At 34.0% G+C, this 57,395-nt stretch carries 59 protein-coding genes (2 of these 59 cut by a window edge); 31 read left to right on the top strand and 28 right to left on the bottom strand.

Annotated elements, in window-relative coordinates; genetic code table 11:
- From RB619_RS11375 to RB619_RS11365, 3 genes are all read right to left on the bottom strand, one after another.
- A protein-coding gene (locus RB619_RS11375; RefSeq protein ID WP_308097466.1) for an aldo/keto reductase crosses the window boundary here: on the bottom strand, window positions 1-437 show its beginning. Its footprint begins 601 nt before the window's first position; 437 of the gene's 1,038 nt are visible here — the first part of the coding sequence; it begins with the start codon at window positions 435-437; the stop codon falls past the left edge of the window.
- Between the two features lie 261 nt (window positions 438-698).
- Entirely contained in the window at window positions 699-1,643 is a 945-nt protein-coding gene (locus RB619_RS11370) for an OmpA family protein (RefSeq protein WP_308097464.1), read from the bottom strand.
- 121 nt (window positions 1,644-1,764) lie between these two features.
- Window positions 1,765-2,526 (bottom strand): exodeoxyribonuclease III, encoded by a 762-nt coding sequence (locus RB619_RS11365; RefSeq protein WP_308097462.1) that lies wholly within the window; start codon window positions 2,524-2,526, stop codon window positions 1,765-1,767.
- A gap of 120 nt (window positions 2,527-2,646) precedes the next feature.
- On the opposite strand from RB619_RS11365, the gene RB619_RS11360 reads away from it, so the two are divergent.
- The gene (locus tag RB619_RS11360; protein ID WP_308097460.1) at window positions 2,647-4,449 is read left to right on the top strand and encodes a lysophospholipid acyltransferase family protein; all 1,803 of its coding nucleotides are present in this window, start codon (window positions 2,647-2,649) and stop codon (window positions 4,447-4,449) included.
- An 80-nt stretch (window positions 4,450-4,529) separates the two neighbouring features.
- Here the strand turns inward: RB619_RS11360 and RB619_RS11355 are convergent, their stop codons facing one another.
- From RB619_RS11355 to RB619_RS11345, 3 genes are all read right to left on the bottom strand, one after another.
- The gene (locus tag RB619_RS11355; protein WP_308097458.1) at window positions 4,530-4,910 is read right to left on the bottom strand and encodes a DUF805 domain-containing protein; all 381 of its coding nucleotides are present in this window, start codon (window positions 4,908-4,910) and stop codon (window positions 4,530-4,532) included.
- A gap of 189 nt (window positions 4,911-5,099) precedes the next feature.
- On the bottom strand, window positions 5,100-5,375 hold the full coding sequence (locus tag RB619_RS11350) for a TM2 domain-containing protein (protein WP_308097456.1): 276 nt from the start codon (window positions 5,373-5,375) through the stop codon (window positions 5,100-5,102).
- 189 nt (window positions 5,376-5,564) lie between these two features.
- Complete coding sequence (locus tag RB619_RS11345; RefSeq protein WP_308097453.1) at window positions 5,565-6,524, bottom strand: 2-hydroxyacid dehydrogenase; 960 nt, start codon at window positions 6,522-6,524, stop codon at window positions 5,565-5,567.
- Between the two features lie 158 nt (window positions 6,525-6,682).
- On the opposite strand from RB619_RS11345, the gene nhaA reads away from it, so the two are divergent.
- Window positions 6,683-7,834: a Na+/H+ antiporter NhaA gene (gene nhaA, locus RB619_RS11340; RefSeq protein WP_308097451.1), complete on the top strand. Its 1,152-nt coding sequence runs from the start codon at window positions 6,683-6,685 to the stop codon at window positions 7,832-7,834.
- Window positions 7,831-8,130, top strand: a complete 300-nt coding sequence (locus RB619_RS11335; RefSeq protein ID WP_308097449.1) for an antibiotic biosynthesis monooxygenase — start codon at window positions 7,831-7,833, stop codon at window positions 8,128-8,130. The genes nhaA and RB619_RS11335 overlap by 4 nt, the downstream gene beginning before the upstream one ends.
- A gap of 139 nt (window positions 8,131-8,269) precedes the next feature.
- Here the strand turns inward: RB619_RS11335 and proC are convergent, their stop codons facing one another.
- The 8 genes from proC to RB619_RS11295 form a co-directional block, all read right to left on the bottom strand.
- Window positions 8,270-9,055 (bottom strand): pyrroline-5-carboxylate reductase, encoded by a 786-nt coding sequence (proC, locus tag RB619_RS11330; protein WP_308097447.1) that lies wholly within the window; start codon window positions 9,053-9,055, stop codon window positions 8,270-8,272.
- Window positions 9,056-9,167: 112 nt separating this feature from the next.
- Window positions 9,168-10,517 carry a magnesium transporter gene (gene mgtE / locus RB619_RS11325; protein ID WP_308097445.1) on the bottom strand — a complete coding sequence of 450 codons (1,350 nt, stop codon included), beginning with the start codon at window positions 10,515-10,517 and terminating at the stop codon, window positions 9,168-9,170.
- The gene (gene rsmA / locus RB619_RS11320) at window positions 10,501-11,286 is read right to left on the bottom strand and encodes a 16S rRNA (adenine(1518)-N(6)/adenine(1519)-N(6))-dimethyltransferase RsmA (protein WP_308097443.1); all 786 of its coding nucleotides are present in this window, start codon (window positions 11,284-11,286) and stop codon (window positions 10,501-10,503) included. The genes mgtE and rsmA overlap by 17 nt, the downstream gene beginning before the upstream one ends.
- Before the next feature lie 243 nt (window positions 11,287-11,529).
- A complete protein-coding gene (locus RB619_RS11315; RefSeq protein ID WP_035652807.1) occupies window positions 11,530-11,841 on the bottom strand; it encodes a DUF4286 family protein in 312 nt (103 codons plus the stop codon).
- 149 nt (window positions 11,842-11,990) lie between these two features.
- Complete coding sequence (locus RB619_RS11310) at window positions 11,991-13,772, bottom strand: tetratricopeptide repeat protein (protein WP_308097440.1); 1,782 nt, start codon at window positions 13,770-13,772, stop codon at window positions 11,991-11,993.
- 131 nt (window positions 13,773-13,903) lie between these two features.
- The gene (lgt, locus tag RB619_RS11305; protein WP_308097438.1) at window positions 13,904-14,728 is read right to left on the bottom strand and encodes a prolipoprotein diacylglyceryl transferase; all 825 of its coding nucleotides are present in this window, start codon (window positions 14,726-14,728) and stop codon (window positions 13,904-13,906) included.
- A gap of 87 nt (window positions 14,729-14,815) precedes the next feature.
- Window positions 14,816-16,087, bottom strand: a complete 1,272-nt coding sequence (gene serS, locus RB619_RS11300; protein ID WP_308097437.1) for a serine--tRNA ligase — start codon at window positions 16,085-16,087, stop codon at window positions 14,816-14,818.
- Between the two features lie 284 nt (window positions 16,088-16,371).
- Entirely contained in the window at window positions 16,372-16,791 is a 420-nt protein-coding gene (locus RB619_RS11295) for a lipocalin family protein (protein WP_308097435.1), read from the bottom strand.
- Between the two features lie 201 nt (window positions 16,792-16,992).
- Here RB619_RS11295 and RB619_RS11290 point away from each other — a divergent pair, with 201 nt between their 5' ends.
- Complete coding sequence (locus RB619_RS11290) at window positions 16,993-17,475, top strand: hypothetical protein (RefSeq protein ID WP_308097433.1); 483 nt, start codon at window positions 16,993-16,995, stop codon at window positions 17,473-17,475.
- A 36-nt stretch (window positions 17,476-17,511) separates the two neighbouring features.
- Here RB619_RS11290 and RB619_RS11285 read toward each other — a convergent pair whose 3' ends face one another.
- The 3 genes from RB619_RS11285 to RB619_RS11275 form a co-directional block, all read right to left on the bottom strand.
- Window positions 17,512-19,062, bottom strand: coding sequence for a patatin-like phospholipase family protein (locus RB619_RS11285; protein WP_308097431.1), 1,551 nt, complete (start codon window positions 19,060-19,062; stop codon window positions 17,512-17,514).
- A gap of 163 nt (window positions 19,063-19,225) precedes the next feature.
- On the bottom strand, window positions 19,226-19,792 hold the full coding sequence (locus RB619_RS11280; RefSeq protein ID WP_308097429.1) for a hypothetical protein: 567 nt from the start codon (window positions 19,790-19,792) through the stop codon (window positions 19,226-19,228).
- Window positions 19,793-19,957: 165 nt separating this feature from the next.
- Window positions 19,958-20,404 carry a DUF4375 domain-containing protein gene (locus RB619_RS11275; protein ID WP_246074184.1) on the bottom strand — a complete coding sequence of 149 codons (447 nt, stop codon included), beginning with the start codon at window positions 20,402-20,404 and terminating at the stop codon, window positions 19,958-19,960.
- 571 nt (window positions 20,405-20,975) lie between these two features.
- On the opposite strand from RB619_RS11275, the gene RB619_RS11270 reads away from it, so the two are divergent.
- The 4 genes from RB619_RS11270 (at window position 20,976) to RB619_RS11255 (ending at window position 23,841) form a co-directional block, all read left to right on the top strand.
- Window positions 20,976-21,413 (top strand): protease complex subunit PrcB family protein, encoded by a 438-nt coding sequence (locus RB619_RS11270; RefSeq protein ID WP_308097427.1) that lies wholly within the window; start codon window positions 20,976-20,978, stop codon window positions 21,411-21,413.
- A gap of 54 nt (window positions 21,414-21,467) precedes the next feature.
- Window positions 21,468-22,025, top strand: a complete 558-nt coding sequence (locus tag RB619_RS11265) for a YdeI/OmpD-associated family protein (protein ID WP_308097425.1) — start codon at window positions 21,468-21,470, stop codon at window positions 22,023-22,025.
- A 61-nt stretch (window positions 22,026-22,086) separates the two neighbouring features.
- Window positions 22,087-22,989: a PhzF family phenazine biosynthesis protein gene (locus RB619_RS11260; RefSeq protein ID WP_308097423.1), complete on the top strand. Its 903-nt coding sequence runs from the start codon at window positions 22,087-22,089 to the stop codon at window positions 22,987-22,989.
- Between the two features lie 120 nt (window positions 22,990-23,109).
- Window positions 23,110-23,841, top strand: coding sequence for a hypothetical protein (locus RB619_RS11255; RefSeq protein WP_308097421.1), 732 nt, complete (start codon window positions 23,110-23,112; stop codon window positions 23,839-23,841).
- 52 nt (window positions 23,842-23,893) lie between these two features.
- On the opposite strand, the gene RB619_RS11250 is transcribed toward RB619_RS11255, so the two are convergent.
- Together RB619_RS11250 and RB619_RS11245 are read right to left on the bottom strand one after the other, a co-directional pair.
- The gene (locus RB619_RS11250) at window positions 23,894-25,030 is read right to left on the bottom strand and encodes a DUF664 domain-containing protein (RefSeq protein ID WP_308097419.1); all 1,137 of its coding nucleotides are present in this window, start codon (window positions 25,028-25,030) and stop codon (window positions 23,894-23,896) included.
- A 144-nt stretch (window positions 25,031-25,174) separates the two neighbouring features.
- Window positions 25,175-25,402, bottom strand: coding sequence for a CDGSH iron-sulfur domain-containing protein (locus tag RB619_RS11245; protein WP_264553006.1), 228 nt, complete (start codon window positions 25,400-25,402; stop codon window positions 25,175-25,177).
- Between the two features lie 336 nt (window positions 25,403-25,738).
- On the opposite strand from RB619_RS11245, the gene metG reads away from it, so the two are divergent.
- The 9 genes from metG to RB619_RS11200 all read left to right on the top strand — a co-directional run bounded on the left by metG (window position 25,739) and on the right by RB619_RS11200 (window position 36,325).
- The gene (gene metG / locus RB619_RS11240; RefSeq protein WP_308097415.1) at window positions 25,739-27,874 is read left to right on the top strand and encodes a methionine--tRNA ligase; all 2,136 of its coding nucleotides are present in this window, start codon (window positions 25,739-25,741) and stop codon (window positions 27,872-27,874) included.
- A gap of 95 nt (window positions 27,875-27,969) precedes the next feature.
- The gene (locus tag RB619_RS11235; RefSeq protein WP_308097412.1) at window positions 27,970-28,854 is read left to right on the top strand and encodes a DMT family transporter; all 885 of its coding nucleotides are present in this window, start codon (window positions 27,970-27,972) and stop codon (window positions 28,852-28,854) included.
- A gap of 189 nt (window positions 28,855-29,043) precedes the next feature.
- Window positions 29,044-29,751, top strand: coding sequence for an HAD family hydrolase (locus RB619_RS11230; RefSeq protein WP_308097410.1), 708 nt, complete (start codon window positions 29,044-29,046; stop codon window positions 29,749-29,751).
- Window positions 29,751-30,380, top strand: coding sequence for a chloramphenicol acetyltransferase (locus tag RB619_RS11225; RefSeq protein ID WP_308097408.1), 630 nt, complete (start codon window positions 29,751-29,753; stop codon window positions 30,378-30,380). Before RB619_RS11230 ends, RB619_RS11225 begins: the two co-directional genes overlap by 1 nt.
- A gap of 37 nt (window positions 30,381-30,417) precedes the next feature.
- Window positions 30,418-31,788, top strand: a complete 1,371-nt coding sequence (locus RB619_RS11220; RefSeq protein WP_308097406.1) for a hypothetical protein — start codon at window positions 30,418-30,420, stop codon at window positions 31,786-31,788.
- A 127-nt stretch (window positions 31,789-31,915) separates the two neighbouring features.
- Window positions 31,916-33,052 carry an OmpA family protein gene (locus RB619_RS11215; RefSeq protein ID WP_308097404.1) on the top strand — a complete coding sequence of 379 codons (1,137 nt, stop codon included), beginning with the start codon at window positions 31,916-31,918 and terminating at the stop codon, window positions 33,050-33,052.
- Between the two features lie 159 nt (window positions 33,053-33,211).
- On the top strand, window positions 33,212-34,663 hold the full coding sequence (locus RB619_RS11210; protein WP_308097402.1) for a hypothetical protein: 1,452 nt from the start codon (window positions 33,212-33,214) through the stop codon (window positions 34,661-34,663).
- 93 nt (window positions 34,664-34,756) lie between these two features.
- The gene (locus RB619_RS11205; RefSeq protein ID WP_308097400.1) at window positions 34,757-35,275 is read left to right on the top strand and encodes a ferritin; all 519 of its coding nucleotides are present in this window, start codon (window positions 34,757-34,759) and stop codon (window positions 35,273-35,275) included.
- Between the two features lie 357 nt (window positions 35,276-35,632).
- A complete protein-coding gene (locus RB619_RS11200) occupies window positions 35,633-36,325 on the top strand; it encodes a DUF2461 domain-containing protein (RefSeq protein ID WP_308097398.1) in 693 nt (230 codons plus the stop codon).
- Between the two features lie 65 nt (window positions 36,326-36,390).
- Here the strand turns inward: RB619_RS11200 and RB619_RS11195 are convergent, their stop codons facing one another.
- Window positions 36,391-36,723, bottom strand: a complete 333-nt coding sequence (locus tag RB619_RS11195; RefSeq protein WP_308097396.1) for a single-stranded DNA-binding protein — start codon at window positions 36,721-36,723, stop codon at window positions 36,391-36,393.
- A 171-nt stretch (window positions 36,724-36,894) separates the two neighbouring features.
- Here RB619_RS11195 and RB619_RS11190 point away from each other — a divergent pair, with 171 nt between their 5' ends.
- The 4 genes from RB619_RS11190 to RB619_RS11175 are packed head-to-tail and all read left to right on the top strand — an operon-like array spanning window position 36,895 to window position 41,591.
- Window positions 36,895-38,424 (top strand): bifunctional GNAT family N-acetyltransferase/carbon-nitrogen hydrolase family protein, encoded by a 1,530-nt coding sequence (locus tag RB619_RS11190; RefSeq protein WP_308097394.1) that lies wholly within the window; start codon window positions 36,895-36,897, stop codon window positions 38,422-38,424.
- Entirely contained in the window at window positions 38,421-38,768 is a 348-nt protein-coding gene (locus RB619_RS11185; RefSeq protein ID WP_155104194.1) for a hypothetical protein, read from the top strand. The genes RB619_RS11190 and RB619_RS11185 overlap by 4 nt, the downstream gene beginning before the upstream one ends.
- 11 nt (window positions 38,769-38,779) lie before the next feature.
- A complete protein-coding gene (locus RB619_RS11180) occupies window positions 38,780-41,170 on the top strand; it encodes a M28 family peptidase (RefSeq protein ID WP_308097391.1) in 2,391 nt (796 codons plus the stop codon).
- A gap of 1 nt (window position 41,171) precedes the next feature.
- Complete coding sequence (locus RB619_RS11175; RefSeq protein ID WP_308097389.1) at window positions 41,172-41,591, top strand: SRPBCC family protein; 420 nt, start codon at window positions 41,172-41,174, stop codon at window positions 41,589-41,591.
- A gap of 134 nt (window positions 41,592-41,725) precedes the next feature.
- On the opposite strand, the gene RB619_RS11170 is transcribed toward RB619_RS11175, so the two are convergent.
- Window positions 41,726-42,121, bottom strand: coding sequence for a rhodanese-like domain-containing protein (locus RB619_RS11170; protein ID WP_308097388.1), 396 nt, complete (start codon window positions 42,119-42,121; stop codon window positions 41,726-41,728).
- Between the two features lie 148 nt (window positions 42,122-42,269).
- On the opposite strand from RB619_RS11170, the gene RB619_RS11165 reads away from it, so the two are divergent.
- The 8 genes from RB619_RS11165 to RB619_RS11130 all read left to right on the top strand — a co-directional run bounded on the left by RB619_RS11165 (window position 42,270) and on the right by RB619_RS11130 (window position 50,455).
- The gene (locus RB619_RS11165) at window positions 42,270-43,172 is read left to right on the top strand and encodes a LysR family transcriptional regulator (RefSeq protein WP_308097386.1); all 903 of its coding nucleotides are present in this window, start codon (window positions 42,270-42,272) and stop codon (window positions 43,170-43,172) included.
- On the top strand, window positions 43,157-43,606 hold the full coding sequence (locus tag RB619_RS11160) for a GNAT family N-acetyltransferase (protein WP_308097384.1): 450 nt from the start codon (window positions 43,157-43,159) through the stop codon (window positions 43,604-43,606). The genes RB619_RS11165 and RB619_RS11160 overlap by 16 nt, the downstream gene beginning before the upstream one ends.
- A 106-nt stretch (window positions 43,607-43,712) precedes the next feature.
- On the top strand, window positions 43,713-44,528 hold the full coding sequence (locus RB619_RS11155; protein WP_308097382.1) for an NAD-dependent epimerase/dehydratase family protein: 816 nt from the start codon (window positions 43,713-43,715) through the stop codon (window positions 44,526-44,528).
- 183 nt (window positions 44,529-44,711) lie between these two features.
- On the top strand, window positions 44,712-45,188 hold the full coding sequence (locus RB619_RS11150) for a methylated-DNA--[protein]-cysteine S-methyltransferase (protein WP_308097380.1): 477 nt from the start codon (window positions 44,712-44,714) through the stop codon (window positions 45,186-45,188).
- Between the two features lie 136 nt (window positions 45,189-45,324).
- Complete coding sequence (locus tag RB619_RS11145; RefSeq protein WP_308097378.1) at window positions 45,325-46,038, top strand: 3'-5' exonuclease; 714 nt, start codon at window positions 45,325-45,327, stop codon at window positions 46,036-46,038.
- Between the two features lie 104 nt (window positions 46,039-46,142).
- Window positions 46,143-47,216 (top strand): winged helix DNA-binding domain-containing protein, encoded by a 1,074-nt coding sequence (locus tag RB619_RS11140; protein WP_308097376.1) that lies wholly within the window; start codon window positions 46,143-46,145, stop codon window positions 47,214-47,216.
- Window positions 47,217-47,325: 109 nt separating this feature from the next.
- Entirely contained in the window at window positions 47,326-48,765 is a 1,440-nt protein-coding gene (locus RB619_RS11135; RefSeq protein ID WP_308097374.1) for a nucleoside recognition domain-containing protein, read from the top strand.
- Window positions 48,766-48,850: 85 nt separating this feature from the next.
- Window positions 48,851-50,455 carry a fumarate hydratase gene (locus tag RB619_RS11130; RefSeq protein WP_308097372.1) on the top strand — a complete coding sequence of 535 codons (1,605 nt, stop codon included), beginning with the start codon at window positions 48,851-48,853 and terminating at the stop codon, window positions 50,453-50,455.
- 123 nt (window positions 50,456-50,578) lie between these two features.
- Here the strand turns inward: RB619_RS11130 and RB619_RS11125 are convergent, their stop codons facing one another.
- The 3 genes from RB619_RS11125 to RB619_RS11115 all read right to left on the bottom strand — a co-directional run bounded on the left by RB619_RS11125 (window position 50,579) and on the right by RB619_RS11115 (window position 52,869).
- Window positions 50,579-51,079: a PAS domain-containing protein gene (locus RB619_RS11125; RefSeq protein WP_308097370.1), complete on the bottom strand. Its 501-nt coding sequence runs from the start codon at window positions 51,077-51,079 to the stop codon at window positions 50,579-50,581.
- 96 nt (window positions 51,080-51,175) lie between these two features.
- Entirely contained in the window at window positions 51,176-52,258 is a 1,083-nt protein-coding gene (gene dinB, locus RB619_RS11120) for a DNA polymerase IV (protein ID WP_308097368.1), read from the bottom strand.
- 104 nt (window positions 52,259-52,362) lie between these two features.
- Window positions 52,363-52,869: a hypothetical protein gene (locus tag RB619_RS11115; protein WP_308097365.1), complete on the bottom strand. Its 507-nt coding sequence runs from the start codon at window positions 52,867-52,869 to the stop codon at window positions 52,363-52,365.
- Between the two features lie 145 nt (window positions 52,870-53,014).
- On the opposite strand from RB619_RS11115, the gene RB619_RS11110 reads away from it, so the two are divergent.
- Both RB619_RS11110 and RB619_RS11105 read left to right on the top strand, forming a co-directional pair.
- The gene (locus RB619_RS11110) at window positions 53,015-53,749 is read left to right on the top strand and encodes a metallophosphoesterase family protein (RefSeq protein WP_308097363.1); all 735 of its coding nucleotides are present in this window, start codon (window positions 53,015-53,017) and stop codon (window positions 53,747-53,749) included.
- A gap of 47 nt (window positions 53,750-53,796) precedes the next feature.
- A complete protein-coding gene (locus RB619_RS11105) occupies window positions 53,797-54,324 on the top strand; it encodes a DUF6646 family protein (protein WP_308097361.1) in 528 nt (175 codons plus the stop codon).
- A gap of 102 nt (window positions 54,325-54,426) precedes the next feature.
- Here RB619_RS11105 and RB619_RS11100 read toward each other — a convergent pair whose 3' ends face one another.
- The 4 genes from RB619_RS11100 to RB619_RS11085 all read right to left on the bottom strand — a co-directional run.
- Complete coding sequence (locus tag RB619_RS11100; protein WP_308097359.1) at window positions 54,427-54,870, bottom strand: hypothetical protein; 444 nt, start codon at window positions 54,868-54,870, stop codon at window positions 54,427-54,429.
- Window positions 54,871-55,024: 154 nt separating this feature from the next.
- The gene (locus RB619_RS11095; protein WP_308097357.1) at window positions 55,025-55,678 is read right to left on the bottom strand and encodes a CoA transferase subunit B; all 654 of its coding nucleotides are present in this window, start codon (window positions 55,676-55,678) and stop codon (window positions 55,025-55,027) included.
- Between the two features lie 81 nt (window positions 55,679-55,759).
- Window positions 55,760-56,656, bottom strand: a complete 897-nt coding sequence (gene bla / locus RB619_RS11090; protein WP_308097355.1) for a class A beta-lactamase, subclass A2 — start codon at window positions 56,654-56,656, stop codon at window positions 55,760-55,762.
- Between the two features lie 95 nt (window positions 56,657-56,751).
- Window positions 56,752-57,395 carry the 3' portion of a CoA transferase subunit A gene (locus RB619_RS11085; RefSeq protein ID WP_308097353.1) on the bottom strand. The gene runs 55 nt beyond the window's last position, so the window shows 644 of its 699 coding nt (coding positions 56-699); the start codon falls outside the window, past its right edge; it ends in the stop codon at window positions 56,752-56,754.

Genomic DNA, 57,395 nt, shown 5'->3' with positions numbered 1-57,395 from the left:
TGAAAAGCGCGCTGCCCGAAATTATTGGTTTTTCTTTCCGGCCAATGCATTTGGTACAAATCAATATAATCTGTCTGAAGTCTTTTTAAACTGTTTTCAACCGCGAATTTTATACTCGTAGGCGAAAAATCCAATTTCTCGCGCATATAACCAAAACTCGGATTTGGACCAGCAATTTTTGATGCCAAAATTACTTTATCACGATTTCCTGATTTCTTAAACCATGTTCCAATAATTTTCTCTGTACTTCCGTAAGTCGCTTCGCTTGCCGGAACTGAATACATTTCGGCTGTATCGAAGAAATTAACGCCTCTTTCGAGTGCATAATCCATTTGAGCGTGCCCCTCGGCTTCTGTATTTTGCTGACCAAAAGTCATTGTTCCGAGATTGATTTTACTAACTTTTATATCGGTGTTTGGTAATGTAGTGTAGATCATTTTTTTAAGATGCTAAGGTTCTAAGTTGCTAAGATGCTAAGTTTTTTTCTTTCGAATAGTTATTTTCAAAGATACAACGGTATTTCTCAAATGAAAATGCGACAAAAGTTAAAAAATCTACAAGATTATTTTTTTGAGGTTCTAAGGGACTAAGATTCTAAGGCACTAAGGTTTTTCTATTTTTAAACAAAAAGGGTTCAAAGTAAAACTTTGAACCCTTTTATAAACCTTAGCATCTTAGTCCCTTAGAACCTCAGCACCTTAATTAATACTATTAAGCATCTCAGCAATTTCATCTAATCTTGGTGTCAAGATAATTTCGATTCTTCGGTTTTTCGCTTTTCCTTCTGGAGTTGCGTTGCTTGCCAAAGGAGAAAATTCGCTTCTTCCCGCTGCTGTTAATTTTTGTTTGTTGATTTTAGTATTTTCACTTAAAATAGCTACAATTGCTGTTGCTCTTTTAGTCGACAAATCCCAGTTGTTTGCAATTGGTCCAGAGCCCGCATATGGATCATCATCTGTATGTCCTTCAATTAAAACAGAAAGATCTGGATTGTCGCCTAAAACTTTTCCAAGTTCTACAACCGCTTTTCTTCCTTCTGTTCCAACCGCCCAACTTCCTGAATTGAAAAGCAATTTGTTCTCCATAGAAACATATACTTTTCCGTTTTTCTGTTCAACTGTCAAACCTTTTCCTTCAAAACCATTTAAAGCTTTAGATAAAGTTTCTTTCAGTTTTCGCATCGATTCTTCTTTCGCCGCAATCATGTCTTCAAGTTCTTTCAAACGGCTTGCAGTTTTGTCTAAGCGAGCTTGCTCATCAGCAAGTTTTTTAGATTTTGCTTCTAATTGCGCCAATAAATCACGGTTTTTCGCCATGTTGCTTTCTAATGCATCGTTGCTGTTTTTCTCTAATGCATTATACGAATCCTGCAAAACTTTGTATTTTTTTTGCTCCGCTGCAAGATCAGCTTTTTGCTTTGCAAGATCATCTTTTGTACTTACCAAATCTTTAGTTAGTTTGTCTTTATCTAATTCTAACTGATTTTTTGCGGTTTTCAATCCTGCATTTTCATCAGCTATAGAACGGTTTTCTTTTTTTAAATCTGAATATTTCGTTTCAAGATCGTTGTAAATCTTTTTGGATACACATGAAGTTGCAGACAAAGCTAAAACTACTAATCCGATGGAGGCTTTTTTAATCATTTTACTTTTTGGTTTTTATTTGGGGCTTTATTAATAAATATCAAAATTCAATGGCGATTTCAAAATTCAATTTTTTAAACTTCAAAACTTTCCATTCCTTCAACAAGAACAATACCAAACTTTACTCGATTTCGACTAAAACTGGGCAATGATCTGAGTGAACAGCGTCTGGAAGAATAACAGCACGTTTCAAGCGATGTCCCATTGAATCGCTTACTAGATTATAATCAATACGCCAGCCTTTATTATTTCCTCTGGCTCCAGCACGGTAACTCCACCATGAATAATGATGCGGATCTTTATTGAAATGACGGAAACTATCGATAAAACCTGATTTCATAAAAGTGTCAAGCCAAGCACGTTCTGCAGGCAAAAATCCAGAAACCGTTTTATTGCGAACAGGATCATGAATATCAATTGCTTCATGGCAAATATTATAATCACCGCAGATGATCAAATTCGGAATTGTTAGTTTTAACTCGTTGATATACGTTTGAAAATCGTCCATGAACATAAATTTATGATCCAATCTTTCAATATTAGTTCCTGACGGAAGGTATAAACTCATTACAGAACAGTCCTCAAAATCGGCACGCAAATTACGCCCTTCAAAATCCATATGATGAATTCCTGTTCCGTACACAACCGCTTTTGGTTCAATTTTAGATAATATTGCAACACCGCTATACCCTTTTTTAGTCGCTGGATAATAATATTGATACGGGTAACCCGCCGCTGTTATAGCCTCAACAGGAATTTGATCCTGAGTCGCTTTAATTTCCTGAAGACAGATAACATCCGGATTTGCAGCTTCTAGCCATTCAATAAAACCTTTTGTAATTGCAGCACGAATTCCGTTTACATTATAAGAAATAATTTTCATCTTGGTAATTTTTTTAGGATTCCAAATGTAATAAAAAAGTGGAAAGTTTATAATTGAATAAAGGAAAAGTAGAGTTTTTTGTTATCTTTGTTCGCTGCTCTAATAATTTAAAAATAGTACATGGGTTTAGTTACCGCGAAAGAAGTTGCAAAGGCAATAAATGTTGATAAGTACGGAGTATTCGGTACTTTTTCAGGCTGGATTCTTATGAAGGTTCTTAAGATCTCGACCCTTAATAAAATTTACGATCGAAATAAACATTTGGAAGACCTTGCGTTTTTGAACGGAATTTTGGATGAGATGGAAATCAAATTCGAAATCCCAGAAGAAGATTTAAAACGTCTGCCAAAGGATGGTGCTTACATTACTATTTCAAATCACCCACTTGGAGGAATTGACGGGATTTTGCTTTTGAAATTAATGCTTGAGAGAGAACCAAATTTCAAAATCATTGCCAATTTCCTTTTACATAGAATTGTTCCGATGAAAAAATACATTATGCCGGTTAATCCTTTTGAAAATCACAAGGATGCTAAATCGAGCGTAATTGGCATCAAAGAAACGTTGCGTCATTTAAGCGACGGGAAACCTCTAGGAATTTTTCCGGCCGGTGAAGTTTCGACCTACAAAGACGGAAAATTAGTAGTTGACAAACCATGGGAAGAAGGTGCTTTGAAATTAATCAGAAAAGCAAAAGTTCCTGTTGTACCTATTTATTTTCATGCCAAAAACAGTAAATTATTCTACTGGCTTTCAAAAATTGACGATACTTTACGTACAGCAAAACTTCCATCTGAATTGCTTACACAAAAAGACCGCGTAATCAAAGTTCGTATTGGAAAACCAATTTCTGTAAACGAACAAAACGAAATTGAATCGTTTGAAGAATACTCAGAATTTTTAAGAAAGAAAACCTATATGCTTGCTAATCCTTTTGAAAAGGATACCAAATTAATCGACACAGCAAGTTTAAAAATCTCGAAAGCACCTAAAAAAATCGCAACTCCGGCTAACGAATCAAAAATGATTGCCGAAGTTGATGCTTTAAGAAATAGTGATTGCCGTTTATTGCAGAGCAAAAACTACGAAGTGTTTTTTGCCAGAGCAAAATCAATTCCTAATATTTTACATGAAATTGGCCGTTTGCGCGAAATCACTTTCCGTGAAGTGGGCGAAGGAACAAACGAATCGATCGATTTAGATAAATTTGATCAATATTATCACCATATGTTTTTATGGAATGATGAAACCAAGAAAATTGCTGGCGCTTACCGCATGGGATTGGGTTCTGAAATTTACCCAAAATATGGAATTGAAGGTTTTTATTTGAATGATCTTTTTAGATTTGAAACTGAACTTCACGACATGATGCACAAATCTATCGAAATGGGGCGTGCTTTCATCATACGTGAATATCAGCAAAAACCAATGCCTTTATTCTTGCTTTGGAAAGGGATTATTCATACTACTTTACGTCATCCAGAACACAAATATTTATTGGGAGGTGTGAGCATCAGCAATCAATTCTCTGATTTCTCTAAATCGTTGATGATTGAATTTATGAAGTCAAATTATTATGATCCTTATATTGCACAATATATTCATCCGAAGAAAGCCTATAAAGTAAAACTGAAAGATGCTGATAAAGACTTTATTTTTGATGAAGCCGAATCTGATTTGAATAAATTTGACAAGATAATTGACGAATTGGAACCAGGAAATTTACGTTTGCCGGTTTTAATTAAAAAGTATATCAAACAAAACGCAAGAGTTGTTGCTTTCAATGTCGATCCTTTATTCAATAATGCTGTCGACGGTTTAATGTATATTAGAATTGCCGATATTCCAGAAAGCACAATGAAACCTGTTATCGAAGAGTTTCAAATTGAGTTAGAGAAAAAGCTCTTTGAAAAAGAAGATTAGTAGTTTTAAAACATAAAAAAATCCCATCCGCCGTGGCGGATGGGATTTTTTTATTACAATTTTTGTTTAAAACTTATGAATTATTCTTTACCAATTTCATCCATTTCTTCAAATTGATTTTTTGGATCGGAACCATATTGATTAGGACCTTTTTCTCCTTCTGTAGCAAGTAAAATAATATTATAAATTGGAATAAGTATATACCATCCGCTTTTTCCTATATCATGCATTCTTCTTATTGCAACAGCGGTTCCAGGAATCATAACTGCTAAACTATATATTAAACCAATTATTCCCGTTTCACCAGCTCCAAACGTTAAACCAGCAACATTATCAATAATCTGTAAGATAATTGAAATAATAAAATTTCCTAAAATAAACATCCAATATTCTCTTCTTCTAGCTCTTCCATTAAAATTCGCATAATTTTCAAGAACTACTTTTTTGTACATTTCTAACATAACAAATCTTTATAAGTTTCCCCTACTCTTAAGGATTTTCGGTTACTCCACCACTTTTTAATACAGTGTAAGATTAACTTAATTAAGATTTTTTTTAAGAAACGAAAAGACATTGTTGTATCAGAAAAAGTTCTTTTTCACTGATAAAAAAAATCCCATTCGTTACGGTGAATGGGATTTTTAAATATTTTAGAACCAGCCTCTGTAACCGACTTGATAAGTCTGATAAAACTCTTCGTCTGTTTTTGTCAAGTATATAATTCCTTCTATAAGACCAATCAAACCACCAACGCCGCACATTAAGCCTAAAAGCAGATGAATAACGCCTTCCTTGGTGTATCCTAAATAAAATTTATGAATTCCAAGAATACCAACTAAAATAGCCAGAATTCCCGCTGAAATTTTTTTATTTTCTTCTCTAGGCCTTGATGGAGTATTCCAAGCCTCATACTTTGTATTTTCCATTTTTTATCAGATTTATTAAAACCTACTCTTTTAAGGATTTTCGGTGGCTCCTTTTCAAAAATATTGTTAAAAATGCAGTAACAATATTAAAGAAAAATAACTTTAAAAACTAATCAGAGATGTCAAATTTACAGAAAATACTTATCGCAAAATCACCTTAACAATATAATAAAGTGCTGACCTTAAAAACTATGCCCTTGTAGGTTTTGAATAAACCTTCTTGATCTTATCGACAATTACCTGAGCCAAACGTTCATGGCTTTCAAAAGTCCATCCTGCGATATGTGGCGTTAGTAAAACGTTTTTGGCTTCCAGCAAATATTGAAAGGCTTCTGGTGTATTTTTATCCTGGAAGAGTGTTTCAAAAGATAATTTCTCGTACTCCAAAACATCCAAACCTGCACCTAAGACCTTTTTAGACTTCATAGCTTCAACTAAATCTGCTGTCACGATATTTTTGCCACGCGAAGTATTTATAATCCAAAATGGCTTCGAAAATGCGTTTATAAAATTTGCGTCAACCATTTTGTCTGTTTCTGGCGTCCAAGGCAAATGAAGACTCAAAACATCAGCTCTTTTTTGAAGTTCCTGCAATGAAACTTGTTTTGCATTTTCATCTCCAATATTTTCCAAAATATCATAAAACAAAACTTCGGTTTCAAAACCACGAAGTTTTTTGGCGAAAGCTTTCCCCATATTTCCGTATCCAATGATCCCAACCGTTTTCCCGTCTAATTCATGACCGCGATTGCTTTCACGATTCCAATGTCCCGCTTTGATCTCGGCGTCGGCCTGATTTAAATTATTAAAAAGCGATAAAATTACGCCAAGCGAATGTTCTGCAACTGCATTTCGATTTCCTTCTGGAGCCGCGATTAAGTGAATTCCTTTCGTTTCAGCATAATCACAATCAATACTTTCAAGGCCTGCGCCCACTCTGGCAATAAATTGCAAGTTAGTTGCATTATCTAAAAAAGTCTTGTCAATCTTGAATCGGCTTCGAATTACAATTCCGTTATAATCTTTAATTTTAGCTTCGATTTCTTCTTTCGAAGATTTAAAATCGGCATGATTTTCAAAACCCGCTTCTTCTAATTGATTCCATAAAATAGGATTATTGCTGTCTATGTGAAGAATTTTTATGCTCATTATTGTTGAATTTTATCTAAAGCAAAAATACGGTTAATTTAATCTCGTAAAGTCGCAGAATCGCAAAGTTTTTTTATTGGTCAGAATTTCTTTAACTTTGAAGATACAAGCCTTCGAAGAAATTCCTTCCCTTTTAAATCTTCAAAACCTTTTCTCAAATGAAATTAACCGTGACTTTTAATTCTTTCTTCAATAACGAAAAATCTGGAGGGCTGCTTTTACTATTTGTAACAATATGTTCGTTGTACTTAGCAAATTCAGCTTATGCCACAGAATATGTTGCTTTTTGGGAAAAAGATTTGGGAGGACATTCTATTACGCATTGGATTAATGACGGTTTAATGACCATTTTTTTTCTTTTAATTGGTTTAGAATTAGAACGTGAAATTTATCACGGAGAATTATCCAACATAAAAAATGCTTCATTGCCAATTATGGCTGCTCTTGGAGGTATGCTGGTTCCTGCCGCGATTTTTCTGGCTTTAAATTTTGGTACCGCAACTCAAAACGGAGCAGGAATTCCAATGGCGACCGATATTGCTTTTGCAATCGGGATTTTATCTCTATTAGGAAAAAAAGTTTCACCATCACTAAAGGTATTTTTAACCGCTCTCGCCGTGATCGATGATTTGGGTGCTATAATTGTTATTGCCGTTTTTTACACCAAATCAATTGCCTTTGTAAATCTTGCAATCGCTTTAGCAATTTGGGGTTTTCTTTTTATTCTGAATCGAATGAAAGTCAACAATATTATTCCGTATTTAATTGGCGGCATAGTAATGTGGTATTTTATGCTGAATTCTGGAGTGCATGCAACAATTACGGGTGTTATTTTAGCGTTTGTAATTCCGTTTGGAGATGGCAGCGAAAATTCATCTTCTTATAAACTGCAGCATTTTCTACATAAACCTGTTGCTTTTATCATATTGCCTTTGTTTGCCATTGCAAATACTTGTATTGCGATAACAAACGATTGGCACGAAGGATTAAATCATCCAAACACCTTTGGAATAATCCTTGGATTAGTTATTGGAAAACCGCTCGGAATTGTTCTATTTTCTTCTATTGGAGTAACAGCCGGATTATGTGCGTTGCCAAAAAACTTAAAATGGTCACATCTTTTAGGAGCCGGAATGCTAGGCGGAATTGGTTTTACAATGTCCATTTTTATTACCATTTTAGCCTTTAAAGATCCTGAAACAATTGTTTTTTCTAAAATTGCTATTTTAATTGCGTCGTTGCTTTCGGGATTTTTTGGATTCGTATTTTTAAAATACACTTTGAACAAGAAATTAAATTCAAGATTATGATCGCAAGAATCTGGCACGGAAAAACAAAAGTTGAAGATTATGAAGTTTACACCGAATTTATGATCAAAACTGCCATTCCTGATTATGAAAAAACACAGGGATTTGTGAAACTTTCCTTTTTAAGAAACATCAAAAACAACGAAGGGCATTTTACGCTTATAACGTATTGGGAAAACCTAGAAGTAATCAAGAATTTCGCTGGAGAAGATTTTGAAAAAGCAAAGTATTATCCCGAAGATGAACAGTTTCTTTTAGAATTTGAAGAAAAGGTAGAGCATTTTGAGGTTTTTGCTTAGAAAAAGCTCCAATTACCCGCAATATTGTCATTCCTCGTTCCTCGGAATGACATACAGGGCTCAACTCTCAAAAATAAAAAATTCCAAACCCCAACTAAAGTATTGGAATTTGGAATTTGAGTATTTAAATATTGTTATTTTATTTCAGTAAACCTTTTATCTGTTTCAAAGAAGTTTTGATTCCTTTTATCAGAGACGAACTAAAGCCGTTGTGTTCCATTTCATTCAAACCAACAATTGTACAGCCTTGAGGCGTTGTTACACGGTCGATTAATTGTTCTGGGTGCACTTTTTCCTCTAATAACATTTTTGCAGCTCCTTTTGCTGTTTGTGCGGCAATTGCCAAAGCTGTACTGGAATCAAATCCTATTTCGATTCCGGCTTGCATAGATGCACGAATGTAACGTAATGCATATGCCGTTCCGCAGGCGCCCAAAACCGTTGCCGCATCCATCAATTTTTCATCGATAACTGGAGCAGTCCCCAAATCTTGGAACAAATCTACAATTGGCATCGCCTCTTCACGATCTGTTTCAGGAAAAGAAATACAAGTTGCCGATTCTCCAAATTGCGCAGCAATATTTGGCATAATACGCACAACCGGATATTCATTATTAGTTTTCTCCTGAAGCATATCCAACGACAATCCACTTACTGCAGAAGCGATTGTTTTATCTTTAATTACAGGCAAAATTTCAGCCAAAACCGTATCAACCTGATAAGGCTTTATAGTCAAAATTACAACATCTGCTTCCTGAATATTGTGTTTATTATCGTTAGACACCGTAATTCCGTATTCAGACAAATACTGAATACTTGCAGTGTTTCTTCTTGTAACTGTAACTTGATTGTTTTTTGAAAATTTAGCAATTCCCAAGGCAATAGAAACGCCAAGGTTTCCTCCTCCAATAATGTGTACTTTCATCTGCTTGGTTTTAATTTATTTCTGGCTGATTAACACCTAATTCTTCAGATTGCAAATTACATAGAATTTAAAGATTTTAAATCACTCCAATCTATTAATTTGTGCCAAAAATCTAAAACCCAAGAATCATTTTGGCAACTCCAAAATAGAGCATAATTCCGAATACATCATTAGTTGTAGTAATAAATGGACCCGTTGCAATTGCCGGATCGATTTTATTTTTATGAAGAAAAAGCGGTACCAATGTCCCTAAAGTTGCGGCAAACAAAATCACAACAATCATAGAGATCGAAATTGCCATTCCGACCAAATATTGTTGATACATAACCGAATGATATCCTAAAAGAAGCAATGAAATAATGCTTCCAGAAATCATTGAAACGGTAAGTTCTTTGCTAAAATAACTGCGACTGAATTCTTTCAAAGTTCCATTTGCCAAACCTTGAACTACGATTGCCGAAGCCTGAACTCCAATATTTCCAGCCGTTGCTGATAAAAGAGGCACGAAAATAATTAAGGTTGAATATTTTTGGAAAGCGCTTTCGTTATCTTTCAACACAAATGACGCGACAATCTCAATTACCATTCCGATTAAAAGCCAAGGCAAACGTGCTTTTGTTAACTCCAAAACACTGTCATTACTTTCAATATCTTGCGTAATACCGGCTGCTAATTGGTAATCTTTATCGGCTTCATCTTTGATCACGTCTACGATATCATCAATTGTAATTCTTCCGACCAATCGTCCAAGTTCATCTACAACTGGAATTGCCTCCAAATCGTATTTCTGCATGATACGAGCGACCTCAACATCTTCGGTATCAACGTTTACAAAATTTAGCTTTCGGATATAAATATCTCCAATTTGCGTTTTGGTAGAAGTTGTCAATAAATCTTTAAGAGATAATCTGCCTTTTAAACGATTTTCATCATCAACAACATAAATCGAATGTACTCTGGAAACATTCTCTGCCTGAATTCGCATTTCTTTTACGCAGGTCAAAACATTCCAATTTTCATTGACTTTTACAAGCTCTTTACCCATCAAACCACCCGCCGTGTTTTCATCGTAACGTAGTAATTCGACGATATCTTTTGCGTGTTCAACATCGACTAACTCCGAGATAACTTCTGCTTTGATGTCCTGCGAAAGTTCCGCGATGATATCGGCAGCATCATTTGTTTCAAGCTCATCAAGCTCTTCTGCAATTTCTTTTGGTGAAAGTCGGCTTAAGATATTTTCACGCAGATCTTCTTCTAATTCAAGAAGAATTTCGGCTGTTTTGTCACTATCTAAAACTTTAAAAATGTAGGTTGCTTCATCAAAATCTAATTCTTCAAGAATTTCGGCGATATCAGCATGGTGAAGATCATTAAGTAAAATTTCAAGTTCGTTGTCATTTTTCTTAACGATATGTTCCTCTAGTTGTTGGATAAATTCTTTGCTAACTTTGAACTCCATCGGCTTCTATTTTTTGAGTCAAAACAATAAATTCGTCAACGCTAAGCTGCTCAGGACGTTTATCAAAGATAGTGTCTTCTCGCAAATTATCTGATAAATTTAATGTTTTCAAACTGTTACGTAATGTTTTTCGTCTTTGTTGAAAAGCCGTTTTTACAACCGTAAAAAATAACTTTTCACCACAAGGAAGACTATAATCTTCCTTTCGGGTCATTTTCATCACACCCGACTTGACCTTGGGCGGAGGAATAAAAACATTTTCGCTTACAGTAAACAAATACTCAGTATCATAGAAAGCCTGTGCCAGCACAGACAAGATTCCGTAGGTTTTTGATCCTTTTTTTTCACAGATTCGCTCTGCAACTTCCTTTTGAAACATTCCTGAAAATTCAGGAATTTGATCTCTAAACTCAAGCGTTCTAAAAACAATTTGAGAAGAAATATTATATGGGAAATTGCCAATTATAGCAAACTGTTTGTTTTCGTAAATCTGATTTATATTGTATTTCAGAAAGTCTTCTGAAATGATATTGTCTTTTAATTTTGGGTAATTCGCATCTAGATACGCAACAGATTCTGTATCAATTTCGATCACTCGTGTATGAACAGGCTTGTCAAGTAAATATTTAGTAAGCACACCCATCCCTGGCCCTATTTCAAGCACCTCATCATATCCCTTAAAAGTCAAAGTATCGGCAATTGCTTTTGCGATGCTTTCGTCTTTAAGGAAATGCTGTCCTAAATGTTTTTTGGCTTTTACTTTTTCCATTTTCTTACTTGTTTTGCCACGAGGGCGCAAAAGTATTCTTTTTGATGCTACGGGTCAAAGCTTATTTCACTTTTTTTGTCATAAAGACTCAAAGTCACAAAGCTTTATATTCTTTTGCCACGAATTTCACAAATTGACACTAATTCTAAATCAATAAATCTGTGCAAATCTGTTTAATCAGCCAAATCTACGGGCAATTCTGTTTTATGAAAACTGAAAACCGAGACTGAGACTGAGAACTAATTAATGTTCTGAAATAACTTCCAATTCGGTTCTAAAAGAAAGCATTTTATCTGCAAATAATTCCAGTGCTTCTCTGTCGAATTTTGGCTGATCTTCAAGATAATATTTTTCAAGAGTATCTTTACTGTCTGTTGTATATTGAACCGAATACGTAATTCCTCCCATTTCTTCTTCAACCAAAACTTTCACAATTCGTGCCGATGAAAATTTTTCTGTTGCCAGAATTTCTGGAATATGTTTTTCCTGCATCCATTTCAACCATTGGTCGTGAACGCTTTCGTGTATATTGGTAGTTATATTGTAAATAATCATTTTTTTAAAGGTTCTGAGATACTAAGGTTCTAAGAGGCTAAGTTTTTTACTTTTGATTCTTAAAATCTTATGCAAATCTTCATATTACTAATTCTTTTTTAAATCTTTTATTCGATTACACAGTTAAACGATTAACCGATTAAACCAAATTATAAATTCTTATCTCCTCTTAATTCTCGGTATTTTTTTCTGGCATCAACAAAGTAAATACTGTCTTGATGGTTAAAAATTACCTTTTCATACAAAGGCTTTGCTTTTTCTATATCGTGCAATTCATCGTTGTAAATTTCTGCAGAGAAGAACAATGCTTCATCAACGTAAATTCCGTCACTATGATTGTCAATTATCTGCTGGTATTGGCTTAAAGCCGAATTAAAATCTTTCTGGCTTTCATATATTTTACCTAAACGCAACATTGTAACAGCTTCAATTTCCTGGCCTTTATAGGTTTTCAGAATGTTCTGAAATTGTGTAATGGCTTCTTGTTTTTTATTCTGATAAATTAAAAAATCACCTTTGGCAAACTGTTTTAACGCCGTTTGTGTCAAATCGGCGACTGTATTATCATTAATCAGTAAAAAATACTCAAGAGCATCATTTGCAATCAATTGCGTGTTTGCCGATTTCAATTCTTTGAACTGCTTTAAAGCCCACTCAAAATCGGTTTTGTAATAACTCGTTTTTGCTGCTTTTAAACTGGCTTCGTGCGCCATTACATCATTCTTTAAATCCAATTGAATCTGCGAATAATAAATAAGCGCCTGATTGAATTTTTCCTGCAAAAGCAAAATATCTCCCAATTCCATTTTGGCATCAGCTTCCTGATAATCGTTCAAATTTAGCTCTAAAGCGTGCTTAACAATCGCAATGCCTTCTTCTGGGTTTTTTAAATTAAAAGCTGCAAAATGCGCTTTAATCAATTGCAAAGATAAGGTAAAAGGAGTTACTTCGTAAGTTGTCAGTAATTGCTGTAACTCAGCATCAATTGCAGGATAATCTTTTTCCTGTGCTTTTTCTATTTTGATTTCCATCAAATAGTAATTCGTCTGAATCAACAAATCTAAATCTTTGGTATTTAAAAGAATGAAATTCAGAATTTCTGCAGCAGTTTCAGTATCATCTTCCTTCAATGCAAACTGACTCAAATTGACAATACTTGAAAGCGATTCAGGCTCGCGTTTATATATTGCTTTTTCCTGAATAAAAGCTTTTCCAAACTCTTTTTGCTGTACGTAAAACCAACTCAAATAATGATTCCAAAAAACATCCTGATCTTTTTGCGTTTTTAAAATCAAGGCTTTTCGCATGGCATCTTTAAAAGCCGTATTATCTGTTTCGCCATTCATGAAACGCGATAACTGTGTCTGAATTAAATTAGCATTCTGCGGATTTTTATAGGATTCTGTCAACAAAAGATCGATCATTTCATCGGTTCTGCCCAATTGACCGTATAACATTCCGATTTGGAAGTTGAAATTGTAATTCGGCTGAATTTGCATTGCAGTTTGATAGGCTTTTAGGGCATATTCCAGCAATACTTTTTTCTCGAATGAATTTCCAATTCCGTAAACATCATTTGGGTTTGCTTTAATTTTTTCGATTGCCTGATCGTAAAAACTTCTGGCCTTTGATTCATTTTTTTGCAATTGATAATTGTATCCCAATTCTACCAAAAAAACGCCTTGTTTGTATTTATTATAACGATCTTGAATCGCTTTTTCAGCTACTGAATATTGCTGTAATTGCTGATAACAGTCGACTAATCTTAAAAAATATTGGGTATTAGATGGCGCGCTTGTCAAAAGCTCTTCATAACTGACTTTTGCTTTTTCGAAATCGCCTTTATCAAAGTAATATTGAGCCAATTGCTCATTTTGAGAAAATGTAAGACTTGACCATAGCAAAACGATATAGATAAAGATGTTTTTCATATTTCAGTTTTTTTAGTCACGTTTTCAGTGTTCAGTGTTCAGTTTGCAGTTTGCAGTTTGCAGTTTGCAGTTTGCAGTTTTACACTGCGACCGAATACTGCGACTGAACACTGAACACTGAACACTGAAAACTATCCTCTAATTTCAGTTCTTGATTTCCAGACAATCAAAGTTAATCCAATTAAAATAAAAGGAATACTTAAAATTTGCCCCATATTAATAATCATACTATTTTCAAAAGACTCCTGATTTTCCTTAAAAAATTCAATTATAAATCGAGCCAAAAACAATAACGTCAAAAAAGTTCCAAATAATAATCCGTTTGTTTGCTTTATTTTATCTGATTTATACATCCAAAATAAAATTCCAAAAATCAACAAATATGCAAATGCTTCGTATAATTGCGTTGGATGTCTCGGAATTAAATCATCTCTCTGAAAAACGACACCCCAATTTCCATTAGTAGGTTTTCCATAAATTTCAGAATTCATAAAATTTCCAAATCTGATGAAAGCGCCTGTAACAGGAACTCCAATCGCCATTCGGTCCAAAAGCCATAAAAACTTCACTTTGTATTTTCTGCAATATAAAATCATCGCAATTAAAACACCTATTGTTCCGCCATGACTTGCCAAACCTTGAAAACCAACAAATTTATAAACGCCACCAATCTTTTGAATTGGTAAAAGTATTTCTATTGGATGTTGCAGAAAATATTCATACTCATAAAAAAAACAATGTCCCAATCGAGCGCCCAAAATTGTTCCCACAATTACATAAACCAACAAACTGTCCAGGTTTTCTATGGAAATATTTTCTTTTTTATAAATATTTCTGACAATATAATAGCCTAATAAAAGTCCAGACGCAAAAAGAGCTCCATAATATTTCAAAGGAAAACTGTCGGTAATCATTACGATTACAGGATCTACATTCCAATTTAAAATTGCACTCATATTATTTTATATATGCTCATTATTAAAACTAAGAAACCTAACAGGTTTTTAAACCTGTTAGGTTTAATTCCCTAAATTACGAAAAATTTAGTTTATAATATCAAATCCGCAGTACGGACGTAAAACTTCTGGTATTACAATTCCTTCTGGCGTTTGGTAATTTTCTAAAATTCCGGCCAAAACTCTAGGCAAAGCCAATGAACTTCCGTTCAAAGTATGCGCCAATTGGTTTTTACCATCTTTGTCTTTGAAACGTAATTTCAAACGGTTTGCTTGAAAAGTTTCGAAGTTAGAAACCGAACTGATTTCTAACCAACGATCCTGTGCTGTAGAAAATACTTCAAAATCATAAGTCAAAGCCGATGTGAATCCCATATCGCCTCCGCAAAGACGTAAAATTCTATAAGGCAATTTCAATTCCTGAAGAATATTTTTAACGTGCTCAACCATTCCATCAAGAGCTTCGTATGATTTCTCTGGATGTTCGATACGTACGATTTCAACTTTATCAAATTGGTGCAAACGGTTTAATCCGCGCACGTGAGCTCCGTAAGAACCCGCTTCACGACGGAAACATGGCGTATAAGCCGTATGTAAAACTGGCAATTCGCTTTCGTTCAAAATAACATCACGGAATAAATTCGTAACTGGAACCTCAGCAGTTGGAATCAAATATAAATCATCAATTGTTGAATGATACATTTGTCCTTCTTTATCTGGCAATTGTCCTGTTCCAAATCCTGACGCTTCGTTTACCAAATGCGGCACCTGAACTTCATTATATCCTGCAGCAGTATTTTTATCTAAAAAATAATTGATTAACGCACGCTGTAAACGAGCACCTTTTCCTTTGTAAACAGGAAAACCAGCACCAGTAATTTTTACACCAAGCTCAAAATCAATAATATCATATTTTTTTACCAATTCCCAGTGAGGTTGCGCGCCTTCGTGCAAAACTGGAATTTCTCCTTCTTCAAAAACATTTAAGTTATCGTCTGGAGTTTTTCCTTCTGGAACAATATCAGCAGGAAGATTTGGTAAAGTATATAATTTGTTTGTCAATTCAACAGCAAGAGCTTCGGCTTTTTCGCCAAGTTCTTTGCTTTTTTCTTTTAACGAAACTGTTTTTTCTTTTAAAATAGCTGCTTTAGATTTCTCGCCAGCTTTCATTAGCTCACCAATATCTTTGGATAATTTATTAGATTCAGATAAAACATTGTCTAATTCTACTTGCGCAGCACGACGGTTTTCATCTAATTGCACCACCTCTTCAACAACGCTTTTAGCATCGATATTTCGTTTTGCTAAAGCCTTGATTACTTTCTCTTGATTTTCTCTAATAAATGCGATTTGTAACATAGCTTGATTTTTGTAACTATTGTATTTTTTTATAATGGAAGCAAATTTAAGGAAATGTTTCCTAAGATTAAGACAAAGTTTGTGGGGAAAAAAGTTATTTCACAGAGACACACAAAGATTACACAGACATTCACAAAGTTTTTCTTTTAAAATCTTCGTGAGACTTTGTGTTTTTCCTTTGTGAATCTCTGCGAAACAATAAAAAAACGGAAACAACTTTTAAAAAAGCCATTTCCGTTTTATGTTGTCTCAAAAAGCAGAAACAACAATACGTTTTTGATAATTTATCTCGTGTATACTGTGATAACACCAGCCGCATCTCTCACTTTTAATTCTTTAAGAGTTAGATTTACGATATCCTGTGTTTTACTCACACCATTTATAACAGTCGTTAAATTATTGTGTGATCTAGAATAAATTCCTGATTGAACTGTTAGCGCACAAGCACTTACAGCTGAACTATAATCTCCAACATTTACTGTATTATCTAATTTTAATTCAAGATAATCTTTGTTACATCCACTTTGATTTTCTGGTGCATCAGTCAATGTTTCTGTACCATTTATAACAGTTCCTGTTTTACTAAGATCCCATTTTCCTTCTAATGGAATTAGTGTTTCCCCTTCATTATCATCATTGCTGCATGATGTAGTAAATAATCCAATACTTAGTATTAAGGCGAGTAATAAGCTTCTAGTTTTCATGTTTGATTTCTTTTAAAAATTAATACTGCTAAATTACTTTTAAAGCTTTCCAGACATGTTACATAAATTTCCCGATGATTTACATAATTATTACAAATACGTAAGTAAATTCATAGAAAAATCACCTAAGTCATCGTATATGATTAAAAATCAAATATTTCTGATATATTTGTTTTAACACTAATTTACACCATTAAACCTATGAAAAAAATTACCCTACTACTCTTATTTATTATTTCTTCAGTATCTATCAGCTGTAACGAAAGAACTACAGAGAGCTATAATAACCAAATCGTCGAAGCTCACACAAAGCTTTTTCAAGCTAATGAGGAATTCTTAAAAGGAAGTTTGAATTTTATTGGAAAACCCGAATCAAAAAAAGAATTACTGGCGCTGATTAAAGCAACCAGAAACAAATTAATAGAAGCACAAAAACCAGTAGAGCTTTTAGCTCCGTTAAATACAGACCAAGGATTAAGAAAAACGATACTGGAAATGTTTTCTACCAGCATTACTTCTATGGATGGTTTTGAAATAAATATAGACATTTTAACAGCGAAAGACGGTGAAGCAAAAGCTGCAACTATGCTTCAAGGTGCTTTTAGCGAAATTGTAGCACTTGATGAAACTATTAAAGAAATTCAAGTTGAATATGCACATTCTAACAATGCTCAATTAAGATAAAACCTTAATTGGCATTGCCCTTTTTGTTTTAGAAATCTAAAACCCTTTATTTTCTACCAGCAAGGCTTTCAATTCATTCGTTTTAATATAAACCGCAAAGCGCCCGGCCAATAACAACATTTCCTTTTCTTCTGGAGATATTTTCAACTTAGTTTCAACATGAGAAGCATATTCGTATAACATCAAAAGTTCGCTGGCACTAAAATTTTTAAACGTTTCTTGATTTAGGCTCGAAAGTACAAGCCCGCCATTTTTATCTTTTTTAAAATGTTCAGAACCGAATTTTGAAATCAGCTGTGATTTGAAATCATCATGAAGTTTCAACCAACTTGTTGCTTCATCATCGGTATTTTTTAATTGCGTTATCAAATCTTCGTACGCTTGGTCTTTTTTTAATGTGGACAGATAATTTCGCAAAGTTGTAAATCCGATAACCTGATAATTTGAAGTCGGGATTTTATATTTATCCAAAACATTTTCTACATCTTTTTCAAAAGTAATATAACGCGTTTGAACCGTATATAAAGAAGCCGTTTCTAACAGCGAAAGCAATCTGATTTTTTCGTCATTTATAAAAGGAGCTTTTTTGCCCGGTCCCAAACAATCAATAAACAAAGCTTTTTTGTTTTTGTCTTTAACTTTAGTATCGCTATGAAGCAATTCAATAAGCGTTTCATAACCCGTATTATCCGATGCTCCGCCATCAATTACACATAAAATTTTATCCTGATTTTTGATTCCGAATTTAGTTTTTGGAAGAACACCAGGAAATGCAGAACTTGCCGTTATAGCATATGTCAACGGAAAATCATAACCATTATTTATTTGATTTCCGTCAAGCGGAAGTGATGCCTTATTTGGAGCCAAAGAAGCATGAATTTTCAAAGCATGAATGATATGCGGCATGAATGGAAAACGTTCGCCATTGTTATATGCTGTTCCATTTGCGACCATTATAGGCAACTTCGGACTTAGTTTGCTTTCTTTCGGAATAAAAAAGTCGGATAAAAGCATTTGAGTTTTAAACTTGTTCTCGTTTTCAGGATTTGCACTGTCGTATTGTAAAACCTCAAAATCTAATCTTTGCGCCATTGAAATTTTTTCGCCCTTTTCGTTTCGACTATTATTAAGAAGAGATAAAAGCGAAGCCGATTTGTTCACATCTGATTTATAAGCATCGGCCTTAGAAAAATAAAATTCGTTGAAAGAACAATTATCGTATTGCAATTTATTTTTCAAAACCGTTAAATAATATCCCGCCGAATAACAGCCTCCAGAAACAGTCGAGAAATAATCAACTTCATTTAAAAAATTGCGTTTGGAGTCACTTTCCTGAATTTCCTCCAAACCCAAAAGTACACCCATACTAAAAAACTGCGCACGCGAACCACCGCCCGAAATTCCGACTCCAAGAGCAATATTTGGGTTCTGAAGTTTTGAATCTCTTTCCTGAACCGATTTATAATCAGCAAGCGAAACTTCAGGAATCGAACTATAATTGATTTCTGAAAAAAGATTTATTTTGTTTTGAGAAATTGCTGTTTGAGCAAAAATAACGAGCAAAATTGGGCAGTACTTAAATCTCATTTTATTAACTTTTATTGAAAAAAGGTGCAAAGGTTTATAGATACAAAGCTACAAAGTTGTTTGTCTGGCTGAGCAAGGTCAAAGCCACAGATTAAAATGATTCTTAAATTGCTAAAAAACCTTTGTTACTATGTTACTCTGCCACTTTGAGCCTCAAAAAAACTCACTCTGTATTAAACAGTCTCAGTATATACGATAGTTCGTAAACAATAAAAAGCGACACTAAAACAGTATGAAAAATTTTATTATTGACTTTTATTGCCACAAGACACAAAATAATATGACTTATAATCCGAACAAAATATTCGGTTTGATTGTATAAAAAATAATCACCGCCTTTTATTGCCGTGTCAACAATATCAGCTATAAAACTAATGGCCAGAATAGAAAAGAACCACTTTTTTCGGGAATAAAAATAATCTTCATATCCGGTATAATCAACTAAGTCGTCAGGATACAAAATCGCCGACAGCAGATAATAAATCAAAATATAACAGATTATGAAAAAATAATCAGCAAAATACCATTCCTGAATTAACTTAAGATTAAACTCCCACCACCAAAAATGAATGAGCAGTAAAAAGACATAAAACACCCAAAGCGAATGCACGAAATAAATTTTCTTACGCCCCGGATGCTGAATAAAAATCACAGATCCTTTTATAAGATGCGTTAAACTCAAACCCAAAATGATCCCGATAACTGATTTAACATGAGTAAGTTCTTCCATAAATAAAATTATTATTTATACGGAACTAAATTTAAATCAATTAATTCAAAAACAAGTGATTGCGTAAAAAAAAGTTACTTTAATAAATGTGAATTAATCACACAAAATCGCGAAGTCGCAGAGAAAATAAAACTTCGCGACTTTGCCTGATTAAAACAAGAAAACTTAGGCTCTTTTAATCTCGTGCCCAACAAATTCTTCTAAAGCTGCAAACATATCATCAACTGAAAGCACTTCAAAATCGGGGTGATTCTTCAAGAAATTAGCATTTAGTTCCACAAGATTTTCTTCTAATTCAAAAAATTTATCGTTGTTTAAGGCATCACGAACGGGATTTGCTCCCTCTAATTTTCCTTTTAAAAATTTATCAAGTTTGATATTGCTCGTAATTCTAACCTTTTTGCTTTGTTCCAAAAACAATTCCAAATGTTTTTCGGCACCAATTAAAGCCAAACCTTCCTCTATCAATTCGTTTAATTCCTTGTTCCAGCCAGAATTATGCACAAACTGCGCAAAGTTTCCCTCGGCATATTGCGAATAGTAATAATCTAGATAATAACTCGTAATTGCATCTTCGTGAATCAATTCATCATCGACACCTTCCTCACGCATTAAATTGATTACCGAAATATTAGAATGCACGACATCCTGCGGATTTTCACTTTTCATTGCCGTTTCAGAAACTATTATTCTGCCAAATTCTTCCATTGTATCTTGTTTTGAGTTGTTGCTAAGATCAAAATCTTCGCCATTCATTTTTTCATTCATTTTATTTACTAAATCCTTCAGCCGTTTTGCCTGAGCTTCTTTTTCTTCTCGAAGTTTAGCCTTTTTTCGGTTCAGCAGTTTAGTATGTAAAGCCTTGTTTTTAGTATTTTTTTCTGGTCCTTTCGCCATGATTTCTATCCTTCAGGTTTTCATTTGCAAATTTCGTGGAAATAATCATACGAATGCCAATAATTTTTTGGGCGTTTCCCTCCGGGCCGGGCTATCCGCTTCAAGTCCTCGCTCTTCCTTCGTCAGGCTGTGGGCTTTCTGCTTCTATCCCTAACGCTCACGGTTTCAAAATAAAATATCATTTTTCAAAACAACATTAAAAACGTAACGCAACCATTTCAAAAATACGCATCTATTTAATAAACAATTATTTAATCAAAAAATTTAACTAATTTAAATCAAAAAAATGAAACACATCATTACACTTTTATGCATTCTATTAATGGCTTCGAGCTGCAGTAATGACGATTCAGCAAGTTCACAAATCTCATTTTCAGAAATCACCAAAGAGTCTTTTACCACTGACAAAAAAATGCCGAAATCCAATCTAGTAATCAAAGATGTTACGGCCTGGAATTCTTTACTGAGTAAAATAAGTCCTGCCGAAGTATCTAATTTTAAGGAAACAAATATCGATTTTTCAAAATATCAAATTATAGCTGTTATTGACATGGTTTATGGAAATGGCGGACACACAATCGATATTACAAAAATTACGCAAAACAGTAATGCGATAATTATCAAAGTCGAAAACTTACGCACCGGCGATTTAACATCGGTAATAACACAGCCCTATCATATTGTCAAGATTGCAAAATCGAAGAAAACTGTGATTTTTAAATAATTGCATTTTATCTCTGTTATTTATAATACTTTTACCAGTAACTAACAGAATAAAATGGCACCAACCTTCTTCTCCACACAAGAAAAATTCAGAGAATGGCTAGAAAAGCATTACCAAAATGAAACGGAACTTTTGGTAGGTTTCTACAAAGTGAAAAGTAAAAAACCATGCATGACCTGGTCAGAATCTGTTGATCAGGCGCTTTGTTTTGGCTGGATTGACGGCATTCGAAAAACGATTGACGACGAAAGTTACACGATCCGATTTACTCCAAGAAAAAAATCAAGCATTTGGAGTGTTATAAATATTAAAAAAGTTGAAGTTCTCACAAAAGCCGGACTCATGAAAGAAGCCGGAATTAAAGCTTTCGAATTCAGATCTGAAGAAAGATCCAAAATTTATTCACATGAAAACGAAGCTTATGTTCTTGATCCGGAACTTGAAAAACAATTTAAAGCCCATAAAGTAGCTTGGGAATATTTCAACAATCAGGCGCCATCGTACAAAAAAGTAATAATTCACGTCATTATGAGTGCCAAACAAGAAAAAACCAGACTCGCAAGATTAGAAAAAGCAATAAAATTTAGCGCTGAAGGAAAACGAATGTTGTAATAGTTATTGTTTTGCTATTTTTTAAACCGTAATTTTATTCCGCTAAAAAAACAAATAAGGAATGGAAGGAAGAAAAGCATTAGAATATTACGTTTTGGATGTATTTTCAAACGAAAGCTACAAAGGAAATCCGCTTTCTGTGGTTTTTACAGACGGAAATTTACCATTAGAAACCTATCAAGATATTTCTAAAGAATTTGGCTATTCTGAAACCTCTTTTGTCTATTATTCTACCAGAGAAAAAGCGTTGATGGTTCGTTCGTTTACGCCAACAGGAATTGAGATTGACGGCGCTGGACACAATTTATTAGGCGCAGTCTGTGGTGCTCTTTTAAAAGGAATGCCCATTTTTGAAGACCAAAATGAAAGTGAACCTTTTGTAATCATGAAACATTCAGCGATTCCTGTAACGGTAAGTTTTGATCCGGTCACTTTTTACCCTGTTGTACAAATGCATCAAAAATCGGCAGTCATAAAACAGGAAATTCCAACTTATAGAATTGCAGTCGCTCTCGGCTTAAAAATTGAAGATTTAGACGTAAATGCTTTTGTCCCAACAATAGTCAAAACAGAAGTTGCTCATACAATGGTTCCTATAAAAAACAGTCAAATTCTAAACAGCTTTGTTCCAGACAGCCAACTCTTGATCGAAATCTCAAAAGAATATAATTTTGAGGGATTCTACTGTTTCACAATTGCTGATAGCGACCAAGAACATATAGTCGAAACAAGATTCTTTAATCCCATAATCGGGATAAATGAAGATCCTGCGACAGGAACTGCTGCAGGCCCATTAATTGGTTTTTTAACCCAAAAAAAATTCACCAAATCTGAAAAAGAATATAAAATTCTTCAAGGCGTAAAATTAAAACAAGCCTCCCTTATTGAAGTCATGAATCGTGAAGAAGATATTTTAGTTGGCGGTTCTTCGATTATAACGATGAAAGGCGAACTTTATATTTAATAGCAAAATATTTAGAAAATTTAACATCCAATTAAAGCAGTAATTGTTAAAAGACAGAAAATAATGATATATTTGGTTTAATTTAACATTTAACCATAATCTACTTTAACAACTATTAAAATGGATAGAATCATCATTCTTATTAGACTTGCTGTCGCAATTTTTCTATTTTATGTACTTAATTACGTATTATACAGTACATTCAACCAAATCCCAGAATTCGTAAGTGTACCAATAAATGCAATTTTAGTAATTGGAGGATTGTATTATGTTTATTCTGGCAGAAAACAATTTATTGCTGACAACGAGGACGAAGAAGGGATGCCTCTTCAGTTAGAAAAATCAAGTTACTTTTTCATTCCAGTAGGAGCTTTTATCGCATTTTTTCTGGTATATTCTAGTTTTAGAACTTCACTTTATATTGACAACGGAAACGCTGTTCCAGTAGAAGTCAAAATAGCTTCAACAACAAAAACAGTTGCTCCAAATGATTTTATTGTAATCGATACTCCAATAGGCGAAAACGAAATAATCATTAATGGAAAGAAAAAAACCATAAACATTCTTGACAATGGAAAATGGGTTTACAATGTAGATAATTTGAATTCTTATATCGAAGGAACCGTAGATTACGCAGATCAGGAAATTAGGAATATAAACAATACTGCTGACACTACTACAACAAAACTTTCTGTCGATAAAATTATCCACAAGGAATTTTTCAAACTAGAGTCTGATTTTATTTTTGAAGCTCCTGAAACGATCACTGTTTCAAAAGACGCTCAAACAGGTACAGTACATACTCAAACGGTTTTATATAGATTACCAAAAGGAATATCTCAAATAAAATAAACCCATAAAAAAAGCTGCATTTTCTAGATGCAGCTTTTTTTTATCCAATATTTTAGTTCTTAATTTCTTGCTGAATTGGTTTTAATGGTTCTTTCTGAGGCGGAATTCTCTTTTTCAAGAATAAAATTTGTCCCAAATGGCTTGACTGATGTTCCATAACATGAAACCAGCAATACTGATTGCTTATATCATATTTCATTTGAATTGTAGCAAACCATTCATCGTCTCTTTTCTTTAATTCCGAAATGGTTTTTGCTCTTACTTCATTATAAATATCAAGATAATATTGAATATCGTGCCCTTTAAACTCATCTCGCGCACCTTGATCGAGATTCAAAGCGGTCTCCCATTTTTTCTTTTCTTCTTCATTAAATTCTCTATTTTCAAAAGTAAAAACCTGATAGTATTTTTCGGCTGCGGCCAAATGCATTACAAGTGCTCCAATTCGGTTAGCTTTTTCATCATGCAAGTAATCAATTTCGTATTGATCCATGTTTTTAACCGTGTATTCAACGCGATCTTTAAGGTCATCGAGCATCGAAATCATATCAGCAATTTTTGGTGAAGCGCCTGGAACATTTCCTATTTTTCCAGTTTCTTTTATTACGATACCTTTCCCTTCAAGTAGTAAGGAATGTTTACCCTCTACACTTGATTTATCTGAAGAAATGGTATATTCCTTAACCTTAGCATTTTTTTGTTTGGGTGTACCTAAACTCCATTTCGGAATATCTGTATTGGTTGCAGGCGTTTCAAAACCTGAATTTAAAATGGTTACCGGTTCAAAAACACCTTTTGCATTTTCAATAAATAATTGAAATTTATCAAAATAAAACTTTCCGTTAAGCGACGAAAGCCCTCCAAAAACTAATGTCTGACTGTTCTCATCAATTGTTCCTTCAACGGTGTACGACTGCCATTCTTTCGATTTTATTGGTCTGTCGTTCATGTTATCAAAAAAACCATCTTCATCATTTTTATTGTAAACTCTTACATAAAGTCCTGAAGAGGCTTTTGGATCGTCTGATTCAACTTTTGCCGAAGCAATAACCCTAAATTTTTTCTTTACCGGAGTTTGAATATCTATTGCTTGGCGAAAAACCATCCAATCATTAGAAATTATTCTTTGTGTTTGAGCCTTTGCCGACACTAAACTTAAAAACAGGAACACTAATAAAAATCTTTTCATTTTTTATGTTTTAACATTTTTTGTAAATATATACTGTTTTTTTAAGAGTAGAAAACAATTATTTAACCGGAAATTCTTTCAATTAAAAAGAATAAAAAAAGCTGCAATAAATGCAGCTTTTAATATAACTAGAAATAAAATTTCTTAATTCGTTTTCATCGGGGGTAAATCGAACGCAACAGAATCGTGTTCGAAATTATTTCTGTGTCCGCCATCGCAAAATGGTTTGTTAGCAGATAATCCGCAACGGCAAAGACCTAGTGCTTGTCTTCCTTGTAATCCGTAAACAGTTCCTTCTGGATCCATGATTTCAAAATCGCCTTCAATTTTGATTGATCCGTTTTTATTGATAATTAATTTTGTCTTGCTCATAAACTTGTTTTTTTCGGATGCAAAGATTGCGAAATATATTCTGAAGATTTTAGCGCGGGTGCTAGTTTAAACTGGTTCTATTTTAGTGTAGAATTCCGTATAGATTAAAGAATATTGACTGTATTGTCAGGCTGAGCGAAGTCGAAGCCTCATGCGCTGAATCACTTTGCGGGGCTTCGACTTCGCTCAGCCTGACAATCTTGATGTCTTTGCAAAATTAATTCACTTATTTTTTAAAAATTCTCAGCAAATCTCTGTGCTTTTTCTCCGCGAATCTCCGCGTAATAACAAAATCTCAAATCTATTGCTTATTTTTGCACTCAATAAAATTGAGTTATGATACAGAATCCAAAAAGATATACGATCACAGCGGCGTTGCCTTACACTAATGGACCAATCCACATTGGCCATTTGGCGGGGGTTTACGTGCCTGCCGATATATATTCGAGATATTTAAGATTGCAAGGAAAAGATGTAGCATTTATCTGCGGAAGCGATGAACACGGTGTTGCAATTTCAATGAAAGCTAAAAAAGAAGGAATTACACCACAGGAAGTTATTGATAAATATGACGGAATTATTCGCAAATCTTTCTCAGATTTCGGAATTTCTTTCAACAATTATTCAAGAACTTCGGCAAAAGTTCATCACGATACGGCTTCGGAATTCTTTAGAACTTTGTATGATAAAGGCGATTTTATTGAAGAAGTTACGGAGCAATTGTACGATGCAAAAGCAAATCAGTTTTTAGCGGATCGTTTTGTAGTTGGAACTTGCCCAAGATGTGGTAATGAAGGAGCTTACGGAGATCAATGCGAAAATTGCGGATCGACTTTGAACGCGACAGATTTGATTAATCCAAAATCGACTATTACCGGAGAAACTCCAATTTTAAAAGCAACAAAACACTGGTTTTTACCTTTAGATAGATATTCTGATTTCTTAACGAAATGGATTTTAGAAGGTCACAAAAATGACTGGAAACCTAACGTGTACGGACAAGTAAAATCTTGGATCGACGGCGGATTAGAGCCTCGTGCGGTAACACGAGATCTTGATTGGGGAATTGATGTTCCGGTTGAAGGTGCCGAAGGAAAAAAACTATACGTTTGGTTTGATGCGCCTATCGGATATATTTCGTCTACGAAAGAATGGGCGGCGCGCGAAGGAAAAGATTGGGAACCGTATTGGAAAGATGAAGAAACGAAATTGGTTCATTTTATTGGGAAAGACAATATCGTTTTTCACTGTATCATTTTCCCAGCGATGCTAAAAGCTGAAGGAAGCTATATTTTACCAGACAACGTTCCGGCAAATGAGTTTTTGAACTTGGAAGGAAATAAACTTTCGACTTCAAAAAACTGGGCGGTTTGGTTACATGAATATTTAGAAGAATTTCCAGATAAGCAAGATGTTTTGCGCTATGCTTTAACATCAAACGCACCGGAAACAAAGGATAACGATTTTACTTGGAAAGATTTCCAAGCTAGAAATAACAATGAATTAGTTGCTATTTTCGGAAACTTCATTAATCGTGTTGTGGTTTTAACCAACAAATATTACGACGGAATTATCCCAACGCCAAATGAATTTAGTGAAGTTGACGAACAAACTTTAGCCGAATTAAAAGCATATCCAGCTGTAATTTCAAGTTCAGTTGAGCGTTACAGATTCCGTGAAGCTTTAGGCGAATTGATGAACGTTGCGCGTTTAGGAAATAAATATTTGGCAGACGAAGAGCCTTGGAAAGTAATGAAAGACAATCCAGAGCGTGTAAAAACTCAAATGTATGTGGCTTTGCAAATTGCTGCTGCGTTGAGCGTTCTAGCAGAACCGTTTTTACCTTTTACATCAGCTAAGCTTTCTAAAATCTTGAATTTAGGTGATCTTAAAGAACATTTTGCAGGATTCAGCAAGTTTTTGAAAGAAAAAGATCGCGATGCAAAAGACATCATTATTGATAAAACTTTAGGATGGAATGACATTTCTGAAAACTCAGATTTAATTCCGGCTGGACATAAAATTGGTGAAGCTGAATTGCTTTTCGCTAAAATTGAAGACGAAGAAATACAAAAACAAATAGATAAATTGGAAGCAACAAAAACAGCTAATCTAGCTGAAAGCAAACAACCAGAACCGCAAAAAGATTTAATTCAGTTTGAAGATTTTGCGAAAATGGATATTCGTATTGGAACTATTTTAGAAGCTGAAAAAATGCCAAAAGCAAACAAACTTTTAGTTCTTAAAGTAGATACAGGAATCGACGTTCGTACAATTGTTTCAGGAATTGCTGAGAGTTTTTCTCCTGAGGAAATCATTGGGAAACGTGTTTCTGTTTTAGCAAACTTAGCGCCAAGAGCGTTACGTGGTGTCGAAAGCCAAGGAATGATCTTAATGACAACAAATGCCGAAGGAAAATTGGTATTTGTAAATCCAGATGCTGACGCTCCAAACGGATCGACTGTAAACTAAAGATTTATATAATCATATAAATTGCGTGAGTCGATTATTTTAAATTGATTCACGCAATTTTCTTTTTATCTATAAGCCTAAAAACTTAAAATATTATGAAACTTACCAAACCAAGATTAGCACTAATCTGCGGTATACTCTGCATTTCGATTTTTCCTATATTGGTAAAACTGCGCTTAACGCCAGGATTAATTTCGGCTTTTTACCGAATGTTTTTTGCCGTTATTTTGCTTTTGCCTTATACGCTTTTGAGCAAAAACTTTAAACTTCCGAGTCTGAAATTTACGCTTTTGGCAATGCTTTGCGGTGTATTGTTTTCTTCGGATGTTGCAGTTTGGAATATTGCAATTCAGGATTCGAGTGCGACACAAGCTTCTTTACTGACAAATTTATCTCCGGTTTGGGTCGGAATTGGATCTTTTTTATTTTTAAAATCAAAACCAGCAACGAATTTCTGGATCGGAACCATTGTTTCTTTATTCGGAATGGTGACTTTGGTTGGTTTTGAGTTTTTTATTGATTTAAATTTCGATCAAGCCTTTCTGTTTGCCGTTTTATCCGGAATCTTGTATTCAATTTATCTTTTAGTAAGCAAAAATGTGCTTTCAGAAGTTGATGTTTTGTCGTTTATGACAATTAGTTTATTGGCATCAAGTATTTATTTAGGAATTCTTTGTTATGCATTAAACGAACCTTTCACAGGATTTTCAAATACAGGTTGGTTTGTATTGATTTTGCAGGCTGTCATTTGCCAACTATGCGCTTGGCTTTCGATAAGTTATGCAACTCAGCACATGCGCGCAACGAGAGTTTCGTTGAGTTTATTGAGTCAGGCGATAATTACATCGATTTTAGCTTGGTTGTTTTTAGAAGAAAAAATAACTTTACAGATGGTTTTCGGCGGTATCATTCTGCTTTTCGGAATTAGAATTACTTTTTATGATAAAACTATTTCTTTGAAAAGACTTTTTTCGAAGTAAAATTGGCCCACGGATTTTAACTGATTAAGCGGGTTTACGCTGATAATTTGTATAATTCGTGGCAAAAAGTTTCCCGATCCCGATAGCTATCGGGATTACAGATCAAGCAGAAAAAAATTAGTATAATTCGTGAATTCGTGGCAGAACAACCTGAAACAAAGAAAACCTGAAACTTGAAACAAAAAAACCATGTTACATAAAAACAAAATACCAAATTTAAAAGTAATCGCATTTGATGCCGATGATACTTTATTTGTAAACGAACCCTATTTCCAAGAAACCGAGCATAAATTTTGCGCTTTAATGGAAGATTATCTTTCGCATCAAGGCATTTCGCAGGAATTATTCAAAATTGAAATTGCAAATCTGCCTTTATACGGTTACGGAATAAAAGGTTACATCCTGTCGATGATTGAAGCTGCAATGAACATTTCGAATAATACAATTCCGATGGAAGTCATTGAAAAAATCATTCAATACGGAAAAGAATTGCTTGAAAAGCCAATCGAACTTCTGGACGGAATCGAAGAAACTTTACAGGCGCTTCATGGAAAATACAAACTCGTTGTGGCCACAAAAGGCGATTTAAAAGATCAGCATAGCAAATTGCACCGTTCTGGTTTAGGGCATTATTTTCACCATATCGAAGTAATGTCAGACAAACAAGAAATTGATTATGAAAAACTTTTGGGCCGTTTAGACATTCAGGCGCATGAGTTTTTGATGATTGGAAATTCACTTAAATCAGATGTTCTTCCCGTATTAGGAATTGGCGGATACGCGGTTCATATTCCGTTTCATACTACTTGGGAGCACGAAAAAATCAATCACAAAGTAGAACACGAGCATTTTAGTTCATTTGAAACTATTGCGCAAGTTGTTCCAAATTTAATATAATGAAAACACTTTTAGACTTAGAAAACTGGAACAGAAAAGAACATTTTGCGCATTTCAGCAGAATGGAAGAGCCTTTTTTTGGTGCAACGGTAGAAATTGATTGTACAAAAGCTTATCAAAATGCCAAAGATTTGAATGTTTCTTTTTTTATTTATTATCTGCATAAAACCTTAATTGCTGTAAATTCTGTCGAAAATTTTAAATACCGAATTGCTGATGGCAAAATATACATTAATGATCGTATTGATGCATCAGCAACGATTGGGCGTGAGGACGGAACTTTCGGTTTTTCTTTAATTGAATACAATCAAGATTTTGAGATTTTCAAACAAAATGCCTTAACCGAAATTGAACGCATTCAAAACACAACCGGACTCTTTACGAGAGAATTCAATGATGATAATTTGATTCATTTCTCGGCCATTCCTTGGTTAAACTTTACATCACTTACTCATGCCCGAAGTTTTACGTTTCCAGACAGCTGTCCAAAAGTTTCTTTCGGAAAAATGATGGTTTCTGAAACAGGCAAAAGAACGATCTCAATGGCCATATATGTTCATCATGGATTAATGGATGGATTACATTTGGGTCAATTTGTGGATAATTTTCAAGAATTGATGAACACATAGAAAATAAAACTGGAATACTTTTTGTGCGTAAAAACGCATGAAACAAATTTACCTTTTACTTGCCGTATTTTGTAATACCGTTTTATTAAGTCAAACGGTATTAACTTCTTATCCTTTTAATTTTTCTAAAGAATTACAATCTGCTCAGATCTTGACTGCAGCAAATCATGCAACAAATGAAGTATTTGTTTTTGCACGAACAGACAAGGAACTTACAATTTTAAAATACAATAGCGCTTTATTTTTAAAAGATAAATTTACTTTGTCACCTCAATACACCGAGGACACACTTTTAATTGGCTACAGCTTTAGCGACGATGGAAATCCCACTTTATATTGGAGTTCTGGAGATGGCAGCATTATCACAATAATTAAATATTATTTTGAAGACAAAAGATCAAAAGCCCTTCTCTTTTTATTCCCTGTCAAAACACAAACTCTTCGGGCAGAATATCAAAACAACAATTCTTTCTACATGCTTGCTGAAAGCAAATCACAGTCAAAACTTATTTTGTATATTTTTAAAAACGGACTAGTAGAAGAAAAAGAACTTGATTTCAGTAAGTTTACTTTCGAAAACAACAATGCCACAAATCTAAATTTTCGCCAGATTTTGAAAGAAAATCAAATAGAAAAAATGGAGCCGAATGAATACAATTCAATATATAAAGCGAATTCAAAATTAAAAGTATATCCTTTAAAAGATAGAATCATTTTAACCTTGGACAACAATATAAAAAACACACAATTATTTGATATAGATTTAAACACTCTTGAAATAATTGAAAAGAATTTCCCCCAGCCATTCAGCAAAAAAACCTCTAAAGCATCTAATTCTTTTTTTCACGACAATAAATTATTCCAAATTAACACAAATGAAGAAGAGTTCGTATTCCAAATAAAAGATTATAATTCAGATCAGGTTATCAAACATTTTGATTTCTCGAAACATGATACCATTCCTTTCAAAAATTCACCATTTCAAATTCAAAAAAACAATAGAAAACCCACAGCGTTAAAAAATACAGCTTCTTTTTTAAAACAGTTATCAAATGGCACAGTAGGTTTATCCGTTTTTAAAAATCAGCAAAATATCTTTATCACCATTGGAGGAGTTACTGAAAAAACTATTGTGGATTACTCACCAGAAGATATTTTTTTTGGAAATAACACAAAAAGCTTTTACAGTACATGCGTATTCTTTGAAAGCATTCTAGACAAAAACTTCGGATTAACCGCGAGCCAGCAAGAACCGCTTGCAACAGATAAAATCTATTATTTCATAGATAAAAACAGAAAAATCGGAATGCAAAGCATTCTAAAATTTAAAGATTATTTTGTTTTAGGCTATTATGATTTAAAAACGAAACAATATATCCTTCGCAAATTTACAGATGGATATAATTAGCCTTTTCTTAATCCCAAAAACAAACAAAAATTAACTAACCCTATTCTGATATAAATATAACTTTTTACGGACGATTATTCCTACAATACATTGTTTTTTTGAGCCAAATTTAAAATCTCAAATAACAATGAAAAAAATTGTAATTACTCTGGCATTTGCTCTAAGCATCATGCGTGTAAGTGCACAAACAGAAACTAAGGCGGCAGATAATTTTAATAAATGGTCTGTAGAACTTGATGGCGGTTTTAACAAAGCACAACGTCCATTCACGTCAAGCAATTATTACAGCTCGCGAATTAGTCCTTTCACGGCTGACTTAGGAGTAAGATATATGCTTAACAACAAGTTTGGTTTGAAGGCTGATTTTGGATACAACAGCTTAACGGAACAAAAAGACAGCTCAATGCCTTTTGACTCTAAGTACTACAGAGTTGATTTACAAGGTGTAGCAAACTTAGGACGAATCATGAATTTTGAAACTTGGACCAATACGTTTGGTTTATTAGCTCACGGTGGTTTTGGAGTTGCTCAATTAGAAAACAAAGATTTACATGTTAAGGACAGAATGGCAAATTTAATTGCCGGTCTTACTGGACAAATCAGATTAACAGACAGAATTGCTTTAACTGGTGATGTAAGCACAATTGTAAATGCTTTACAAGATCGCACATTTGATGGCGGATCTACAACAGCAAACAGAGGGTTTTCTGGTCTATTATTTAATGGAACTGTAGGTTTACAAGTTTATTTAGGAAAAAACACAAAACATGCTGACTGGGTTGTAACATCAGACAATGCTGATATTGCAGCATTAGAAAACAAAGTAGCTGGACTTGAAGAGCAAATTAAAAAAGCTCCAGAAAAACAAATAATTGTTGAAAAACCAGTAACAAACACGGTTGTTGCCGACAAAGATGTTGTTAAAGAAATGATCAATGATAAATACTACAGTGTTTATTTTGATTTCAACAAATCAACTCCAATTGAAAACTCAACATCTGCGATTGATGTTATTTTATCTTATTTAAGAAAAAATCCATCGGCTTCAATTGATATTGTTGGGCATGCAGATCAGGTAGGAAGCTCTGAATACAACAATAAATTAGCAAGTACTAGAGCTACAAATGTTAAAACCATTTTAGAAAAAGCGGGTATTGCATCATCAAGATTAAATGTTATCTCTGAAGGAGCTGACAATTCAATCCAAAAAGATTCAGAAGAAGCTAGAAGATTAGCAAGAAGAGTTACTTTTAAAGTAAAATAATCTCTTTTCTATTTCAAGGATGAAGCCTCAAAGAAATTTCTTTGGGGCTTTTTTATGCTTTAAAAAAACAAAAAATTGTACAAGCAATTTCTATATTTTTCACTTTGCAAAAAATCATTTTATTTCATTAATTTTGAAAATATATCCCACCAAATTCTAATGAAAAAATTACTGCTTTTCCTTCTTCTGATTTCACAATCAATATTGTTTAGCCAGACTATTTTAAATTCTTCTGTTTTAAATCTAAATAAACCGTCAGAGAATGGTCAGCTTATAAATGCCGAAAATGTCAAAACTCACGAAGTATATGTTTTCGCTTCAGACAATAAAACCATCAATATTTTAAAATATAACAAATCGCTGTTTCTGGCAAATCAGTTCAAGGATACTCTTAGAGCCGAACAAAAAAGAAGTATGATGGGTTATAGTTTTGATGAAGACGGAAATCCAACACTTTATTGGGGTTCTGATAATCACAAAAACATCAGAATAATAAAATATAATTTGGAAACAAAAACATCAAATACGTTGAGTTTTGATTTTCCAGCCAATACCGGAAACATTATAACATCGTTTCAAAAAAACAATACATTTTATGTTCTTTCTAAAGAAAAAGATCAAGAACATATGCTCTTATTTGAATTTAAAAATGATAAATGCGAAATAAGAATGTTCAATTTCACACCGTTTTCTTTTCAAAATGAAAAAGCGCAGAGTGTTTCTTTCAGCGCGCTTGTTCAATATCATTACCCAATTGAAAAAATGGAATCTGAAGATTTTTCTTCTTTGGACAAAACAGAAAAGAAAAGTAAAATGTACGTTTTGGATGACCGCATCATCCTGACATTTGACTACAACACAAAACGTACTCAAGTTTTTAGCCTAAATATAAAAACTAACGAGGTTACGGAAAAAATATTTGACACGCCTGATACTCAAACGTTACCTAAAACTACAAATTCCTTTTATCTTGAAAACAAGCTTTATCAAATTAGTGCAAACAGCGAACAACTTTTATTCAGCCTAAAAGATTTTGATTCGGGTAAAAGCATAAAAAACATTTCAGTTTCTAAAAACGACACAATCACTTTTAAAAATTCGCCAATGTTTTTGCAGATAAACGGAGAAAAACCGCAAAAATTAAAAACAACAGCTAAGTTTCTAAAACAATTATCCACTGTAAATGCAACCCTTTCGGCTTTCAAAAACAGGCAATATACTTTTGTTACTTTTGGCGGATTTGCTTCCTATCAATCTCTGAGTGTAAATTACGGGCCAAATGGCTTCCTTGATGGTCTTAATAATGTACAAAATGCAAGTAAAATGGTTTTCTTTGACACTGCATTAAATTCTAATTTTGAGTTTGTAAAGGATAGTCAGATTGAACCTTTGGCAATCGACAATCTAAACTATTTTATGGGTACCAGCAGAAACATAGCGCTGGTCAGTATTCTAAAAGTTACCGATTTTTACATTCTAGGATATTATGACACTGTTTCAAAAAGCTATATCATGCGTAAATTCACAGATGGTTTTATGGACCAAAGTGCTGGAAATCCAATTATAAACAAAGCGATATTTACTAAATCGCTTCCGTTGAACAGAAATTAATTTATTGAAAACAAATCCAAGCGTCTAATGTTTTAGCCATTTGTAAAAAGTGGAATGAATTATTTTTGTTAATTTTACAAAAAAGACATCATTATGCTATCAAAAAATATTGCAACAGCTTTAAACAAGCAAATTCGCATAGAAGCAGAATCTTCGCAAACGTATCTTTCTATGGCTTGTTGGGCTGAAGTACACGGATTAGAGGGAATAGCTCAATTCATGTACACACAGTCAGATGAAGAGCGCGCGCACATGCTTAAATTAGTTAAGTATGTGAACGAACGCGGAGGGCACGCGCTAATTACAGATCTAAAAGCCCCTAAAATAACATATTCTACTTTCAAAGAAATGTTTGAAGAGCTTTATAATCACGAACTTTTTGTTTCAAAATCTATCAACGAATTAGTTCATATAACTTTCGAAGAGAAAGATTATGCGACACATAATTTCTTGCAATGGTATGTTTCGGAACAAATCGAAGAAGAAGCTACAGCTAAATCAATTTTGGATAAAATCAACTTGATAGGTGAAGATAAAGGCGGACTTTATTTGTTTGATCGTGATATTCAGCAATTAACAGTGACGAGCTCTATTGCAATTAATCCAAAATAAAAAAAGTTAAAGTTTATTTAGAATACTTAAAAATAACTTTTTTGCTATATATTTGCTACTGTTTTTATAATACAGAGGAAAATTGGGCAAGAAAGAAAAAGACAAGGACAAGAAAAAGGATAAAAAAAAAAGAAGAATAAAGCTATCCTTGAGAACATTAAGAAGTTGGAAAACTGTAAATCTTCTTGTTGTGAGAAATACAAAAAAAGCGAAAAGAAACGTTGCTCGCGTTGTCCGATGTTTGATTTATTCAAAAAAACTGCTTAACAAAATATACAAAAACCCACTAGATTTTTCTGGTGGGTTTTTTAGTTTTAAATTGCAGTCTTGTTGCAATTTAAAAGACTCGAAATTTATATGGAAAACCAAATCACAATACCAAAATCCAGTCTGGATTTTTTACTCCAGCTCAAAGAAAACAATAACAAACCATGGTTTGAAGCCAATAAACCACAATATTTAATCGAATTAAATCATATTGAGAATTTCGCTGGTGCTTTACTAAAAGAACTTTCAAAAACTGATGTTTTAGAAAATACTTCAGGTAAAAAAAGTGTTTATAGAATCTATCGTGATATACGTTTTTCTAAAGACAAAACTCCTTTTAAACATTTTTGGGGTGGAAGTTATACGCGCGCAACTGCTGCCAGGCGCGGCGGTTATTATTTTCATCTGGAAAAAGGAAATAGTTTTTTTGCTGGTGGATTTTGGGGACCAAATGCCGCAGATTTAAAACGAATAAGAGCAGAGTTTGCAAGTGATCCTGAAACTTTTCAGGAAATACTGAATTCAAAATCTTTTACTAGCAACTTCGGAACTTTACAAGGCGAGCAACTAAAAACAAAACCAAAAGGCTTCGAACTTGATCATCCTGCTATTGATTTACTTCGTTTCAAACAATTTTTGGTTATAAAACGTTTTTCAGATGAAGAAGTATTAAGTCCGCTTTTTCTCGAGCAAGCTTTAGACGCTTTTAAAAATATGAGACCTTTTTTTGATTATATGAGCGAAGTGCTTACTACTGATATAAATGGAGCTTCGGTTTTATAGTTAATTCTAAAAATTAAACTCGACAGGTTTTAAAAACCTGTCGAGTTTGTTTCATTCAATCAAGATTATTTACTAAGCAATAAAATTTCGTTTATAACAACTTCGGTAGTGTATCTTTTTCCTCCGTTTTTGTCATCGTAACTTCTGTGAGTTAACTTTCCGTCTACCGCAACTTCTTTTCCTTTTACAACAAATTTTTCGATAATTTCAGCTGTTTTGTCCCAAGCTGTAACGCGATGCCATTCTGTTTGTTCTACTTTTTCGCCTTTATCATTTCTGTAACTTTCACGTGTTGCAATAGATAAATGCGCCAACTTTTTACCGCTTTCTAATGTTTTAATTTCAGGATCGTTTCCTACGTTACCAATTAATTGTACTCTGTTTTTCATTGCATTCATGGCGTATACTATTTAAATGTTCATATAAAATTCGTTGATCAAATTCAACGATGCAAAGTTGGGACGGCTCCACTAAAATATTCGGTTGCAAACTATTTACTTTCGATTGTAACTGTTTGTAAGCGTTTGCAAATGGAAATATTTTTGTATATTTGAGATAAATCCTACGATATGCAAACAAAAATCAATAAGGTTGAACTTCGTAACTTGGAAATCGAAGACTACAAACAGCTAAAAAATTCGATGATTCAGTCTTATCCAGAAATGGCAAATTCGTATTGGCAATCTGACGATATTGAAAGACTATTGGCTATTTTTCCTGAGGGACAATTGGTAATTTTAGTTGACGGAATAGTTGTAGGATCAGCATTGTCGCTTATTGTCGATGAAAAACTGGTCGACAAAAAACACAATTACAGCCAGATTCTTGGCGATTATACTTTCTCAACACATAATCCTGATGGAGAAATTTTGTATGGGATAGATGTTTTCATTCATCCAAATTACCGCGGACTGCGCTTAGGTCGCCGACTATATGACGCGCGTAAAGAACTTTGCGAACAATTGAATTTAAAAGCAATCGTTTTTGCAGGAAGAATCCCGAATTATGCACAGCATTCCAAAAAACTGAGTCCAAAAAATTACATCGAAAAGGTAAAACATAAAGAATTATACGATCCGGTACTTTCTTTTCAGTTAAGCAATGATTTTCACGTTTTAAGAATCATCAAAAATTATTTGGAAGGCGATGAAGAATCAAAAGAATTTGCGGTTTTACTCGAATGGAATAATATTTATTATGATGAAAGCCCAAAACTGATCAATCTTGAAAAAAGTGTTATTCGGCTTGGTTTGATTCAGTGGCAAATGCGCCAGCTGAACAATCTAGAGGAATTTTTTGAGCAAGCCGAATTTTTTATTGATGTGGTTTCTGGCTACGGAAGTGATTTTGCTTTATTTCCGGAACTTTTCATTGCGCCTTTAATGGCCGATTACAATCATTTATCTGAAGCAGAAGCTATTCGCGAACTCGCTCGATATTCGGAACCGATTAGAAAACGTTTCCAGGAATTTTCTATTTCATACAACATCAATATTATTACCGGAAGTATGCCTTATATGGAAAGCGGAAATTTATATAACGTTGGTTTTTTATGCAAAAGAGACGGAACTTCAGAAATGTACACTAAAATTCATATCACGCCAAACGAAGTCGTTCATTGGGGAATGAAAGGCGGTTCAGAATTTAAAACCTTTGACACTGACTGCGGTAAAATTGGTATTTTAATTTGTTATGATGTAGAATTCCCAGAACTTTCAAGACTTCTGGCAGATGAAGGAATGAATATTCTATTTGTACCTTTTTTAACCGATACTCAAAATGGCTATACTCGTGTAAAACATTGTTCGCAGGCACGTGCGATCGAAAACGAATGTTATGTCGCCATTGCCGGATGCGTTGGGAATCTTCCAAAAGTGAACAATATGGATATTCAATATGCACAAGCATCGGTTTTTACACCATCGGATTTTGCTTTTCCAAGCAACGGAATCAAAGCTGAAGCAACCCCAAATACAGAAATGACATTAATTGTAGATGTCGACTTAAATTTGTTAAAAGAACTTCACGAGCACGGAAGTGTTCACACCTTAAAAGACAGAAGAACAGATTTATACGAAATTAAAAAACTCAATTCATGAAGACTTGCCTCGAATGTTCCGAAAAAATTGTTGGCCGCGAGGACAAAAAATTCTGTTCAGACAGCTGCCGAAATGCCTACAACAACAAAATAAATAAAGACACGACAAATTTTATGCGGAATGTAAACAATAAATTACGCAAAAATTACCGTATTTTGGCTGAATTAAATTCAGAAGGAAAATCGAAAGCAACGCGGGAAAAAATGATAAATAAAGGTTTTGATTTTGATTTCTTTACCAATATCTTGCAGACCAAAACAGGGAATACCTACTATTTCCTGTACGACCAAGGATACCGTTCCTTGGACAACGATTATTTTATGCTAGTTAAAAAAGAAATATAGTACGATTCATCATGAAAAAAAACCCCACCTCAATTCTTGGATTTCTTTGTGTATTAGGCATTTTGGGCATTATTTATGCCACAATGATGCCACAATATATCTCGCGGGAAGAGGAAGCTTTGGCAGAATTTTCGACAGAAAGAGCCTTGAATCAGGTAGAAATAATTGCGCAAAAACCGCATTATGTAGGGTCAACCAATCATGAATTAGTAGCAAATTATCTAAAACTTGAATTAAATAGAATAGGTTTAGAAACCTCAACTCAAGAAGGTTTCACACTTAACGACAGAGGACTTTTAGTAAAATCTAAAAATATTCTGGCTCGCATAAAAGGAACCGACAACTCAAAAGCGCTTTTGCTTCTTTCCCATTACGACAGCGCGCCACATTCTTTTTCAAAAGGTGCAAGTGACGATGCTTCTGGGGTTGCTACTATTCTTGAAGGAATTCGTGCTTTTTTATATGCAAAACAGCCTCATAAAAATGATATTATAATTCTATTTTCTGATGCTGAAGAATTAGGATTAAACGGAGCAGCACTTTTTGTAAACAAACATCCATGGGCAAAAGATGTTGGTTTGGTGCTAAATTTTGAAGCAAGAGGTTCGTCAGGTCCAAGTTACATGCTGATGGAAACCAATAAAGGAAACAAAGCACTTGTAAAAGAATTCTCGAATGCAAAAGCAGCCTATCCGGTTTCAAATTCATTGATGTACAGCATTTATAAAATGCTTCCAAACGATACTGATTTGACTGTTTTTAGAGAACAAGGCAAAATTCAAGGTTTTAACTTTGCTTTTATCGACGGACATTACAATTATCACACACAGCAAGATGACATACAGCATTTAAATAAAACAACTCTGGCGCATCAAGGATCTTATTTGATGCCTTTGTTGAAATATTTATCAAATGCCGATTTAAATGCCACAGATTCTGCTGAAGACGATGTTTATTTCAGCGTTCCATTCTCTTTCATCAGTTATCCGTTTTCTTGGGTAACGCCAATGACAATAATTGCTTTAGGATTACTGATTCTTTTTATTTTTATCGGAAAAGCAAAACATATCATCTATTTCAGAGAGATTTTTAAAGGTTTCGTGCCGCTTTTAGGAGCTTTAATTATTGCGGGATTAGTGACTTTTTTAGGTTGGAAAATTGTTCTGGAAGTATATCCGCAGTATTCAGATATGCTCAACGGATTCACGTATAACGGTCACGCGTATATTGGCGCATTTGTAACGCTTAGTATTGCGATTTGCTTTGCCTTCTATCATCATTTTTCTGATCCAAAAGCAACAATGAATCATTTTGTGACTGCATTGCTTCTATGGATTATCATAAATGCTTTTATTGCAAATAGTTTAGTTGGCGCCGGATTCTTGATTGTTCCTGTTTATTTCGGAGTAATTTTATTCGGAATTTATGTTCTTACCGGTCATAACAGTTTAGGTGTCAACTTGCTGTTCTCTATCCCGGCTTTAATAATTATTGCTCCATTTATTGTAATGTTCCCAATTGGTTTAGGCTTAAAAATTCTTTTTGGAAGTGCCATTCTAACCGTTTTAGCTTTCGGATTATTGCTTCCAATTTTTGGAGCTTTTATCAAAAAAGGCGTTTGGACAATGTTGTTCTTTGCGGTTTCAATTGGTTTTTTCATCTATGCGGGCTATCATTCTGGATACGAGCAAGGAAAAGCAAAATCGAACAGTTTATTATATGTTTACAATGCAAATACCAACTCTGCAGTCTGGACGACATATGATGTTAACTTAGACGAATGGACAAAATCGTATTTAGGAGAAACAAATCAAAAAGCTGTTGGCTTAAACAGCCTTCCGCTTGCCAGTAAATATAACTCTGGTTTTACTTACAGCGCAATTGCTCCGGTTGTTGATGTTCCAAAACCGACAATTTCCTTTTTAAGAGATAGTGTCATTGGAAATAAAAGATTCTTGAAAATTAGAATAACGCCAAACCGTAAAGTAAACCGTTATGACATTTTTGCAAATCCAAAAATGACTTTTTACAACTTCAAAGCAAATGGAGTTTCAGAATCGGGTGCAAGAACAAATCGTCTTGAACGTGAAGGCGCAAAAATATTATGTTATTATGTTGTAGGCAACGAACCTCTTGAAATGGAGTTTTACATCAATAAATCATCTGTTTTTGATATGGATTTAATTGAAAGTTCTTTCGACTTAATGACCAATCCATTACTAAAAGTTAAACCAAGAAGCGACTGGATGATGCCTACTCCTTTTGTATTAAATGACGCGGTTTTAATTCAGCAAAAAATAAAAAGATATACAGCACCAGTACCTCAATTGCCTGTTGCTCCTGCAATAGACAGTTTATCAGTTGTAAAAGACAGCTTAAAACCAGCTATAAAAACAGAATAAAATGGCAACAAATATTTCTACAATCGTTCTGAATGCCCCAATCGAAAAAGTATGGAATTCCTTGACAAAACCAGAATTGGTGAAACAATGGCAATACGGAAGCGATCTCAGTACAAACTGGGAAAAAGGCAGTGAAATACGATTTAGAAATGAATGGCAGGGTCAGGTTTTTGAACAATGGGGAACGATTTTAGAAGTTATTCCAAATGAGAAAATAAGTTATTCTTTGTTTTTCCCGAGACCAGAATTAGAAGACAAACCAGAGAATTATTTTATTATGAATTATCTTTTATCTGAAGAGAATCAAAAAGTAAAACTCGAAATAATTCAGGAAGATAATCGTCCCAGAGCCGTTCAAGAAGAACCACAAGGCGAAGAAAATCCAATTTTGCAAGGTTTAAAAGCTTTAGTTGAGGCTTAAAATTAGGTTCTAAGATGCTAGATTCTCAGGTACTAAGGTTTCTTAGCTTATCAAAAAAAAACAAAAAGCACTATGAAAATAGTGCTTTTTTTAACCTTAGTTCCTTAGAATCTTAGCATCTTAGCACCTTTAAGTTAACACGCACATTCAATTTTTAATCCTTCTTTTACTCCTTTTGTGCCTTCGGTTGCATAACCGTCAAACTTCCACCACTCGATTCCGCCAATTAATTCTTTTACTTTAAATCCTAATTTTGTCATATTCAAAGCGCCTTTGGTTGAAGCGTTACAGCCAATTCCGTCACAATAGGTAACATACAAAACATCTCGGTCTAAATGTTGTGTCGTTTCTAAAGACATTTCACGATGCGGAATATTTATTGCATTCGGAATATGTTCTGCTTCAAATCCAAAAGCTTTTCTGGCATCAAGTGCAATTACTTTTTCACCATTATTTAAGGCTTCAAATAAATCGGATGGATCCATTTCAAAGGCCAGCTTATTTTCGTAATGTTTAATTTGCGTTTCCATAGTGTGTTGTTTTAAAGGTTTTGTTTTTTCAAAAATAGAACGCTTTACAATCTTATAAAAACGAAAAGAATTCATGCAGAACATTACTTTTTTTCATACAAAAGCCACTCTAAAATTTTGTTACTTTGTGTATTAATAAGCTAAAGAAATGGAAATACGTCATTTAAAATTGATAAAAGCAATTGTTGAAGAAGGAAGCATTACAAAAGCGATCGACAAACTTCATTTGACACAATCAGCTTTGAGTCATCAGCTCAAAGAAGCAGAATATCAATTGGGTACAGCTATTTTTTTACGAACCAACAAAAAACTGGTTTTAACAAAAGCAGGCGAAAAAATCTACGATTTAGCGAATGAAATCCTGAACAAACTCGCCGAAACTCAAACACAGATCAAACAAATGGTTTTTGGCGAATATGGCGAAATCCGAATCAGTACAGAATGTTTCTCGAGTTATCATTGGCTTCCTTCGGTTATGAAGCAATTTCATCTGTTGTATCCAAATGTCGAATTGAAAATTGTTGCCGAAGCGACTCATATTCCGCTTCAAAAACTTTTGGATAATACGATCGATATTGCCATTGTAAGCGATACCATTAAAGACAATAATATCAAATATACCGAGCTTTTTCAGGATGAAGTGGTAATGGCCGTTTCTGAAAATCATCCTTGGGCAGATAAAAAATATGTAGTTGCGGAAGATTTCATCAATGAACATTTGATTATTCATTCTCTTCCAATGGAAACAGTTACGATTCACCAATTTCTTTTGGCTCCAGCCAAAGTCACTCCAAAGAAAATAACGCCAATGCCCTTGACAGAAGCTTCTCTGGAAATGGTTAAAGCCGATATGGGTGTTATGTCGATGGCAAAATGGGCGCTTCAGCCACATCTAAAATCAAGTCCGATTAAAGCAATTAAAGTTGGAAAAAACGGTTTGAAGAGAAAACATTTTATCGCAACCCGCGCCAATGAAAATTATCCGGATTATTTCCACCATTTTATCAACTTTCTACAAAACGAAATCAACCTACAATGGAATATACAATAAGAGAATGCGAAATAACTGATTTGCCTAAACTGGTTATTTTATGTCAAAAACATGCTGAATTTGAAAAAGCTGAATATGATCCAAAAGGAAAAGAAGAAGGCTTAAAAGAAGCTTTGTTCAGTGAAAACCCCAAATTATTTTGCTTAGTTGTGGCCAAAGACAATGACATTGTTGGTTATGTTTCCTATAATTTCACCTACTCAACTTGGAGTGCTGGCGATTTCATCTACATGGATTGTTTGTTTTTAGAGGAAGAAGCCCGAAATTTTGGAATTGGGGAAGTTCTAATCAATAAACTAAAACAAATAGGCAAGGAAAAAAACTGTGTCAATATGCAATGGCGTACCCCGCAATTTAACGAAAGAGCTATTAAATTTTACCATCGAATGGGGGCAAAAGGAAAAGACAAAGTTTGCTTTTTTCTGGATTTGTAACCTAAAATTTTTGTTTCACGCAGATTCAGCAGATTTTGCAGATTTTCTTTTTACGAAATAAAAGCCTCTGAACCTTTGTATCTTTGTGGCTTTGAAACTTAAAACAATGAAACAAATAAGCATATTAGGTTGTGGCTGGTTAGGCTTTCCTTTGGCAAAAAGACTTCTCGAAAAAGGAAATTCAGTAAAAGGCTCCACAACTTCTGAAAACAAACTTTCAATTTTAAAAGATTCCGGAATAAATCCGTTTTTGGTTGCGCTTGAAAGCGAAAGTGTTTCAGAAAGTATAAATGATTTTTTATCTGAAAGCGAAATCTTAATTATTGATATTCCGCCAAAATTAAGAACCGTTGACCCAAGTTCTGAAAAGAAAGTCTTTGTCGAAAAAATTAAAAACCTAATTCCGTTTATAGAGAAATCAATCGTTAAGAAAGTACTTTTTGTAAGTTCAACTTCTGTTTATGGCGATGAAAACGATTTTATTACAGAAGAAACCGTTCCAAATCCTGAAACTGAAAGCGGTAAACAATTGCTTTTAGCCGAAAATATTCTTCTTGAAAACAAAAACTTCCAAACTACGATTTTACGTTTCGGCGGATTAATCGGCGAAGACCGACATCCTGTAAAACATTTATCCGGAAAAGAAAATCTAGAAAATCCTGATGCTCCGATAAATTTAATTCATCAAAATGATTGTATGGGAATTATTGAAGCCATCATAAACCAATCAAAATGGAATGAAGTTTTCAATGCTGTAGCGCCTTTTCATCCCACAAGAGAGGAATATTATACGCAAAAAGCAAAAGAACAAAATCTTGTTTTACCCAAATTCAGTTCTGAAAAATCGAATATTAAAAAGGTTATTTCCAGCGGAAAAATTGAGAATGTTTTAAGTTATCAGTTTAATCTGGAAAATTATTAGAGATTGTCAGGCTGAGCGAAGTCGAAGCCCCGTTTTGTTTTCACAAGCCTTCGACTTCGCTCAGGATGACACTCGTGTAAACTTTGTAGCAACAAAAACTTAAAATTGCTTATATAACTTATATGGTTTAAAAAACTTTGCGAACTTTGCGTAAATCTTAGCGCCTTTGCGGTTAAAAAAATTATGGAAACAGCTTACATTAATTCACCCTTAGGAATCACCAAAATAGTTGGAGACGAAGACGGTATTGCAGTAATTTCTGTTTCTGATGTTGGCACAAATGAAGTTTCAAAGAAAATTCCAAAAGTTTTACAAGACGCTGTTTCACAATTAGAAGAATATTTCGAAGGAAAAAGAACCGATTTCGACTTAAAACTGAATCCGCAAGGAACTGAATTTCAACAAAAAGTATGGAAAGCATTATTAGAAATTCCATACGGAAAAACAGTAAGTTATATGGATCAAACCAAAAAGTTGGGCGATGTAAAAGCAATTCGAGCTGTCGCTTCTGCAAATGGCAAAAATCCGCTTTGGATTGTTGTTCCTTGTCATCGTGTTATTGGCACAAATGGTTCTTTGACTGGTTATGCCGGTGGATTATCTCGCAAGAAATGGCTTTTGGAACACGAAAGTCCAAGTAAACAGCAAAGTTTATTCTAAAATTAAACACAAATTTCACAGATTTACACAAATTAAAATTATAGCTTTATATTTACAAAAAAGTGAAGTTTTGCGTAACTATTTTTCTTCAAATAATTAGTGTTAATTAGTGCAATTCGTGTTTTAAACTAAAATAATGATTGAAAAAATAAATCTTAATAATATTCTTTTCCTGGATATAGAAACGGTTCCGGAAGAAGAAAACTTCAATTCGCTTGACGCAGAAATGCAATCGCTCTGGGATCTAAAAACACAATATCAGCGAAAAGACGATTTTACGCCGGAAGAATTTTATGATCGCGCCGGAATTTGGGCGGAATTTGGAAAGATTGTCTGTATTTCTGTCGGTTATTTTACAATCAAAGGTGATATTCGGAATTTTAGAGTGACTTCTTTTTTTGGAGAAGAAAAAAAGATTCTGAAAGACTTCAATAATCTTCTGAACAATCATTTCAATCAGCCTCAACATCTTTTGTGTGGACATAATGCCAAAGAATTTGATATTCCGTTTATTGCGCGACGAATGATCATCAATCAAATCGCGATTCCAGACAAACTGAATTTATTTGGCAAAAAACCTTGGGAAATTGCACATTTAGATACTTTAGAATTATGGAAATTTGGCGATTACAAGCATTTTACTTCTTTAAAATTACTGACTAAAATTCTCGGAGTTCCTTCTCCAAAAGGTGATATCGACGGAAGTCAGGTTGCACATGTTTTTTATGTCGAAAAAGACATTGATCGAATTGTAACGTATTGCGAAAAAGATACTATTGCCGTTGCACAGATTTTCCTTCGCTTAAGAAGAGAAGATTTATTGATTGAGGAAGAGATTATTCATGTATAGCTCTTTTTAAGGTCCTAAGGTTCTGAGATGCTAAGGTGCTAAGGTGCTAAGGTTACTTATCATGAACTCATATCACTTATATGGTTTAATAAAAAGTTTTGCAAATGATTCATTCTGAAATTTCACATCATCGTCTTGTTTCTCAAAAATTGTATAAAACAAGTCAATGCTCACCGGAAGAAATCGTTCGACATTTTGGCGCAATACAGGCGCAGGACTATGCAATGGCGAAATGGGCAATTGGTTCCCGTTGTGATTCTTCTGAAAAGGAAATTGAAGAAGCTGTGAATTCGGCTAAAATTATTCGGACCCATATTCTTCGTCCCACTTGGCATTTTGTATCTTCTGATGATATTTATTGGATGCTGGATCTTTCTGCGCCCCAAGTAAAACGTTTTACAATTTCGGCAGCTAAGAAATTTGGTTATGATGCAAAAAAACTTGATCAAACCAATAATGCAATCGAAAAGCTTTTAGCCGGAAACAATCATTTGACTCGAGATGAAATTATGCAGGAACTTGGCATCAGCAAAACTTCAAAAGAAGATTTTCTGAGTGCGGCTATTATGATGAATGCCGAACTAGACGGTTTGGTTTGCAACGGAAAAATGAAAGGCAAACAAATCACTTATGCATTATTAGAAGAAAGAGTTGCTAAACCAAAAAACAAATTAACCAAAGAAGAAGGCCTCGAAAAATTAGCAAAACGATACTTTGAAAGCCACGGCCCTGCTACGATCACTGACTTTTCGTGGTGGTCTGGTTTCCCTCCAACTATCTGTCAGCAAACAGTTAATGCAATAGGGTTGCAATTGAATTCTGTCGAAATCGACGGACAGATTTATTGGTTTGGAACGGATTATTCTTTTGAAAGCAGCTTCCGCGAAAGCGTACATTTTCTTCCAGCTTTTGATGAACTTTTAATTTCATATAAAACTCGAGAAGCTTCTATGCAACCCGAACATCAATCAAAAGCTTTTACCAATAATGGGATTTTTAAACCCATTATTCTGGAAAACGGAAAAGTAATTGGAATTTGGAAAAGAACAGTCAAAAAAGATCATGTCAAAGTAGAAACACAATTTTTTAATGATACCGAATTCTCTAAAAAAAAGGTTTTATTTGAAGGAATAAAATCTTTTGAAAAGTACCTGGAAACCAAAATTGTTATTGAATAAATCGAATTTTCACTAAAAATTTATCGCTTCATTTAAATACTTCTACTTTCAATACTAAAATCTTTGTGCGTTTTATTGCTAAATAATTACATTTACAAAAAATATAATTATGGTTTTAAGCAGATTTTGGTTAGCGATTTTCATTTCTTCAATTTTCTTTATTGTAGTCAGTTTATTTACTGCCAATACTTATACCGTTGATTCTGTATTGAATGGAAAAAAAGACGACCCGATTTTGGTTTCTGAAAAATACATCGAACAGCTTCCTGCTTTCATAAAAGACAGTATTGCAAAAGCGAAAGATCAAACCATGATTGTCAATCGCGACACATTAAATGCTGATACTACTTACGTTTACAAAAACAAAACAGTAAGAATTTACAGCGGTTTACAAAAATCTGATGGTTTATTGCCAACTTGTAAAACTACGTTAGTTGATATAATTCTGCCACTTATTGCTTACCTGGCTTTTTTCTGCGGTTTGATGGAGCTTTTAATTATTTCTGGAGCTTCTGGAAAATTAGCTAAGCTTTTGAGTCCGGTATTTGTAAAAGTATTTCCTAGCATCCCACAAAATCACCCATCAATTTCGTACATGACCCTAAACTTTGCTGCTAATTTCTTAGGATTAGATTCGGCTGCAACGCCTTTTGGACTGAAAGCTATGGAAAGTTTACAAGAAATAAATCCCGATAAAGACAAAGCAAGTGATGCACAAATTATGTTTATGTGTCTTCACGCGTCTGGATTGACTTTAATTGCTACTTCGATTATTGGATATCGTGCGGCCGCAAATGCAACAAATCCAGCCGATGTAATGTTACCTTGTATTATAACTTCGTTTATTGGCACAATTGCCGCTTTCTTAATTGTTGGAATCAAACAAAAAATCAATTTTAAAAGTGCATCGCTACTTATTGGTTTAATGACTTTAATTGCTGCAATAGTTGGTTTATTGATGTATGTGAATCACTTGGATTTAATTGGAAAAAACTATTTTACTTCAAATCTTTCAGGATTAATATTAATTGCGATTATTGCTTTTACTTTGATTTTCTCTTTTGTTCATGAGAAAAAATTTAAAGAGGCTGAAACGACTGTTTTTGACACTTTTGTCGTTGGTGCAAACAACGGAGTTAAAACCGGAGTTACCATTTTTCCTTATGTTTTAGGAATGCTGGTTGCTATTTCTTTGTTTAGAAACAGTGGTTTATTTGAAATTATTAGCGACGGAATTGCATTTATATTTTCGAATTTAGGTGTAAGTCAAGAAATTACAAATGCACTGCCTGTAGCCATGTTGCGCCCGTTCAGTTCTGCAGGGTCAAGAGGCTTTTTGATTGATTCAATGAATACATTTGGCGCCGATTCTCTAACAGGAAGATTGAGCAGCATTTTTCAATGCAGTGCCGAGAGTACTTTTTATGTAATTGCCGTGTACTTTGGTTCGGTTAATATTAAAAACACACGTTATGCCTTGGGCACAATGCTTTTGGTGGATTTAATTTGTGTGATTACGGCTATTTTTGTGGCGACATGGTTTTTTTAAAATCACCCATAAATTATGTACAAACGCCCCTAATTCAAATTCTTTCTTAGGTAAATAATTTCTAACTTTGTAAAAAAACAAAACAATGATTGATTTTATATACCAAGATCCTTATCCGATTTTAAAGGATGAGACACAATACCGCAAAATCACTTCTGATTTTGTAAAAACAGAAAAATTTGGAGAACGCGAAGTTTTAACTGTAGACCCAAAAGGTTTAGAATTATTAGCCGAAGAAGCTTTAACAGATGTGTCGTTCATGTTGAGAACGACACATTTGCAAAAACTAAGAAATATTCTTGACGATCCAGAAGCGACAGATAATGATCGTTTTGTGGCGTATAATTTACTTCAAAATGCTTCTGTCGCTGCCGAAGGTCAATTGCCAAGCTGTCAAGATACAGGAACTGCCATTGTAATGGCAAAAAAAGGCGAAAGCATTTTTACTGGTGTTGATGACGCAGAATGGCTGAGCAGAGGAATTTTCAATACGTACCAAAAACGTAATTTACGTTATTCTCAAATCGTTCCGATTACGATGTTTGAGGAGAAAAATTCAGGATCAAATCTACCTGCTCAAATTGATATTTATGCTAAAAAAGGAAGTTCTTACGAATTTTTATTTATGGCAAAAGGAGGCGGATCTGCGAATAAAACGTATTTATATCAGCAGACAAAATCGTTATTGAACGACAAATCGTTGGATGCATTTATTCGTGCAAAAATCAAAGATTTAGGAACTTCGGCTTGCCCTCCTTATCACTTGGCTTTAGTAATTGGGGGAACTTCTGCGGAAGCGAATTTAGGCGCTGTTAAAAAAGCATCTGCAGGATATTATGATCATCTTCCAACTTCAGGAAATATGGCTGGTCAGGCATTTCGTGATTTAGAATGGGAAGAAAGAGTTCAAAAAATTTGTCAAGAAAGTGAAATTGGAGCTCAGTTTGGAGGAAAATATTTTACGCATGATGTTCGTGTCGTTCGTTTGCCTCGTCACGCCGCTTCTTGTCCAGTTGGATTAGGTGTTTCATGTTCTGCTGACAGAAATATTAAAGGAAAAATCACGAAAGACGGAATCTTCGTTGAGCAGTTAGAAGTAAATCCGAAACAATTTTTACCAGAAACGGCTCCACATTTAGAAGCTCCAGTTGAAATTGATTTAGATCAGCCAATGGCCGACATTTTAGCTAAATTATCTCAGTATCCAATTAAAACGCGTCTAAAACTAAACGGAACTGTAATTGTTGCCAGAGATATTGCACACGCAAAAATTAAAGAATTACTAGACGCCGGACAACCAATGCCGGAATACTTTAAAAATCACCCAGTTTATTATGCTGGGCCTGCAAAAACTCCAGAAGGAATGGCCTCAGGAAGTTTTGGACCAACAACAGCTGGACGTATGGATGTTTATGTGGATGAATTCCAGAAACATGGAGGAAGTATGATTATGCTTGCTAAAGGAAACCGTACTAAACAAGTTACAGATGCATGCAACAAATACGGCGGATTCTATTTAGGTTCGATTGGAGGTCCTGCTGCTATTTTGGCACAAGACAACATCCTAAAAGTAGAAGTTGTTGATTTTGAAGAATTAGGAATGGAAGCTGTTCGTAAAATCACCGTAAAAGATTTCCCTGCTTTCATCATTACAGATGATAAAGGAAATGACTTTTTTGAAAACCTGTAGTATTTTGCCACAAAGGCACTAAGACACAAAGTTTTTATATTATTCAAAAACCGCCTAAAAGGCGGTTTTTTTATTTCCTTATAAATTATTTTCTTCTCGACTTAGTGTCTTTGTGGCAGAAAACTAAGCACTAAGAGCATTTTTTTCAAATGCTATAAAATGAGAAACTTCGCCTTTAGCGTTATAAACAGGAAATCCGCTGATGTGGCAACTGTATACTTTTCCGTTTTTTTTATAGTTTTCAATCGTCTTCTCAAACGAGGTTTTCAACTGGATTGCTTCTCTGATTTCTTTAAGGGCAGTAGGACATGTTTCTGGCCCTTGAAACATTTTGGGCGTGTTTCCTAAAACTTCTGCCTCGGTATAGCCGGTCATTCTTTTGATTTTACTTGATGCGAAAACAATTCTCAAATTCAAATCTGTAATCACAACTACTTCATTTTTAATCCGTTCTTCTATTTCAAGTTCCTTTTCATTCCATGAATATTGAGTTGAAATATCATGGAGTTTTTTCAAATCGGCAACAATAGCTTTTAATTCATTTACATATTCATAATGAAAATCCCAAGCCAAAATTGGTACCGAATAACGATAAGAAGCATCTTCAAGGTCAGCGTTTTTCATTTGGAGCAATTTAAATGAGACATCTTTTCTCTCAAAGATAAAGCTAAAAGTCCAATCCTTTTTACGGGAAACCGTATTTTTAATTATTATAACAAATCAAAATGAAAATTTTAATTGCACAACAACGGCCTTCTTTTCCTCTGTATTCAAGTTATTTAGCGAAATTCCGAGCAATCTCACAGAATCTTTCATTCGCTCTTGGTACAACAATTCTTCTACAGTTTCTAAAATCAGGCTTTTATCTGAAATAAAATAAGGAAGTGTTTTGCTTCTAGTCTGCTGTGTAAAATCACTGTATTTGATTTTAAGCGTAACGGTTTTGCCCGAAATGTTATGCTTTTTCAAACGTCTTTCTAATGACGTCGCGATTTTTTCGAGCTGTTCAAGCATAAAAATTTCAGAGGATAAATTGACATCAAAAGTATGTTCGGCTGCTACAGATTTTGTAATACGATTTGATTTTACTTCGCTATTATGAATGCCTCGTACAACTTTATAATAAAAACCGCCAGATTTCCCGAAATGTTTTTCGAGAAATTCCAATGTTTTGCTTTTTAAATCGGCGCCTGTAAAAATACCGAGCTGATACATTTTTTCAGTCGTTACTTTCCCAACGCCATAAAATTTCCTGATTGGCAATTCTTCTAAAAAAGCTAAAATCTCATCTGGATTGACCGTTTTTTGACCATTCGGTTTATTAACGTCGCTTGCAATTTTAGCTACAAATTTGTTAACTGAAATTCCTGCCGAAGCTGTAAGTCCAACTTCATTCAAAATTCGCATCCTGATTTCCTGAGCAAGCAAACTCGCGCTTGGATTCCCTTTTTTATTTTGGGTGACATCGAGATAAGCTTCGTCCAAAGAAAGCGGTTCGACTAAATCTGTGTACTCATGAAAAATTTTATGAATTTTAGAAGAAATCTCTTTGTAGCGGTCAAATCTTGGACGAACAAAAATAATTTCCGGACAATATTTTTTAGCCAAAACCCCGCTTATTGCACTTCTTACACCAAATTTCCTGGCTTCGTAACTTGCTGCCGAAACCACTCCTCTATTTTCTGAACCGCCAACAGCAACAGGTTTTCCTCGTAAGGCAGGATTATCCATCTGCTCTACTGAAGCATAAAAAGCATCCATATCAATATGGATAATTTTTCGGTAAACAGGAGTTTCAGACATGTTACAAATTTAAATAGGAAACGCTGAAAAATGGCACTAAAATATCATAAAAAAAGCCACAGTTTTACAACTATAGCTTTATATTTTCTTCTAAATAAGATCTCTTAAAACTCTATTCTCAAGCCAATTTGGTTTGTACTGGCAATTAAAGTCGTTTTTGGTCCTGGACTATAATTTTCGGCCAAACCTTTATTATATTTTTCAAGAGCTGCTTTTATTTTTTTTGGATATCCAATCTTAATCGGAATTGAAGCAACAAGCATAGCACCGCCAATAATAGCCATTGTCATATTTGAACGTTTTACTGGCGCTGGCCCATAGCCATTCCAATTATCTGGCATATCTCCCTCATTCATTTCAACAATCAAATTGGTTGCCACAAGTGCCAATCCTCCATAAAAGAAAATATTTCCCCAGGTTTTTTTATTTCTTCCGGAATTATAAAGTGCCAAAGCTTCTGGATTTTCGTTCATCAGGGCTCGAACTAAGTCTGTTTTTACTTTTTGGTTTTCAGCATTGTAAACGGTACCGCCACTTCCGTAAGTAAGCTTACCTTGCGAATATCCCGCAAAAGCAAGCATTAAAAATAAAAGAGTTAAGTTTCTTTTCATAAATTGTTTTTAGGTTATGTTAGTTATTTGTTTTTGCCTGAAAAATTAAAACATAAAATTATCAGGTTCGCAAAGATTAACAACTAAATGATTCCAAACAAATCATTTTCTCTATTTTTGTAATCCTTATTCGAAATATTAAAAAATGCGAACATTTGTTTTAGGCGATATACACGGAGGATTACGCGCACTTGAGCAAGTGTTGGACAGAGCCAAAGTTACTGCAGAAGATACCCTTATATTTTTAGGCGATTATGTTGATGGCTGGAGTCAATCTGCAGACGTAATCGATTTTTTAATTGATCTTAAAACCAAACAAAAATGCATTTGCATTAGAGGAAATCATGATCAGCTGGCACTGGACTGGCTGGAAAACAGGCATGAAGATTTTGATGAAGAAATGTGGTACAAACATGGCGGAAAAGCTACTGTTGAAGGATATTCTAAACTTTCTGAAGAAAAAAAGAAAACGCATATCACATTTTTAGAATCATTGAAAGATTATTATCTTGATGATGAAAACCGCCTTTTTGTTCACGCCGGATTTACAAATTTGAACGGCGTTGTCTGGGAATACTTTCCGAAATTATTTTATTGGGACAGAACGCTTTGGGAATCGGCTCTTGCTTTAAACCCGGCTTTAAAACCAGATGATTTATATTATCCTAAACGTTTTACGGTTTATAAAGAAATCTACATTGGCCACACTCCTGTAACCCGAATTGGAGAAACCATACCTGTAAACAAAGCTTGTGTCTGGAATGTTGATACTGGTGCTGCGTTCAAAGGTCCTTTGACGATTATGAATGTGGATACCAAGGAATTCTGGCAGAGTGAACCATTAAATGAATTATATCCTGACGAAAAAGGTAGGAATTGATTTCCAAAAAACTATTTTTGCATCTCAAAATTATTAATATAAAGTTTATGAAAAAAGTTATTACACTACTGTTTTTAGTATCATTCGGATTTATTAATGCGCAACAAGCTTTTAAAGGCAAAGGCGATATCAAAGTAAATGTTGGTGCTAACATTCAGGATGGTGGTTCTGGAATTCAAGGTTCTGTAGATTTTGGTTTAGGAGAAAATTTCTCTTTTGGTTTTGTTTCAAACTATTTACTTGGCGTAAATAATTTCAATGGCATTTACGGTGGTAATCCAACTCCATACAATGATTACAAACCAGAATTTAAAGATCGTTTTGATGCAAAAGCAAGAATCAACGCTAATTTAAGCAGTGTTATTGGAATCGAGCAATTAGATATTTACCCAGGTTTAAGCTTAGGTTTGAAAAATTTTGGAGGGCATGTTGGAGGACGATATTTCTTTACTGAAGGATTTGGTGTTTTCACAGAAATTGGTTTTCCAATTGCAAAATACAGCGACAACAATGATGTTTTTGATCATTTAAATAATCAGGCTACTTTCAGTTTAGGAGCTTCATTTAATTTGTAATATATACTTTGTGAGTTTTAGGTACAAAGTTGCAAAGACTCAAAGTTGCAAAGTTTAAAAAAAGAAAAAACCGCCTTATTGGCGGTTTTTGTATTTTATGTTCTAAATGTAAGCTCGTGAAAGTTTTCTTTTCAACATAAAAAGAAAATCATTTAATGTAACCACATAATCTTCATTTGAGTTTTCATCAATTAAGAATTCTGAAATGTCTTTATCTCTATATGGAAACAATGAAGGAAAACATGGAAAATATACATTTGAAATTCCGTTTACACATGAAGACAGCATAAAATAGAATACCAAGAAACGGATAAAAACAAGGATTTTTCGAAAACCCTTACTTAAATTATATCTTTTATTTTCTTTTAAAACTTTAATACTAAAATAAAGCAATTGAATTATAAAAATTGGTATTAAAATATTCGACAAATATTGCAAACTACCAATATCTACCAAGGACATTAACAACGTTATTAAAATTGAAGTTGCCGTATTTATAAGAAAGAAATAACTTCCCCATTTTAAATCTATTTCAAACTTTTCCAAATGTGTGCGTTTTAAGATTAAAGCAAATGTAAATAAAAGATTACTTTGTTATTTGGTCTGAAAAAATAAAAAAAGAGAACTTTCATTCAAGAAAGTTCTCTTTATCTCATTCACCTTTGCATCTCTGTGCCTTTGAATCTTTAAACCTTAAAAATCAAATCGACATTTCAGGAATTTCGCCTTCAATGATCAAATCCGCCTCAGTTGAAGCGATGATGTGCTCAACTGAAACACCTGGCGCGCGTTCTAAGAGCTTAAAACCTTTTTCGGTTACTTCTAGAACAGCAAGCTCGGTTACAACCTTTTTAACGCATCCTACTCCGGTTAATGGCAAAGTGCATTTTTTTAAGATTTTAGATTCACCTGCTTTATTCACATGCATCATGGCAACGATGATATTTTCGGCGGAAGCCACCAAATCCATTGCGCCTCCCATTCCTTTTACCATTTTTCCCGGAATTTTCCAGTTGGCGATATCTCCGTTTTCAGAAACCTCCATTGCGCCTAAAATCGTTAAATCTACTTTTTGACTGCGAATCATTCCAAAACTAAAAGCCGAATCAAAAAAACTCGCACCCGGAAGTGTTGTTATAGTTTGTTTTCCTGCGTTGATAATATCAGCATCTTCTTCGCCTGCAAATGGAAATGGTCCCATTCCGAGAACTCCATTTTCACTTTGAAATTCAACTGCAATATCTTCTCTAACGTAATTTGCAACCAAAGTCGGAATGCCAATTCCAAGGTTTACAAAATACCTGTCTTTTACTTCTTTAGCAATTCGTTTTGCTATATCTTCTTTTGTTAACATAAATTCAATGTGTCAATTTGGAAATTAGATAATTAGATAATGCTTCACTTTGCCTATTTAATTATCTAATTATCACATTTTCTAATTATCTAATTTTCTTTTGGTAAAATAATTCCAAGTCGCTTTAGCTATATCTGCGATTATTTTCTCAGTATCTTCTTTGGTTTCTGTTATCTCTTTTAAATAAACCGAAATAATAAAATGCTTTCCATTTGGAAGCTTTACAATTCCAACATCATTCATGGCAACTCTCAGATTATTATCATTTGTTCCTGAAATTCCGGTTCTGTGTGCCAATTCAGTTCCCTCGGGAAGTCCAGCTTTCAACCAAGTAAGTCCTCTTGACGTCTCAACCATTATTTGATATAAATACTTTTTTGTCGTTTCTTTAAGAATTACTCCTTTGTAGAATTTTTCAAGTAATTCTGTTGTTGCCAACGGCGTTGTTGTATTTATATAAAGATTTTTCCAAGTTTCCATTTGCTTTTCATTGACCTTAATGACAAAATCTTTAATACCTTGTTTGTTTATAAATTTTTGAACCTCTTTCGTTCCTCCAACTAACTTAATCAATAAATCACAGCCGTTATTATCGCTATGCGAAACCGTATATCGCAATAATTTATCTAACGTTAAGTCCATATTTCCTTCCGGATAATCTTCCCTCATCGGGCTCCAAGTATTTTCATTCAGATCCTTCTTCTTAATAAAGATTTTTTGACCTAATGAAAGTTTACCTTCATCCACTTTGTTCAAAACAGTTAAGGCAATATGAAATTTAAAAACACTCATTAACGGCGCTTTCAAATTTCCATTGATGCTTAAAGTATCTTTATCTTCAATACTTTTAATAGAAATTCCAACTGTTGCCTTCTTAGTTGTAATAATCTGATTTAGTTCTTTCCGAAGATCAGATGTTGTCTGAGAAAAAGCCTGAAAAGTAAAAAATGAAATCAGAAGGATAGAAAGTTTCGTCATATTTTTTTAATGTGTCAATTAGTCAATTTGATAATTAGATAATTTTTTCAAGCATGTGTTTAATTATCTAATTGACAAATTATCTCATTATCTAATTACCTCTGTCTTACGGTACGTTGCTCGATTCTCTTTTCAAATTTTTCTCCCTGAAAGATGCGTTGTACCATAATTCCCGGAATGTGAATTTGATTTGGATCTAAAGTTCCAACTGGAACTAGCTCTTCAACTTCGGCAATTGTAATTTTTCCGGCACCAGCCATGCAAGCGTTAAAGTTTCTGGCAGTTCCTTTAAAGATAAGATTTCCTGCTTCATCGCCTTTCCATGCTTTTACAATTGAAAAATCAGCTTCAAAAGCTTTTTCCATAATATGCATTTTTCCTTTGAATTCACGCACTTCTTTTCCTTCGGCAACTTCGGTTCCATAACCGGCTGGCGTGAAGAATGCAGGAATTCCGGCTTGAGCGGCACGGCATCTTTCTGCCAAAGTTCCTTGTGGTGTCAATTCCACTTCTAATTCTCCAGAAAGCATCTGGCGTTCGAACTCAGCATTTTCACCAACATATGACGAAATCATTTTTTTGATTTGTTTTTTCTGCAAAAGCAAACCTAACCCAAAATCATCAACGCCTGCATTGTTTGAAATACAAGTTAAATCTGAAATTGATGTGTTTACCAATGCTGCAATCGTATTTTCAGGAATACCGCATAAACCAAAACCACCAAACATAATTGTCATTC

The sequence above is a fragment of the Flavobacterium sp. LHD-80 genome (assembly GCF_030929605.1).
Classification (GTDB): domain Bacteria; phylum Bacteroidota; class Bacteroidia; order Flavobacteriales; family Flavobacteriaceae; genus Flavobacterium.
Note: the sequence above shows the minus strand (reverse complement) of the source record. Positions and strands in the feature narration are given on the sequence as shown.

Excerpts from the sequence above, each read along its gene's own strand:
- RB619_RS11370 (WP_308097464.1), bottom strand. The coding sequence starts at position 1,643 with ATGATTAAAAAAGCCTCCATCGGATTAGTAGTTTTAGCTTTGTCTGCA.
- RB619_RS11365 (WP_308097462.1), bottom strand. The coding sequence starts at position 2,526 with ATGAAAATTATTTCTTATAATGTAAACGGAATTCGTGCTGCAATTACA.
- RB619_RS11360 (WP_308097460.1), top strand. The coding sequence starts at position 2,647 with ATGGGTTTAGTTACCGCGAAAGAAGTTGCAAAGGCAATAAATGTTGAT.
- RB619_RS11355 (WP_308097458.1), bottom strand. The coding sequence starts at position 4,910 with ATGTTAGAAATGTACAAAAAAGTAGTTCTTGAAAATTATGCGAATTTT.
- RB619_RS11350 (WP_308097456.1), bottom strand. The coding sequence starts at position 5,375 with ATGGAAAATACAAAGTATGAGGCTTGGAATACTCCATCAAGGCCTAGA.
- RB619_RS11345 (WP_308097453.1), bottom strand. The coding sequence starts at position 6,524 with ATGAGCATAAAAATTCTTCACATAGACAGCAATAATCCTATTTTATGG.
- nhaA (WP_308097451.1), top strand. The coding sequence starts at position 6,683 with ATGAAATTAACCGTGACTTTTAATTCTTTCTTCAATAACGAAAAATCT.
- RB619_RS11335 (WP_308097449.1), top strand. The coding sequence starts at position 7,831 with ATGATCGCAAGAATCTGGCACGGAAAAACAAAAGTTGAAGATTATGAA.
- proC (WP_308097447.1), bottom strand. The coding sequence starts at position 9,055 with ATGAAAGTACACATTATTGGAGGAGGAAACCTTGGCGTTTCTATTGCC.
- mgtE (WP_308097445.1), bottom strand. The coding sequence starts at position 10,517 with ATGGAGTTCAAAGTTAGCAAAGAATTTATCCAACAACTAGAGGAACAT.
- rsmA (WP_308097443.1), bottom strand. The coding sequence starts at position 11,286 with ATGGAAAAAGTAAAAGCCAAAAAACATTTAGGACAGCATTTCCTTAAA.
- RB619_RS11315 (WP_035652807.1), bottom strand. The coding sequence starts at position 11,841 with ATGATTATTTACAATATAACTACCAATATACACGAAAGCGTTCACGAC.
- RB619_RS11310 (WP_308097440.1), bottom strand. The coding sequence starts at position 13,772 with ATGAAAAACATCTTTATCTATATCGTTTTGCTATGGTCAAGTCTTACA.
- lgt (WP_308097438.1), bottom strand. The coding sequence starts at position 14,728 with ATGAGTGCAATTTTAAATTGGAATGTAGATCCTGTAATCGTAATGATT.
- serS (WP_308097437.1), bottom strand. The coding sequence starts at position 16,087 with ATGTTACAAATCGCATTTATTAGAGAAAATCAAGAGAAAGTAATCAAG.
- RB619_RS11295 (WP_308097435.1), bottom strand. The coding sequence starts at position 16,791 with ATGAAAACTAGAAGCTTATTACTCGCCTTAATACTAAGTATTGGATTA.
- RB619_RS11290 (WP_308097433.1), top strand. The coding sequence starts at position 16,993 with ATGAAAAAAATTACCCTACTACTCTTATTTATTATTTCTTCAGTATCT.
- RB619_RS11285 (WP_308097431.1), bottom strand. The coding sequence starts at position 19,062 with ATGAGATTTAAGTACTGCCCAATTTTGCTCGTTATTTTTGCTCAAACA.
- RB619_RS11280 (WP_308097429.1), bottom strand. The coding sequence starts at position 19,792 with ATGGAAGAACTTACTCATGTTAAATCAGTTATCGGGATCATTTTGGGT.
- RB619_RS11275 (WP_246074184.1), bottom strand. The coding sequence starts at position 20,404 with ATGCGTGAGGAAGGTGTCGATGATGAATTGATTCACGAAGATGCAATT.
- RB619_RS11270 (WP_308097427.1), top strand. The coding sequence starts at position 20,976 with ATGAAACACATCATTACACTTTTATGCATTCTATTAATGGCTTCGAGC.
- RB619_RS11265 (WP_308097425.1), top strand. The coding sequence starts at position 21,468 with ATGGCACCAACCTTCTTCTCCACACAAGAAAAATTCAGAGAATGGCTA.
- RB619_RS11260 (WP_308097423.1), top strand. The coding sequence starts at position 22,087 with ATGGAAGGAAGAAAAGCATTAGAATATTACGTTTTGGATGTATTTTCA.
- RB619_RS11255 (WP_308097421.1), top strand. The coding sequence starts at position 23,110 with ATGGATAGAATCATCATTCTTATTAGACTTGCTGTCGCAATTTTTCTA.
- RB619_RS11250 (WP_308097419.1), bottom strand. The coding sequence starts at position 25,030 with ATGAAAAGATTTTTATTAGTGTTCCTGTTTTTAAGTTTAGTGTCGGCA.
- RB619_RS11245 (WP_264553006.1), bottom strand. The coding sequence starts at position 25,402 with ATGAGCAAGACAAAATTAATTATCAATAAAAACGGATCAATCAAAATT.
- metG (WP_308097415.1), top strand. The coding sequence starts at position 25,739 with ATGATACAGAATCCAAAAAGATATACGATCACAGCGGCGTTGCCTTAC.
- RB619_RS11235 (WP_308097412.1), top strand. The coding sequence starts at position 27,970 with ATGAAACTTACCAAACCAAGATTAGCACTAATCTGCGGTATACTCTGC.
- RB619_RS11230 (WP_308097410.1), top strand. The coding sequence starts at position 29,044 with ATGTTACATAAAAACAAAATACCAAATTTAAAAGTAATCGCATTTGAT.
- RB619_RS11225 (WP_308097408.1), top strand. The coding sequence starts at position 29,751 with ATGAAAACACTTTTAGACTTAGAAAACTGGAACAGAAAAGAACATTTT.
- RB619_RS11220 (WP_308097406.1), top strand. The coding sequence starts at position 30,418 with ATGAAACAAATTTACCTTTTACTTGCCGTATTTTGTAATACCGTTTTA.
- RB619_RS11215 (WP_308097404.1), top strand. The coding sequence starts at position 31,916 with ATGAAAAAAATTGTAATTACTCTGGCATTTGCTCTAAGCATCATGCGT.
- RB619_RS11210 (WP_308097402.1), top strand. The coding sequence starts at position 33,212 with ATGAAAAAATTACTGCTTTTCCTTCTTCTGATTTCACAATCAATATTG.
- RB619_RS11205 (WP_308097400.1), top strand. The coding sequence starts at position 34,757 with ATGCTATCAAAAAATATTGCAACAGCTTTAAACAAGCAAATTCGCATA.
- RB619_RS11200 (WP_308097398.1), top strand. The coding sequence starts at position 35,633 with ATGGAAAACCAAATCACAATACCAAAATCCAGTCTGGATTTTTTACTC.
- RB619_RS11195 (WP_308097396.1), bottom strand. The coding sequence starts at position 36,723 with ATGAATGCAATGAAAAACAGAGTACAATTAATTGGTAACGTAGGAAAC.
- RB619_RS11190 (WP_308097394.1), top strand. The coding sequence starts at position 36,895 with ATGCAAACAAAAATCAATAAGGTTGAACTTCGTAACTTGGAAATCGAA.
- RB619_RS11185 (WP_155104194.1), top strand. The coding sequence starts at position 38,421 with ATGAAGACTTGCCTCGAATGTTCCGAAAAAATTGTTGGCCGCGAGGAC.
- RB619_RS11180 (WP_308097391.1), top strand. The coding sequence starts at position 38,780 with ATGAAAAAAAACCCCACCTCAATTCTTGGATTTCTTTGTGTATTAGGC.
- RB619_RS11175 (WP_308097389.1), top strand. The coding sequence starts at position 41,172 with ATGGCAACAAATATTTCTACAATCGTTCTGAATGCCCCAATCGAAAAA.
- RB619_RS11170 (WP_308097388.1), bottom strand. The coding sequence starts at position 42,121 with ATGGAAACGCAAATTAAACATTACGAAAATAAGCTGGCCTTTGAAATG.
- RB619_RS11165 (WP_308097386.1), top strand. The coding sequence starts at position 42,270 with ATGGAAATACGTCATTTAAAATTGATAAAAGCAATTGTTGAAGAAGGA.
- RB619_RS11160 (WP_308097384.1), top strand. The coding sequence starts at position 43,157 with ATGGAATATACAATAAGAGAATGCGAAATAACTGATTTGCCTAAACTG.
- RB619_RS11155 (WP_308097382.1), top strand. The coding sequence starts at position 43,713 with ATGAAACAAATAAGCATATTAGGTTGTGGCTGGTTAGGCTTTCCTTTG.
- RB619_RS11150 (WP_308097380.1), top strand. The coding sequence starts at position 44,712 with ATGGAAACAGCTTACATTAATTCACCCTTAGGAATCACCAAAATAGTT.
- RB619_RS11145 (WP_308097378.1), top strand. The coding sequence starts at position 45,325 with ATGATTGAAAAAATAAATCTTAATAATATTCTTTTCCTGGATATAGAA.
- RB619_RS11140 (WP_308097376.1), top strand. The coding sequence starts at position 46,143 with ATGATTCATTCTGAAATTTCACATCATCGTCTTGTTTCTCAAAAATTG.
- RB619_RS11135 (WP_308097374.1), top strand. The coding sequence starts at position 47,326 with ATGGTTTTAAGCAGATTTTGGTTAGCGATTTTCATTTCTTCAATTTTC.
- RB619_RS11130 (WP_308097372.1), top strand. The coding sequence starts at position 48,851 with ATGATTGATTTTATATACCAAGATCCTTATCCGATTTTAAAGGATGAG.
- RB619_RS11125 (WP_308097370.1), bottom strand. The coding sequence starts at position 51,079 with ATGAAAAACGCTGACCTTGAAGATGCTTCTTATCGTTATTCGGTACCA.
- dinB (WP_308097368.1), bottom strand. The coding sequence starts at position 52,258 with ATGTCTGAAACTCCTGTTTACCGAAAAATTATCCATATTGATATGGAT.
- RB619_RS11115 (WP_308097365.1), bottom strand. The coding sequence starts at position 52,869 with ATGAAAAGAAACTTAACTCTTTTATTTTTAATGCTTGCTTTTGCGGGA.
- RB619_RS11110 (WP_308097363.1), top strand. The coding sequence starts at position 53,015 with ATGCGAACATTTGTTTTAGGCGATATACACGGAGGATTACGCGCACTT.
- RB619_RS11105 (WP_308097361.1), top strand. The coding sequence starts at position 53,797 with ATGAAAAAAGTTATTACACTACTGTTTTTAGTATCATTCGGATTTATT.
- RB619_RS11095 (WP_308097357.1), bottom strand. The coding sequence starts at position 55,678 with ATGTTAACAAAAGAAGATATAGCAAAACGAATTGCTAAAGAAGTAAAA.
- bla (WP_308097355.1), bottom strand. The coding sequence starts at position 56,656 with ATGACGAAACTTTCTATCCTTCTGATTTCATTTTTTACTTTTCAGGCT.